This is a genomic window from Heliomarina baculiformis (assembly GCF_019966545.1).
Classification (GTDB): domain Bacteria; phylum Pseudomonadota; class Alphaproteobacteria; order Rhodobacterales; family Rhodobacteraceae; genus Heliomarina; species Heliomarina baculiformis.
Map to the genome: position 1 here is coordinate 228,301 of NZ_JAIMIC010000004.1, position 55,332 is coordinate 283,632.

Sequence of the window (55,332 nt, forward strand, 5' to 3'; positions counted from 1 at the left end):
GAGTAAGCCGGTTCAGATTGAATCCGATATCGAGGATATCATGCTTTACCCGGATCAGGCGGTGCCGATGTCGCTTTTGGCGGCTGAAGCTGCGACCAATGCAATGAAGTATGTCGGTGCAGCCAACGGTGGTGACCGCTGGATCAAGGTGTCGTTCGTTGCAGGCGAGGGCAAGACTCGTGTGTTTCATCTGTCAAACTGCGTGGGCGATGAGCCTGCCATGCAGGGCACGGGCATGGGCACCAAATTGATCAAGGCCTTTGCTATTCAGCTTGACGCCAAGCTGGACGTCGAAGATCAGCCCGACGAGTATGCCCTTACCGTGACGTTCGATGCGGCGGATTTCATAGCGCAGGCGGAAAGCTACTGATGAGACCGGTCCCGCAAACTGCGGCCTCTCGGGATTTTCAGGTTTTTATAACCGCCGGCGAGGCCTACCCCGAATTCGAACGCATGTTTCTGAATGCGCGCGAGAGCGTCACGCTGGCGTTCCGGATCTTCGACCCCTGGACAAAGCTGCATTCGCCAGAGGCGCTTGAAATTGGCGACACCTGGATGGACCTGATCGCGCACACCCTAAGCCGCGGTGTGTCCATCGACCTGACCATCACCGATTTCGATCCTGTGCTGCGTCCGGACCTGCATCGTGGCACATGGTCTTCGATTCGTGCGATTGCCGCCGCTGGTGAACTGTCTACGAACCCGGATCTGCTGCGGGTCCATGCGTCGATGCATCCGGCGCGGGTCGGGGCGATCACGCGCCTTGCGCTTTGGCCGCGCACCTATCTCGAAATCCGAAAGACGGTTTCGAAGATCAACACCGACGATCATGCGCATATTGATCGTTTCATGTCCGAAGTGCCGTTTCTGAGGCGCAACCTTCGCCGCTTCAAGGACAAGCTGGGCGCGCGGCTGCTGCCGCTGCCTTTCCTTGTGCCTGTTACGCATCACCAAAAGCTCGCGGTTTTCGACCGGGACCTTTTGTACATCGGCGGGCTGGATCTGAACGACAGGCGCTACGATACGCCGGCCCATGAAAGACCGGCCGACGAAACGTGGCATGACATACAGGTCAGCGTTAAAGGCCCCGAAGTCGAAGATGCGTTGCGACATCTGGAGACCTTCGAAGATGTCACTCTGCGCCAGATTGACCCGCCCAAGTTGCCAAACCTGATGCGGACACTGTCTCGCAAACCGAAACTCAACCTGTTCCGGCTTTCGCCGAGCGTCTGCGTAACGGAATTGTCGGATTTTCATCACGCTGCCGTCGCGCGGTCGGAGAACCTGATTTACCTCGAAAGTCAGTTTTTTCGGGATGTGAAATTGGCCAAGAGTTTTGCCAAGGCGGCCAAGAAAAACCCGGCATTGAAGCTCATACTGATTCTCCCAGCGGCCCCGGACGACGTCGCCTTTGAACAGTCATCAGCGGGGGACGCTCGCTACGGAGAATATCTGCAGGCCAAAAGCGTCAAGATTCTGCGCGAGGCTTTTGGCGAAAGGATTTTCATCGGGTCCCCGGCGCGACCCGTGCCCAGCGACACACCCGACCGAAGCCGGATTTACGGGGCACCGATCATCTACGTGCATGCGAAGGTGTCGATCTTCGACCACCGTGAAGCTGTCGTTTCCTCGGCAAACCTGAACGGTCGATCACTGAAATGGGATACCGAGGCGGGCGTGAGAATATCTGAACCCGAGCACATCTCGCATCTGAAGAAGAAATGTTTCGAGCACTGGCTGGTCGAGGGCGTAAACGAATCTTTCTTTGATCCGGATCAGGCGGTCGAAGCATGGCGCAACCGTGCCCGCGAGAACGCGCGCGCCAAGCCCGAGGATCGCAAGGGGTTCATCGTGCCCTATACCTCGGCCCCGGCGCGGCGGTTCGGTCATTCCTTGCCGGGGATCCCCGAAGAAATGGTCTGACCCAGAGAGGCCTCGGCGATGGTAATCATCCAGATCATCAGAGGCAGTGCAATGATGCCGCCGAGCGGTCCCCAGAGCCACAGCCAGAACACCAGTGACAGAAAGACGAGCAGGGGGCTGACTTTCATCTGCTGACCGACAAAGGCTGGGGTGACGAACTGGCCCTCCATCATGTTCATGCACATGTAGAGCGCGGCGGGCGCAACGCTGATCGGCCCGTCGAATACCACGAGACCTGTCACCAGCAGGGTAAAACCCATGACGATGGGGCCAAGGTAGAGGATAAAGTTCAGCAGAAAGGCGAGCATCCCCCAAAAGATTGGGGCAGGCATGCCGAACAACTGCATGGCCCCCGCGACAAAGCAGCCGAAAACAAGGTTTACCGAGGTGATGGTCAGCACGTAACGGGCGACCTGCTGTTCCGCGAATTCAAAGTCATGCTCGGTCAGCTTTTTCAGCGACGCGCCGATCCAGGAATAGACCTCGACCCGGACGAGCAGGAAGAAATAGAGCGTCCCGGCGAAGATCATCACCTGACCCAGAACCTGCGGCGCGTAGAAAAGCGCATCCGAGGCGCTGGGCATGTTCATCGAGCCTTCCGAGGCGGCCTCGCGCGGGGTTTCGGGATCGACCGAGGCGGCAACATCCTTGGATATCTCGTCCAGCCCCTGCAGCATCTGGCGGGCGCCTTCGATGGCTTCTCGGAACTCGCGCCAGATCATGGGCGCGCGGTCCAGTGCCTGACTGACGTAGGGTTCAAGGACCAGCACGATCGTGGCAAGCGCAAGGAGTACGATGACCAGCGTCGCAAGTGCAGCAAGCGCCGGACGAAGGTTCAGCCGCATCCAGAGACGTGAGACCGGCGAAAGGACGATGCCCAGAACAAAGGCGGCCAGCACGGGGCCAAAAAAATTCTGAGCATAATCCAGTACGGCAAAGACAATGACGAGCGAAACAAGAATGACGGCGACCCGGATGAGTGCCGAACTTTCGCGGACAGGGGTGCGCAGCAAGCTGGTTTTTTCTGTGATTGGATTTTCGATAGTCGGAGAAATTTCGTTGTCCATCAAGCGGTCAAAATCCATTTAAGACAGTCAATTAGCCAGAGGCCGAAATTTTGCGAGGGGAGCCGCTTTTTAGCCACCGATAACATTGGCACTTCACATAACTCCTGAACCCGGCGCTGGGTTCCAAAAAAATGTGAGTTCCCGAGATTTAAAGTTCGTAGGAGGGCAGGAGATCGAAGGCCGCGCGGAGAGCATCGCCCCAGCCGGTGGAAATCGAATGGTACATCGGGTCGTCCTGCTCGATCCGGATCTTCTTGTGAACTTGAAAAGTGTCCTTTTCATAGGTGATCAGGTCGAAGGGCAGGCCCACGGAAAGGTTTGCCTTTACCGTTGAATCGAACGAGACGAGCAACAGTTTTGCGGCGTCGTTGAAGCTCATGCTGGGGTCATAGGTCCGCACAAGGATCGGCTTGCCGTACTTTGTTTCACCGATCTGGAAAAACGGCGTGTCTTCGGTCGCTTCGACGAAATTGCCCTCGGGATAGATCAGGAACAGCCGGGGCGGGCCGCCTTCGATCTGGCCGCCGACTATCAGCGTGGCGCGGAACCCGGCATCGGAGGTCTGGCCTTCGCTGGTGCTGTCGCTGATGACTTCCTTGAGCGTCGCGCCGATCAGCCGGGCGACCTGAAACATCGACGGCACCTTGAGGATCGTCGGGTCGCGATCCGAGGCCGCTTTGGAGCGTTCCTCGAGCAGGCTAATCAGCGCCTGCGTCGTTGCAAGGTTTCCGGCGGTCATGATCGTGATGAACCGCTCGCCCGGGACCTCGAAGGTGAACATCTTGCGCGTTACGGAAAAGTTATCGACGCCCGCGTTAGTGCGGGTGTCGGACATGAAAACAAGTCCCCGATCAAGGCTGAGGCCAACGCAGTATGTCATGAAATTTCCGACAAGGATTAGGAGGCGCGTGGACCGTTTATTACTGTTGGACTTGCAGCGACACAATCATTGATTCATCGCCAGAGCCCTGGCGCAATCCTGAAATCGGCGCCGCGTCCAGATAATCCCGCCCGGTGGCTACGTTGACGTAGTGCTCGTCGGGGGATTGGGCGTTGGAGACGTCGAACCCGATCCAGCCGAGTGTATCCAGATGCGCCTCGGCCCATGCGTGGGTCGCGCTTTGCTCGACCCGGTCCTTCATCATCAGGTAGCCGCTGACATAGCGGGCCGGGATACCTGCCGCGCGCGCGGCTGAGATGAAGATCTGCGCGTGGTCCTGACAGACGCCCTTGCCGCCTTTCAGAGCCTCTTCGGCGGTGGTTCCGGCATAGGTTTGGCCTGATCCGTATTTAACCGCCTCGGCGATCCGTGCGGACATGTCGTGCAGCCCTGTCAGCTTGTCCTGCGCCGCTTCGAGCGTGGCCGCGATTTCGCGGATGCCGTCGCCGGGTTTCGTCAGTTTGCTGTGCTGAAGGTAAAGCCACAGCGGGATGGAGCCGTAGACCTTGCCGAGAATCCCGGCGGTATCTCGTGTTTCCACCCGGCCGGAGGCAGTGATTGAGACCTCGGACGCGCCGGGGTCGATCTGCATCAGCTCGGTCACGTTGCCGTGCTGGTCGTGGTAGATCACTTCGCGGTTGCCGCCGGTGATCTGCACCTTCCAGTCATTGATGCGCTGCTGCGGTGTGTCGCGCGGAATCAGCCGAATTTTCTGAAGCGCGTAATGGACCGGAGTTTCGTAGCTGTAACGCGTTGTGTGGGTGATGGTCAGATGCAAAACGTCGGTTCCGTTCTAGCCGCCAAACCGGAAATCGCTTTCGATCTGCTGGCCGAGCGAATTGATATCCCGAATGAAAGCGGTGATGAATTCATGCAGACCTTCGTCGAAAATCGACTCGATGTCACGGTTTTTGAGCCGGGACTGAATCTTTTCAGCCATGTCGTTGCAGGCATGACGTTCGCCGTAATCCTCGGCCAGATAGTCAAGATTGCTGACGATCTGGCTGATGCAGAAGGAAAGCGAACGGGGCAGGCGGCGGTCTAGGATCAGGAAATCGGCAATGCCAGAAGCGGTCATTTCGCTTTCGCCGAGCCATCGGAACGAGCGGTGCGCCGAGACCGAGCGGAGCACGGTTTCCCACTGTACGTTATCGAGCGATGATCCGACAAAACTCGTGTTTGGCAGGAGGGTGTAATACTTGACGTCGATGATCCGCGCGGTGTTGTCCGCCCGTTCGATAAAGGTGCCGATGCGTGAGAAATCGTAGATGTCATTGCGCAGCATCGTGCCGTGAAGTGCGCCACGAACCAGCGCGCTTTGCTGGCGGATCGTGTTCAGCACCGAAGGCAGTTCGGTTTCGCGAACCGGATTTGCCAGCAGCTCTGTCAGCGTCATCCAAGTTTCGTTGACGGCTTCCCAGACTTCGGTGGTCAGGGCGGTGCGCACCAGCCGCGCGTTGTCGCGCGCTGCCCCGGTGACCGAGGTCACGCTCGAGGGGTTGGATGTGTCGCGCAAAAGGTAGTCGACCACGTTGGTCGCGGTGTAATTGTCGTATTTCGCCGCGTATCCGGCAGAAACGCCCGAGGTCGTCACGACCGATTTCCATTCGGATTCGGCGTCTGTTGATCGGGTCAGCGCAATGCGGAAACCGGCTTCGATCAGGCGCGCGATATTTTCCGTGCGCTCAAGGTAGCGGAACATCCAGTAGAGGCCGCCTGCTGTCTTTCCTAGCATATTCTTCAGTCCTCCAGCACCCAGGTGTCCTTGGTGCCGCCGCCCTGGCTCGAGTTGACGACAAGCGATCCTTTGGCCAGCGCGACGCGGGTCAGGCCGCCGGGGACGATATTGATGCCCTGTGGCGACACCAGCACGAAGGGCCGCAAATCGACGTGGCGCGGCGCCAGTTCCGATTCCGTAAAGATCGGGACCGTGGAGAGCGAAAGCGTGGGCTGAGCGATGTAATTGCCCGGCTTAGCTTTGAGCTTTTCGGCGAAGGTGGCGAGCTCTTTCTTGCTGGCGGCGGGGCCGACGAGCATACCGTAGCCGCCCGAGCCGTGCACCTCTTTGACCACCAGATCCTTGAGGTTGTCGAGCACGTATTGAAGCGCGCCGGGTTCACCGCAGCGCCATGTCTCGACATTCTTCAGGATGGCTTTTTCGCCGGTGTAAAACTCGACGATATCCGGCATGTAGGAATAGATCGCCTTGTCATCCGCGATGCCTGCGCCGGGCGCGTTGGCGATGGTGATGTTCCCCGCGCGGTAGACATCCATAATGCCGGGTACGCCCAGCATCGATTCCGGATTAAAGGTCAGCGGGTCGAGAAAATCGTCGTCGATCCGGCGATAGATCACGTCGATCCGCTTGTATCCTTGGGTCGTGCGCATCGCGATATGGCCATCGACCACGCGCAGGTCGTGGCCCTCGACCAGTTCCGCGCCCATCTGGTCGGCGAGGAAGGAATGTTCGAAATAGGCCGAGTTGTAGATGCCCGGTGTCAGCACGGCGATGGTCGGCTTCGATCCGGCCGAACTCGGCGCGCAGGCGGCCAGCGAGCGACGCAGGTTCTTGGGGTAGTCGCTGACCGGTTGAACCTTGATCTTTGAGAACAGCTCCGGGAACATCTGGAGCATCGTCTCGCGGTTTTCGAGCATGTAGGACACGCCCGAGGGCGTCCGCGCGTTGTCTTCAAGAACAAAGAAATCGCCTTCGCCGGTGCGCACGATGTCAGTGCCGACGATGTGGGTATAAACTTGGCCCGGCGGGCTGAAACCCAGCATTTGCGGCAGGAAGGCTTCGTTCCCGACGATCAGATGTTTGGGGACGCGTCCGGCGCGCAGGATTTCCTGACGGTTATAGATGTCATGCAGAAAGGCGTTGATGGCTGCGACCCGCTGCTCGATGCCTTTTGCCAGCTTGGTCCATTCCCGTTGGGCAAGGATACGCGGCACCAGATCAAAGGGGATCAGACGCTCCTGCGCCTCGCTCTGGCCATAGACGTTAAAGGTAATGCCGGTCCGCCGGAAGAATGTCTCGGCGTCCTGCGATTTCTTTGCGAGACGTTCGGCGTCCTGCTCAGCGAACCAGTCGTGGTAGGCCGCATAGGCATCACGGACAGTGCCGTTGTGGCCGCTCATCTCGTCGAAAAATTTGTTTTCACCAACCATGACTTAACCATAGTGGGATTCTTTGTTTCGACAACAGGAGACAGTGCTGGGGATATCCCGCCGTCTGTCGGACGGGCCGGCATGCCTGTTTCTTAGGCTTGTATTTCCTGTCTGTTTTCAAACGATTGGGCCCCATGCTGGTCGGTGGCCCGGTCGAATGCCGGGCTTTCAGTCAAAAGGTTAGACGGCAGCGCGCGGCGTCGCAACCTAAAGTGGTTTGGCGGCATGCCGTTCGTATGAAACGGACGTCAGGCGCGGGTTCTGATCCTGACGGATCTGGCAATGGCGCGCGACTTTTGCTTTTCGCGCAGGAATACGAAAAGACCCGACCCGATGATAAGCGCCATGCCGATCCAGATGGTCAGATCCGGCAGGTCCGACCAGAAGAGCCAGCCCCACAACACGGCTAGCGGCAGGCCCGCATATTCGAACGGGGCAAGCGTCGCCGCGTCGGTCATGCGGTAGGCCTGGCTTACGCAATAGCCGATGATCGCCGCGTTGAGGCCTAGCCCAATCAGCGGCCCCCAGTCGCCATCTTGCGGCCAGACCCAGGCGCGCAGCAGGAAGAGAAGACTTGGATTGTCCACGCCTTCGACGAAGTGCCCGTCGCCTGCGACGAGGTAAAATCCTATCGAGACGATCAGGAACGTCCCCTGAATATACACGGAAAGGGCCGAGGCCTTGCTGGTGGCGCCCAGTCTGCGGGTCAAAAGCTGCATCAGTGCATAGGTCAGGGCGGCGAACACCGGCAGGAGCAGAATGATGCGGCTGACCTCAAGCGATCCGGCCGACGCCCAGGGGCGCTGCATGATGACGACGCCGATAAAGCCGACGAGCACAGCCCCCATCCTAAGCGGGCCGACTTTCTCGCCCAGCAGTGGGATCGACAGCACCGTGATGAACAGCGGTGCGACAAAGAACAGCGCGGTGGCATTGGCCAGTGGCAGTGCCGCGATGGCAACGAAATAGGCCATGTTCGATACGACAACCAACAAGGCCCGGCAAAGCTGTAACCAGGGCGCCTTGGGCTTGAGGATCGACCAGCCGCCTTCAAGCTGCACGAGTAACAGGCTGAAACCGATGCCGATCGCGGAACGGATGAACACGATCTGATGCAGGGGATAGCCGCCGGACAGCGATTTGATCAGCAGATCGTTGATGGACATCGCAAGAACGCCCGCAAGAATGAAAAAGATGCCCGAGGCAGCATGGTTTGTCGGCATCAGTTTCATGGGGTTCCTTCGTCTTCTCTCCGGCGCGTCGCCACGACCGGTACGCGACTGTGCTACCATGGTCGGTATTTGCTGCAAGGTCTGTTTCCGACATTTCCTTGCAGAGTTCGTATTGGCGCAACGGCAAGTTCTCGTTTAGAAATCAAGGCCACGGGTATTCATCAAGAGGAGCCACCCCCATGCAGATGAGCGATCAGCGCGAGATCAAGGCAGACCCCGCAACGGTTTATGCAGCCCTTCTTGATCCCGATATGCTGAAGAACTGCGTGCCCGGCGCGCAGGAAGTCACCGGCAATCCGCAGGACGGCTACGAGGCAACGGTCGTCCAGAAGGTCGGGCCTGTCAAAGCGACGTTCAAAGGTCAGGTCACGATTACCGACATGGTCGAAAACGAAAAGATGACCATCACCGGCGAAGGCAAGGGCGGTGCGGCAGGATTTGCCAAGGGTGGGGCGGTGGTCACGTTAGAGCCAACCGACACCGGTGGCACGTTGCTCAGCTATGATGTCGAGGCCAAGGTCGGCGGCAAACTCGCGCAGTTGGGCAGCCGGCTGATCGACGGCTTCGCCAAGAAGATGGCCGATCAGTTCTTTTCCAACTTTGTCGAGCAGATCGAAGGCCCCGCTGAAGAAGGCGAGCCCGTGGCCGAAGAAGCGCCTGCGAAAAAGGGCTGGTTCAGCAAGACCTGAGCCTCGCCATCGCCTTGAAAACAGGCCGCACAGGTACCTGTGCGGCAAAATATATTGGCCTCTGCCCCGGATCGGCATAGATCGCTGCTGAAAAAGGAGGCAGAGATGGCCGCAATTCTCAGCGTAAAAGATCTGCGCAAAGTTTATGATGGCGGGTTCGAGGCGCTTAAAGGCGTTTCGCTCGACATCGAAGAGGGTGAAATCCTTGCTCTTCTCGGACCGAACGGTGCCGGGAAAACGACTCTTATTTCCGCGGTCTGCGGGTTGGTGACCCCGTCTTCGGGGTCGGTGACGGTGGGCGGGCATGACATCCTGCGTGACTACAGGGCCGCGCGGTCACTGATAGGGCTGGTGCCGCAGGAAGTCGTCGTGGAGCAGTTCGAGACCGTCCGCAACACCGTCCGCCTGAGCCGTGGTCTTTTCGGCAAACCCCGCAACGATGCGCTGGTCGAGGAAATTCTGCGCAAGCTCTCGCTCTGGGACAAGCGTGACAACCAGATCAAGGAACTCTCGGGCGGCATGAAACGCCGCGTGCTGATCGCCAAGGCGCTGGCGCATGAGCCGCGTGTGCTGTTCCTTGATGAGCCGACCGCCGGTGTAGACGTGGCGTTGCGCAAGGACATGTGGGACATCGTTGCCGAGATGAAGGCCGATGGCGTGACCATCATCCTGACGACCCATTACATCGAAGAGGCCGAAGCCATCGCCGACCGTATTGGTGTCATCACCCGCGGAGAGCTTCTGCTCGTGCAGGAGAAAGCCGAACTGATGCGGCAGATGGGGCGCAAACAGCTTGAGGTGCAGCTGACCGCGCCGATTGAAACGCTTCCCGCGAGCCTTGCGGATTTCGGTCTTGAAATCGGGCAGGGGGGCGAGACGCTGATCTATTCCTACGATACCCATGCGGAACGCACCGGCATCACCAAGCTGTTGAACGCCATTTCCGACGCTGGGCTGACGCTGCGCGATGTTCAGACGCGGCAGAGCAGCCTTGAGGATATCTTTGTCAATCTGGTCGAGGAGGACGCGTAATGAACTGGATCGCTATCGCCGCCATCTACCGGTTCGAGATGTCGCGCTTCTTTCGGACGATCATGCAAAGCTTTGTCTCGCCGGTGATCTCGACCTCGCTCTATTTTGTGGTCTTCGGTGCGGCCATCGGCAGCCGGATCGATCAGGTCGAAGGAGTCAGCTATGGGGCTTTCATCGTGCCGGGGCTGATCATGCTGTCGGTCATCACCCAGTCGATTTCCAATGCGGCCTTCGGTATCTATTTCCCCAAGTTTATCGGCACGATCTATGAACATCTGTCCGCGCCGATCAGTTTTTTCGAGATCGTGCTAGGCTATGTGGGGGCGGCGGCCACCAAGGCGCTGTTCATCGGCGTGGTGATCTTGATCACCGCGAATTTCTTCGTCGATCTGAATATCGCCCACCCGCTGGCGATGGTGGCGTTTCTGGTGATGACCTGCCTCAGCTTTGCGCTTTTCGGGTTCATCATCGGAATCTGGGCGAAGAATTTCGAGCAACTGCAACTGGTGCCTTTGCTGATCGTCACGCCGCTGATCTTTCTGGGCGGGTCGTTCTATTCGGTGTCGATGTTGCCGCCGGTTTGGCAGACCGTCACGCATTTCAACCCGGTTCTGTATTTGATCTCGGGGTTTCGCTGGGCGTTCTTCGACATGGCGGATGTGCCGATTGGTATCAGCCTGCTAGCAATCGCCTTATTTACCGGGCTGTGCCTTGGCGTGATCTGGCTGATCTTCCGTACCGGCTGGCGCATCCGGAGCTGATCCTGAGTGATATTTTTGCTGGCGAGGCCTGAATTCGTGCCTTGCCCGCAAGTCAAGTTGGCCCCACACCTTGTTTAGGGGCAGTCGCCAATCTACATCCGTCTTCATGATGTTACGGCTGCCCTTTATCAAAAAACCGCCGATTGTATCGGTCGTGCGGATGAGCGGAACTATCGGGATGGCGGGGCGTGCCTCGCTGACCGATGCGGCATTGGCCCCGATCCTTGAAAAAGCATTCAAGCGCGGCAAACCCGTCGCTGTGGCTCTTGAAATCAATTCGCCCGGCGGATCGCCGGTGCAATCCTCGCTGATCGGCGCGCGCATCCGCCGCCTGTCCGAGGAAAACGACATTCCGGTATTCGCCTTTGTAGAGGATGTTGCTGCGTCTGGCGGCTACTGGCTTGCCGCGGCGGCGGATGAAATCTATGGCGATGATTGTTCTGTGCTCGGATCCATCGGGGTAATATCGTCCGGGTTCGGCGCGCATGTATTCCTTGCCCGGCAGGGGGTTGAACGACGCGTCTACACGGCTGGCAAATCGAAATCCATGCTCGACCCGTTCAGCCCTGAAAATCCCGAAGACGTGGCGCGTCTCAAGACCCTACTGGACGACATGCATGGCAACTTCATTTCCTACGTTAAATCGCGCCGGGGCGAGAAGCTTGATACCAAGCATGATCTTTTCACCGGGGAAATCTGGCTGGCGCGGCGCGCCGCCGAACTTGGCCTGATCGACGGGATCGGACATCTGAAACCCAAGATGCTGGCCCGGTTTGGCGAAAAGACCAAATTCCGCCGCTATGCGATGAAGCGTCCCTTCCTGTCGCGCTTTGGCGCGTCACTGGCGCAGGACGCCATCGGCAGCATCGAGGAGCGGGCGGAATTCGCCCGTTTTGGCCTTTGACGTGATCCTCAAGATTGTACTTCTTTTTCTTATCGCGATGGGCGTGCTTGCGATGTTCGGGCGGTTGAGACTGCCGGGCGCGAAACGACTGAGTGATGCGAAATGCCCAGCATGCGGGCGCTACAGGATCGGCAAGGGGCCATGCGCCTGCGGAGGGAGTAAGAAACGTTGATCATGCCTTGGATCCTGACGGCGCTGGGGCTGGTCATCCTGCTTCTGGCTGGCGATGCGCTTGTGCGCGGTGCGGTGAACCTGTCGTTGCGGCTGGGTATCCCGGCTCTGATCGTCAGCCTGACAATCGTCGCCTTCGGCACCTCCGCGCCGGAACTTCTCATCTCGATCAGTGCGATCCGGGACAACCTGCCGGGCATCGCGTTGGGCAATGTGGTCGGGTCGAATACGGCGAACGTTTTGATGGTGCTTGGCATCCCGGCGATTCTCGCGCGGATGCACACGAGCGAATGCGACACGCGCAAGACCTATGTCTTCATGCTCATGGGGACTGTCCTTTTCATCGGGCTGGCGTTCTTCGGCACCTTCACGGTCTGGTCCGGTCTGATCCTGCTGGTCGGGATAGCGCTGGTGCTTTTCGATCAGTTTCGCGATGCAAGGGCCCACCGTCGGGCCTGTAAGGACGACGAAGATGATCTTCCGGAAGAGGCAGATCCGAACATGCCGTACTGGCGGATCTGTCTTTATCTAGCGCTGGGCCTGATTGGCCTGCCGCTGGGTGCCAATCTGCTTGTCGAAAACGCCAGTGTGATAGCGCGTGCCTATGGCGTGAGCGAGACCGCGATCGGTCTGACACTCGTGGCGATCGGGACGTCCTTGCCAGAGCTGGCAACGACGGTCATGGCCGCCCTCCGGCGGCAGGCCGATGTGGCGCTGGGCAATGTGATCGGGTCGAACGTCTTCAACCTGCTGGCCATCATCGGCATCGCGACATTCTTCGGACGCATCCCGGTCGACCCGGAGTTCCTGTATTTCGATCTTTGGGTGATGCTCGGTGCCTCGCTGGTGCTGATCCCCTTTGTCTTTTTCGGGCGTGATCTCACCCGTCGATGGGGCGTTGTATTGACCGGCCTTTACGCGGCCTATCTTGTCATCGTCCTTACCTAATACGGAGTCACGGCATGAAACGGGCGCTGGTCACCGGTGGCGGAAAACGACTGGGACGCGAGATGGCGCTTTATCTCGCGGGTCGGGGTTTCGACGTAGCGGTTCACTACGCAGGCTCTCGCGAAGGGGCGCAGGAGGTTGTTGCCGAGATCGAGAAAATGGGGCGCAACGCCGTCGCGCTGCAGGCAGACTTTCTGAACGAAGACACAGTCGCGCAATTGTTCCCCCAAGCTGTCAAAGGGCTGGGCGGTGCAATCACCTGTCTCGTCAATAACGCCTCCATTTTCGAGCAGGACGATGTTGCCTCGGCTAGTCGCGAGAGTTGGGACCGTCATTTTGAAAGCAACCTGCGGGCGCCTTTCGTTCTGACCCAGGCGATGGCCGCGCAAGGCCTGCAACCCGAAACGGACGCCACTGGTGAACCGATCGCCGTCGGGCTGATCCTGAACATGATCGACCAGAGGGTTAGAAAGCTCACGCCGGATTTCATGAGCTACACCCTCGCGAAATCTGCCCTCTGGACGCTGACACAGACCACGGCGCGGGCACTTGCCCCGGCGATCCGGGTCAATGGAATCGGTCCCGGCCCGACCCTTCAGGGCGAACGGCAAAGCGCGGAAGGATTCGCGGAGCAAAGATCGCGTACAGTGCTGAAACGCGGTTCGAATCCCGAGGATATCACCGCGGCGCTGGGCTACTTTCTGGACGCGCCGGGGGTTACCGGACAGATGCTTTGCGTCGATGGCGGGCAGCATCTGGCCTGGCAGACGCCGGATGTGCAGGGCCCTGAATAGCGAATTCGCAAAAAGTTTTGCACGCAGAGCCAAGTCGTTACAAAAGTTTAAAAATTTATCGTTTGATATCATCGTTTTGGGCGCTAGCAGAAAAAGAATGCCCTAAAATCAGTAAATTGTCGCCGCGCACAAATATTGGGCAAATCAGCGAACCCGCCCGAAACTAATGAAAATTTCCGTATGCCCCAAAGTTATCATCGTAGTTATCCACAGAAACCGTGGATTTGTTTCGGGTTGATCCCGCGCGCTCAAGATTGCAGCCAGCGCGCGGGAATCATATCTGTGGAGCATGAGTGAAATGCCCGATCCCGATACGCGAGACGATGTGACCGGTTATGCCTGCATTCAGGGCTATCTGAAGACAATCGACTCTTCTCCCGGCGTCTACCGGATGCTGGATTCGCAGGCGCGGGTTCTCTACGTCGGTAAGGCGCGGAACCTGCGGGCGCGGGTGTCGAACTATGCGCGCCCCGGCGGGCATTCGCCGCGGATCGAGCGGATGATCCGCGACACGGCTGCGATGATGTTCCTGACGACGCGGACGGAAACCGAGGCGCTGCTGCTTGAGCAGAACCTGATCAAACAGCTCAAGCCCAAGTACAACGTGCTGCTGCGGGACGACAAAAGTTTCCCGAATATCCTTGTCGCCAAGGATCATCCCTATCCCCAGATCAAGAAGCACCGCGGCGCCAAGAAGGAGAAGGGGGCCTATTTCGGCCCGTTCGCCAGCGCCGGGGCGGTGAACCGGACGCTGAACCAGCTGCAAAAGGCGTTCCTGCTGCGTAATTGCTCGGATTCCATGTTCGACTCCCGCACGCGCCCCTGCTTGCTGTACCAAATCAAACGCTGCTCGGCGCCCTGCGTCGATTACATCTCGGCCGAGGATTATGCGGCCTCGGTCGCGGATGCCGAAAAATTCCTGAGTGGCCGTTCGACCCGCGTGCAGGAAGACCTTGCCAGCCAGATGGCCGCTGCCTCGGAAGCGATGGAGTTCGAGCGCGCTGCCGGGTTGCGTGATCGTATCCGGGCCTTGACGCAGGTTCAGACAAGCCAAGGGATCAATCCGAGGGGCGTGACCGAGGCCGACGTGATCGCGCTCCACATGGAAGGCGGGCAGGCCTGTGTTCAGGTCTTCTTTATCCGTGCCAACCAGAACTGGGGCAACAAGGACTTTTACCCGCGAGTCGGTCCGGATGTCGCCCCAGCCGAAGTCATGGAGGCGTTTCTTGGTCAGTTCTATGACAACAAGGAACCGCCCCGTCAGTTGATCCTGTCCGACGGAATCGAGAACGAAGACCTGATGGTGCAGGCCCTGAGTGACAAGGCCGGTCGCAAGGTCGAGATCCTCTTGCCGCAGCGGGGCGAAAAGGCGGAACTGGTCTCGGGTGCGCTCCGCAACGCGCGGGAATCGCTTGCCCGCCGAATGGCGGAAAGCGCGACACAGGGCAAATTGCTGAGCGGTCTGGCCGAGGCCTTTGGGCTCGAAGGGCCGCCGCAGCGCATCGAGGTTTATGACAACAGCCACATTCAGGGCACGAATGCCGTCGGGGCGATGATCGTCGCCGGGCCTGAAGGGTTCATGAAGAACAGCTATCGCAAGTTCAACATCCGCGGGGATGACCTGACGCCGGGTGACGACTTTGGCATGATGAAAGAGGTGCTGAACCGGCGTTTCTCGCGCCTGATCAAGGAAGACCCGGACCGTGACAAGGGCATGTGGCCCGATCTTCTGCTCATCGACGGTGGTGCGGGGCAGGTCAGCGCTGTGGCCGAGATCATGCGTGAGCACGGCGTCGAGGATATCCCGATGGTCGGCGTCGCCAAGGGGATCGACCGCGATCAGGGCAAGGAAGAATTCCACCGGGTGGGCCAGCGCCCCTTTGCGCTCCGCCGTAATGACCCGGTGCTATATTTCGTGCAGCGCATGCGGGACGAGGCGCACCGCTTTGCCATCGGCACCCATCGCGCCAAGCGCGCCAAAGCTATCGGCGCGACGCCGCTGGACGATGTGCCCGGTGTCGGGGCCACGCGCAAACGGGCGCTGCTGGCGCATTTCGGATCGGCCAAGGCGGTATCCCGCGCAAATCTTGCCGATCTCAAGGCAGTCGATGGAATTTCCGACACGCTTGCGGAAACGATCTATGATTTCTTTCACGATCGCGGTTGAGGCAGGGTAGTGCTTTTCAATGCCGTGCCTTCCCTGTAGGTGAAACATATGAAATGGACGCTGCCTAATATCCTGACCACGCTACGTCTTTTGGCGGCACCCTGCCTTGCCGTCATGTTCCTTTATTTCGAACGCCCCTATGCGGACTGGATCGCGCTTATCCTGTTTATCAGTGCGGCCGTCACGGACTGGTTCGACGGCTATCTGGCGCGAAGCCGGAAACAGGTGACGAAACTGGGCGCGATGCTGGACCCGATTGCCGATAAGGCGATGGTAGTCATCGCGCTGATGGTCATAGTCGGGTATTCCTCGATGTCGCCCTGGCTTGTGTTGCCTGCAACGGTCATCCTGTTCCGCGAAGTGTTCGTATCGGGCTTGCGTGAGTTCCTTGGGGATACGGCGGGCACGCTGAAAGTGACCGCGCTTGCCAAATGGAAAACTACCGCGCAGATGATCGCCATCGCGGTGCTGTTCTCGCAGGGGATTTTCGAGCATTTTCTGGTGATTTCCCTGACCGGTATGGAACAGGAAACCATCAACGGGGTCTTCGCGGGCGACGTTCGTGACACGAACGGGTTGCTTTGGAAATCGGCTGGCGAAGTCTGGGCGGGCCGCATCGGTCTTTGGCTCTTGTGGGTCGCGGCCGGGCTGACGCTCATCACCGGGTTCGACTACCTGCGCAAGGCATTGCCATTTCTGCGGGAGGTGAATTGATGGATGTACTCTACTTCGCATGGGTCCGTGAGCGGATCGGCGCGCCGAAGGACAAGATCGAGACAAATGCAGCGACCGTTACGGAGCTGGTCGATGAACTGCGGGCGCGTGAGCCCCGTTATGAGGCCGCTTTCGCCGATCTGAGCGCTCTAAGGGTGGCTGTGGATCAGGAACTTTCGGATTTCGACGCGCCGCTGGCCGGCGTGCGCGAGGTCGCCTTTTTCCCGCCTATGACCGGGGGCTGATCCCGTGCGGGTGGCGGTCCAGTCAGACAGCTTTGATTTTGCGTCCGAAGCGGCGGCCTTTGCCCAAGACCTCGACGGGGCAGGCGCGGTGGTCACCTTTACCGGAATCGTCCGAGATGTTTCCGGCGGGCTGGAGGCGATGGAGATCGAGCATTACCCAGGCATGACCCAATCCGCCCTGACCGCCATTGCCGAAGAAGCGATAGAACGCTGGTCGCTGGCTGATGCGCTGGTCATTCATCGCCATGGACGGCTTGCCGTGGGCGAGCAGATTATGATGGTCGCCACCGCCGCGCCGCATCGCGGAGATGCCTTTGAGGCGGCGGAATTCCTGATGGATTACCTGAAATCCCGCGCGCCTTTCTGGAAAAAGGAAATCACGCGCGACGGGGCCGAGTGGGTCGAGGCCCGCGAAGATGACGAAACCGCGTTGAACCGCTGGAAATGAATCCCTCTTTCAAAGGCAAGCTGGTGGCACTTGTCGGCGTGCTCGTCCTGACACCCGATACGTTGTTCATGCGATGGTCCGAGTTTTCCGGACCCGCAATGGTGGGTTGGCGCGGATCGCTGATGGCGGCGGTCTTCCTGTTGATATGGGCCATCACCAGCCGCGACCGCCGCGCCGACACGCGGCTTTTGTTCAGCCTGCCGGGGATCACCGCCATACTCGCGCAGTCGCTGAATGCATGGGGTTTTTCGACCGGCGTGGCGCTTGCGCCAGTCTCGGTCGTGTTGATCGCGGTGGCCACCGTGCCGATCTGGGCCGCCTTTTTCAGCCGCGTCATCATCGGCGAACATACCCGCCGGGCGACCTGGGTGGCCACGGCGCTTGTGTTGGTCGGTATCGTCATCGCCGCGGTGGGGGACGGGTTCGACATCAGCGGCAGAACCGAAATCATCCTTGGTGCGGGCTGCGGATTGCTTGTGGCGGCCATGCTTGCGCTGAGTTTCGTGGTGTTCCGCTTGCGTCCTGACCTCCCGATCCTGCTGAGCGTCGGCAGTGGCGCCGCACTAGCCGGATTCTGGGGTATCATTAGTGCAGGGCCAGAGGGCATGGCAGATGGACACCTCTGGCCGATCCTTGTCTGCGGTCTGCTTATCCTGCCGTTTTCCTTCTTTGCGATGTCGGCAGCGTCCCGGCTGACTCAGGCCGCAAACGTCAGCCTGATTATTCTTCTTGAAACGATGCTTGGCCCGGTCTGGGTCTATTACGGCATCGGAGAAGCCCCGGGGCCAGCCATGTGGATCGGCGGGCCGCTGGTTGTGCTGACGCTGGCGGTCTACATCGTCTGGACAACGCGGCATCCGCTTGAGCAGGCGCCGCTCGCTACCGGGTAGCGTGCAGGCTCAGACCTTGGTCTGCTGCGCCTGAATATGCTCGACGTAACGGCGCATCTCTTCGGCCTCGTGCCGGGCCTCGCGAAGCCCGTCCATCGCGGCGCGCAGCTCGGCCTCGGTCTGGCTCAGCTGGTTCGACAGTTCGGATTCGCGTTGCTGCAGGTATGCAATTGCCTGATCCCGGGTCTCTTCAGCCTCGTGCAACTCTTGGCTCATGCGGTCCAGCTCATTCACATCCTGCGGGCTGACGCGCGTAAAACGGTGCACCAGCCAGTTCGCGAACCAGCCCGTCGCGAAGGCGACGAACAGGACGATGGCCGTCGGGATGATGAATTCTATTCTATTCACTTTCTGATCCTTCTTCGGGCGATTCCGCCTTTTCCTCCGTTTCGGCGTCGGGCGTGGTTTCCGCCGTGTCCGCAGCGTCATCGACCGAACTGTCTTCTTCCGTCGCACCATGCTCCGCAGCGGCCTCTCGCGCGACGGCGTCGAGCGTTGACGGAGTCTCTTGTGTCGGTTCGGGAAGGATCAGGCGGAATTCGATCCGCCGGTTATTTTCGCGCCCGGCCTCGGTGCCATTATCCGCGATGGGGTTTGCTTCGCCATAGCCTTTTGCAGTGTAGCTTGACGTCAGGATCCTGCGGGCGCGCAATTCATTCAGCACCGATTGCGCGCGGTCTTGGCTGAGACGCTGGTTCATCGATTCTCGTCCCTGGCTGTCCGTGTGGCCCTGAATTTCGATCCGCAGGTCGCCGCATTTCGCAAGGATGTCGGCAATCGCGTTCATCGTATCCAGCGATTCTGCGGCGATGGTGGCAGAGCCCGGTTCAAAGGTGATCTTGCCGGTCGACCGCTGAACCTCGGCAATATCCGCTTCGCACATCTCGGGTGTCTTAGGCTCGTCCGCCGGGGGAGGCGGCGGCTGATAAGCGACTTCGAGATCGTAGGTCTCATTTTCGCCCAGACGTTCAGCCAGCAAGCCAGAAATCTCAGCGCTGGCGTTTTCGTCATTGGCGATACCGCGCAGCTTGAGGCTTTCCGGCGTCACGACCACGACACCCTGAACAAGACGCGAAAGCGCCTCGATGCCCGAAAGCACCCGCACGGGCCAGTCGCCGGGCAGCCCCTCGGCAGTCCGGGCAGCGGAATAGACGCTGGCAGAGCCGAACCGAGCCTTGGCATAGCTGTCGGCCATGCGCTGAAGGTTTTCGTCGTTGAGACGCCCGCGCAGCTGAACAAGGCCTTCGGGGCTGAGCGTGGCAGTGAATTCCGGCGTGATGTTTTCGTCTTTCGACTCGGGCTCCGGCAGCACCGCATGCAGCACGAAGACCGACGGCAGGTCGGCCTCCAGCTCGCCCACGACCTTGTCGAACAGGGCGGGATCGGTACCTTGCTGCGCCACGAGTGTCACGTCCGCATCGGCGAAAGTGACCGAGCCCGCACCAAGTTCGCCCACCGCGTTCAGGGCCTGAACAGCAGCTTCGGCCCAGTTCGGCGAAGGCACACCCAGACCGATGACGCAGCGCGCGCCTGTCGTGTTCCCGGCGGCCTCGGCGGCCACGAGAATCCTTTCGCGCGCCTCCTCGGTATCGGCAGAGCAGGCATCGAACCGGCCGCCTTCGTCATCGATAATATACCTAAGCGTAAAGGGTGTGATGACCGGGCGCGGGGCCGAGATTTCCAGTCGGACATTGAGACCGGGATGTGCTGCGCGGTTCAGGGTATCTTCGAGTTTCTTGCGCGCCTCGGGGCTGTCGACCACGGCGTTGATCGTGACCTGCCCGACACCGATGGACACTTTTGAACGCGGCAGCTGCGACAAGGCGGACAGCGTATAGGCCATCGCGTCTTCCCAGCCGTCCGGTAGGGGGTAGTCGGCAACTTCCATCAGGTCGCTGACCGGTGCGGGTTTGGCGATATCCTCAAGCCGTTCCACGAGCGCATCGCGATCGGTGGCGGCAGGGATCAGGCCGATCATCGAGATCCCGCTCGCGTTGCGCAGGATTTCGACAGAGAAACGCGGCGGCGCAAGCGCCTTGCTGGCCTCGACATCCATCTGGTCGACGATCCGGGTGGTATCCACAACCTCTGCCACCGTGGTGACGGCGTTGAACCGGGTGGCTTCGTCCGGGGCCGTTCCGGTCAGGATGACACGCAGACCATCGGCTTCGACCTCGGTCCAGTCATGCCCGTGCGAATCGAGCGCCCCGCGTACCGCGATTTCCGAGGATTCTTCGACGGCCGTTGCAATGAAACCCGAAGCGGCGAGGCTAATTCCAGCAGCTGCTACAAAGGTCAGACCGCTGATGAAGAGAACCGATAAACGCATTGAACTCGGTTTGCCTTCCTTCTTGTGAAACTGGCGAATTCATAACGGCACGGGCCTATGGGATCAATCAAACGCACAGGGCAAATGCGAAGAAGATAAGCGGAATAAGGCCGGTATCGCGATTTGCGTGAAACAGTCGAAGCATCTTCGCATTGTCCTCGGGGTCGAACCCGCGCAATTGCCACGCCATATGCCATCCCATTGCCCAGGGTCCTGCAAGCGCGAGGACCAGTGCAAGCACCGAAACCTGACCCAGAAGCGCTTGTATGATCGCCAGCCCCATCAGGGTGACAGAGATCACGAGAAAATATTTCAGGTAGCGCGGCGAGTCGGCCCCGAACAGGCGCGCGGTGGATTTCACACCGATCAGCGCGTCGTCTTCGGTATCCTGATGGGCATAGATCGTATCATAAAAAAGCGTCCAGGCGATCCCGGCGAGGTAGAGCGTGATCGCAGGCCAGCCCAGCGATCCGCTATGGGCGGTCCAGGCCAGCAGGGCACCCCAGTTGAAGGCCAGACCCAGAAAGACCTGCGGCCACCAAGTGAATCGCTTGGCAAAGGGATAGATCGCAACAGGCAACAGGCTGAGAATCCCGAGCGCAATCGCGGCGGTGTTGAAGGTCAGCAGGATGCAAAAGGCAACCAGCGACTGGGCGACCAGATAGGTCAGTGCCTGTTTCACCGTCACCGCGCCCGCCGGGATTGGACGCGACCGGGTACGCGCCACCTTGTCGTCGATGTCTCGATCCGTGATGTCGTTCCAAGTACAGCCCGCGCCGCGCATCAGCCAAGCACCGATACCGCAGCCGACAAAGATCCAGAGATCTTCCCAGCGCGCATCCTGCCCGGCCAGCATGGCCAGCGTCAGTCCCCACCAGCAGGGCAGCAGCAAGAGCCATGTGCCGATGGGCCGGTCGGCGCGCGAAAGTCGCAGATAGGGGCGCGCCGCTGCCGGAGCGTAAAGATCGACCCAGTTGCCGCGTGCCGCATCCGCAACCTGTCCATCTGGTGTCGGGGCGTTGCCTTGCATATATCCATTCCATGAGTGCGAAAATCAGACTGTATGTAGATCACCCGCTGGGGCAGGGGCAAACGGTTCCTTTGGAACGCGATCAGGCGCATTACCTGTTCGGGGTCATGCGGCTGGGGCAGGGGGCGCAGATCCTGCTGTTCAACGGGCATGACGGCGAATGGCTGGCCGAGGTGGCCGAGGCCGGCAAGCGCGGCGGATTGCTGAATATTCTCGAGCAGACCGCGCCGCTGCAGGAACCGCCCGATCTCTGGCTGCTCTTCGCGCCGATCAAGAAGGCGCGCACTGATTTCATCGTCGAAAAGGCGGTGGAACTGGGCGCGGCGCGCATCGTCCCGGTACAGACGGAATTCACCAACTCCGAGCGAATCCGGCAAGACAGGTTGCAGGCCCATGCGGTCGAGGCGGCGGAGCAATGCGGCGCGACGGTGGTGCCCGAAGTCGCCGATCTGCACAAGCTAGACCGGCTGCTGGCCGACTGGCCGGGGGAACGGACGCTCTATTTCTGTGACGAGGCGCAAGCCGGTACACCCAGCGGTTTTGCCGATGAAACCGGGCCCGCCGCGATCCTGATCGGACCAGAAGGCGGGTTTTCCGAGACAGAACGGGCGCGCTTGTCATCAAAGCCATTTGCCCGCACGCTAAGCTTGGGCCCGCGCATCCTGCGGGCGGATACAGCTGCGGCCGCAGCGATCACGCTCTGGCAGTATCACATGGGGGATTGGAGATGAGTTTTATCCGGCCCGAGGCGCGCGATGCGATCTGGCGCTGGCGCGAAGTGCTGACCGGCCTTGCCGTCGCCCTGGTCGGTCTGTCATGGGTGCTTGGCCCGCGCGGGCTGCTGGGCCTTGTCGGCTGGGTTGCCATCGCCATCGGTATCGCCTTGGTCGTGATCGGTGCGCAGCGGGCCCGGTTCCGCAAGACCGAGGATGGCCCGGGTGTGGTGACGGTGGATGAAGGCCAGATTGCCTATTTCGGGCCGCTGACCGGCGGTGCCGTGGCGCTTGGCGATATCGAACGCCTGACGCTTGATCCGACGGCCCGCCCGCCGCATTGGGTGCTTAGCCAAAAGGAACAGCCCGCCCTGAACATCCCGGTAAACGCCGCCGGGTCAGAGGCGCTTTTTGATGCGTTTTCAGCGCTTCCCGGTATCCGGACGGAACGCATGCTAAGCCATCTTCAGGGCAAAACCCTTCACCCTGTGGTGATCTGGGAACGGGTGCCGCTTCGGCCGGTGAACCAAAGGCTGCATTGACACCCCGGCGAATTCGTCCCACTTCTGGCCGCTACGGTACAACGAGAACGGAACCTATCTCTCATGTCCATTCCCCAATCCGGCGGTGGCCCGATCGAGCGGCACGAACAACTGGCCCAATACCTGGCCGATGGCTGCAAACCCAAGGCCGATTGGCGGATCGGAACCGAGCATGAAAAGTTCGGGTATTGCAAGGATACGCACAAGCCGATTCCCTATGAAGGTGAACGCTCTGTACGCGCGGTTCTGGAAGGTCTGCGCGATGTGCATGGCTGGGCGCCGGTCACGGAACAGGGCAAGCTGATCGGGCTTGAAAAGAACGGCGCCAATGTCTCGCTTGAGCCCGGTGGGCAGCTGGAGCTTTCCGGCGCGCCGGTCGAGACCATCCATGAAACCTGCGATGAGGTGAACGACCACCTGCGCGAGGTCAAGGATGTCGCGGACAAGGTCGGCGTCGGTTTCATCGGTCTTGGCGCGGCGCCTGAGTGGAAGCACGAAGATATGCCGCTGATGCCCAAGGGCCGCTACAAGCTGATGGACGGCTATATGCAAAAGGTCGGCACGATGGGCCGGACCATGATGCGTCGCACCTGCACGGTTCAGGTCAACCTTGATTTCTCCTCCGAGGCGGACATGGTGCAGAAACTGCGCGTCGCGATTGCGTTGCAACCGGTTGCAACGGCGCTCTTTGCGAACTCGCCGTTTTTCGAGGGCAAGCCGAACGGGCTGAAATCATGGCGCTCGCGGGTCTGGCGCGATCTGGATGCGGATCGCACCGGGATGGTGCCGTTTGTTTTCGACGAAGGGTTCGGGTTCGAATCCTGGGTGGAATATGCGCTCGATGTGCCGATGTATTTCGTCTATCGCAACGGGCAGTACATCAACGCGCTGGGCCAGTCGTTCCGCGACTTCCTGAATGGCGAACTGCCCGCGCTGCCGGGTGAGACGCCGACGCTTTCGGATTGGGCCGATCACCTGACGACCCTGTTCCCCGAGGCGCGGATCAAGAAATTCATCGAGATGCGCGGTGCCGATGGTGGCCCGTGGCGGCGGCTTTGTGCGCTCCCGGCCTTTTGGGTGGGGTTGACCTATGATCAGACGGCGCTCGACGCGGCTTGGGATCTGGTCAAGGGCTGGGATGCGCCCACCCGTGAAGCGCTCCGCGTGGCGGCAGCCGATCAGGGGCTTCAGGCCAAGGTCGACGGGATCGACATGCACGAACTGGCCCGCGAAGTAGTGGCAATTTCCGAAAGCGGGTTAAAGGCACGGGGCCGCAAGGGTGCGGGCGGCATGGTGCCGGATGAGACTCATTTCCTGAACGCGCTGAAGGAAAGCGTCGAAAGCGGCAAGGTGCCCGCCGATGAATTGCTTGAGCATTACAACGGCGACTGGAACGGTGATCTCAGCCGGATCTACGGCGAATACAGCTATTGATCTTCGGGTTCCGGGCGCAGACCCAGAATGAAATCGCAGACCTTGGATAGCGACATTTCGCAGGGTCGGATCATGGTCCGGTCCTGCAATGCGTACAGGTTGAGGCTGATGTAATCGGGCCCGTCCAGTTGCTCGGCCACCAGTTTCCAGCTTTTGCCATTTGCAAAGCTCGTCTTTGAAAAGACGTACCGCGCGCCCTGATACTTCCCGGTATGTGTGCCTGACGGCAGCGCTTGGAAGGCGGCGATGACGTCGGGCAAGGGCGAACCTTTCACTCGTTACGAAAGGTTGAACGCATGTGCCCGGCTCTTCCGTCGCAAATTATTTGCTGCCGATCCGGGGTTCGGTGCCGTTCATGAGCCGGGCGATATTGCTGCGATGGCGCCAGAAGACCAGCGCCACCACAAGTGCGCCTAGCAATAGCGTTTCAGAGCGGTCGAAGACTATCGCCCAGACCATAGCGCTTGCGGCAGCAACCAGCGCGGACAGCGACGAGATGCGCGTAATCAGCGCGGTCAGCAGCCAGATGGCGCAACAGGCGAGCCCGACGGGCCATGCGAGCGCCAGCCACAGGCCAAGGAACGTGGCAACGCCCTTGCCGCCTTTGAACCCAAGCCAGACCGGGTAGCAATGACCGATGAAGGCGGCGAGGCCGGCGATCTGTGCCGCGTCCTCTCCACCGATCTGACGCGCGATCAGAACGGCAACTGCGCCTTTCGCGCCGTCGAACAGCAGCGTCAGCGCCGCCGCGAGCTTGTTGCCGGTGCGCAGAACATTCGTGGCGCCGATATTGCCTGAACCGATGCTGCGCAGATCGCCAAGGTTCATGACGCGGGCGAGGATCATTCCCGAGGCGATCGACCCAAGCAGATAGCCCATCACGGCGCAAAGCAGCAGTAGAATCGGCGCGGTATCCAGAACGGGCATCAGTCTCTCCGGTAAACGGGCTGGCCCGCCACATAGGTGGCCAGCACCCGGCCCTGAAGCCGTGCCCCGTCAAAGGGCGTATTCTGCGATTTCGAATGCAGCGTGTAGCGGTCCAGCACAAAGGGTACGTTCGCGTCGAACAGCACCAGATCGGCCGGAGCGCCCTGCGACAGGCGACCCGAGTCCAGCCCCAGCCGACGCGCCGGGTTCAGCGACATGGCTCGGAACAGTTGCGGCAGGCTTAGCTGGCCCGAGTGGTACAGCCTCAGTGCAGCGGGTAACAGCGTTTCCAACGCAACCGCGCCGCTGGCGGCCTCTTCAAACGGGCGACGTTTGGATTCCTCATCCTGCGGGGTGTGCATGGACGAGATGATGTCGATCAGGCCGGAGGCCACAGCCTCGATCACCGCCAGCCGGTCGTCCTCGGCGCGCAACGGCGGCTTGATCTTGAAAAAGGTCCGGTAATCGGCGACGTCCAGCTCGTTCAGTGTCAGATGGTGGATCGACACACCGGCGGTGATGTCGAGCCCATTCTTCTTGGCACGTTCCAGCGCGGGGAGCGCACGGGCGGTGGTGATCTGATCCGCGTGGTAGCGGGCGCCGGTCATCTCGATCAGTGCGATGTCGCGGTCCAGCCCCATGCGTTCCGCCATAGGGGACACGGTGGGCAGGCCGCGAAGGCTGGCGAACTTGCCCGAGGTCGCGGCGGCGCCTTTGCTTAGGCCCGGTTCCTGCGGGTGAGCGATGACCAGCGCGCCGCAGGACCGGGCATAGGTCAGCGCACGGCTGAACACCTTGGTATCGCGGATCACGTTGTCGCAATCGGTAAAGGCGACCGCCCCGGCATCCATCAGAAAGGAAATCTCGGTCATCTCCCGCCCTTCGCGGGCCTTGGTCAGCGCGGCCATCGGCAGCACGTTGACGGGCGCGGCCTCGTTCGCGCGGCGACGGACGAATTCCAGAACCTCGGGCGTGTCGATGGCGGGAGTCGTATCGGGGCGGGTGACCATCGTGGTGACCCCGCCCGCTGCTGCCGCCAGCCCTGCCGAGCGATAGCTTTCCTTGTGCCGCTCGCCCGGTTCGCAGACCTTAACGCCGATATCGACGATCCCGGGCGCGAGGCATTTGCCATTGCACTCGACGATGTCCAACCCTGCACGGTCGATGTCTTTAAGGATCTCCGATTCCTCGCCATAGGCAAGAATCTTTCCATCCCGGACCAGAAGCGCGCCGTGTTCGTCGCTGCCGGCCTCGGGGTCGATCAGCCGGGCGTTTTTAAAAAGGGTTGTCATACTGTCAGGTCCTCCGGGGCGCTGGCGTATCTGATCCGCAGACGGACTGGGCGCGGCGCAGCGCGGCGATGGTGGCGGCGGGATCGGCCTGATACTTGATCAGATGCTTTTCCCCGGTCACGGTGACGATCTGGACAAAGCTGCCCATCGTCCTGAATTTGCTGATTTCGTCGAGTTTTACCTCGCGCCCGCCGGGACCGATCAGGCGCGAACCGCGTACCTCCCAGACGACGGGAAGTTCCTCGGAGGCGAGGAACCAGCCACGAAAGGCGATGGCGGCCAGACCGGCGACCGCGCCAACCCAGACGTTGGGATCGTCCAGCAGCCAGAGCACGCCCATCGCGCCACCCATCGCCAGCGCCGCGACCTTGGTCTGGCTGTGGAAATAGGCCGCCCGATCAACGCGGAAACGAAGGGGGGCCGCTGTTACCATAGCACCATCGCGAAGGTGAGCAGGATCAGCGCCACGAAGACGGCAAAGACGATCGCACCGATGCGGCGGGCTTGCCCACGCGCCTCTCTGGGCGAGGGCGGTCGTGCCTGTGGCTTCGCGCTTTCGGTTTCAATCGGCGGGCCGCTCCAGTCCGTCGCCGGGCGCCCGAAGGTGGCGACAAGCCTAAGGCGCGACGCGGGATGCAACTCGGCGGGGCGGTCATGAAAGGCACGGGAGTGCAGGATCAGAACATGCCCGTAAAGCGCGTCGAGCCTTTCGCGTGCGGCTTCGACCTCGGCGGCTTCGACGCCGCTGCCTTCGGTGAGGTAACCGGCAAGCCCGACCTCCTCCAGATCGGAGATCTTGAGTATGACCACGTGGTCCGGGTCCAGATCACCATCGCCAAGAGCATCGGCTATCGCGCCGGGTTCTTCGCGCAGGAACCGCACCTGTTCCGGGCGCATGTCCAGTGCAAAAACCCGAACGACGCGGCGCTCGCCTGCCGGGACTGAAATCGTTTCACTCATGCGGCGGTTCTCTGTCGCAGGTTACGGGCAAGCAGGTCCATTGCGGCCATCCGCACGGCGACGCCCATCTCGACCTGATCCTGAATGACGGATCGGTTGATGTCATCCGCCAGCGTGCCGTCGATTTCCACGCCCCGGTTCATCGGACCGGGGTGCATGACGATGGCGTCTTCCTTGGCCATGCCAAGCTTTTCGCTGTCGAGCCCGTAGCGGAAGTAATATTCGCGCTCCGACGGGATAAAGCCGCCATCCATGCGTTCTTTTTGAAGCCGCAGCATCATCACGACATCCACGTCGCGCAGGCCCTCGTTCATGTCCTCGAAGACTTCGACACCGAATTCGCCGATGCCCGAGGGCATCAGCGTCGGGGGACCAATCAGGCGGATGCGGTTCTCCATCTTGCCGAGCAAGAGGATGTTGGAACGTGCCACGCGCGAATGGGCGATATCACCGCAGATCGCGATGTTCAGACGGTGCAGCCGACCCTTGGCGCGGCGGATCGTAAGCGCGTCGAGCAGCGCCTGCGTCGGGTGTTCATGACGTCCGTCACCGGCGTTCAGCACCGCGCAATTGACCTTTTGCGCAAGCAGATCGACGGCCCCCGACGACGGGTGCCGCACCACCAGCAAATCGGGGTGCATCGCGTTCAGCGTCATCGCCGTATCAATGAGGGTTTCACCCTTTTTGACCGAGGAGGTCTGCATCGACATGTTCATGACATCGGCGCCAAGCCGCATCCCGGCCAGTTCGAAACTGGCCTGCGTACGCGTCGAGTTTTCGAAGAACATGTTGATCTGTGTCATGCCAGCCAGCGCATCGCCATGTTTCTGTGGCTGTCGGTTCAGATCGGCATAGGTGTCGGCAAGGTCCAGCACGGCCGTGATGTCCGACGGGGCCAGATGCTCTATTCCCAGAAGATGTCGGTGGGAAAAGGTCATGTGGGCCTCGCTGTCTTGTGATCATCTGCTTATTGCATCTGCACGGGGATGCATCAACCGGGATTAAGGGCTCAGCGCGAGCCGGGGCGGATCGGCGGGCGCCGCGTGGGCGTACAGCTGCCGGTGCCGTTGCACTGTGTGCCGGGCGCGCAGATCCTGCCCTCGGTGCAGCGGGTCGCGCCGATAGCCGAACATCCTCCTTCCCCGAGACATAGGCTGTTGGCCGGGCAATACCGCCCCTGTCCGCAATCCGTCGCGTTGGCCGGAATGCACCCGCCGCCGATGGAACAACGGCTACCCGGCGCGCAGGTCAGGCCGTTCGGGCAGATCTCTGCCCCGGGAATGCAATTCGATGCCAGACCTCCGGATTCACCGGGCAGGCAGCGCCGGTCGGGAAGGTTCAATTGGGGAGGTTCGATCCGAGGAAAAGGTTTCAGCCCGCCCGAGAGGTCGGGCAAGGCGGGTTCGGGAATTGGCGGGATGCGTCCCGAACGGGTCATGCCGTTCGAGGGGGGCAGCGGGTTGAGGCTGCCCGGGGGACGCTGCTGTCTCAGGCTTCCGGCGGGCGGGTCAAGCAGGCTGCCCTGCGCCCCGGCATATTCGGCCAGAAATACAGCACTGAAAAGCACCAGCAACGCGCCTAGATGCAGGTTGCGAAACCATCGGGACAGGCTGGATCGGAACGCGGGGGACATCTTGTATCACTTGGCACTGGAACCTGAATTGTCCAGATCATAGGGTGCTGGGAATGGAATCATATCAGGAATTCGAAGCAGCGCGGGCGATGCTGGAATGGCAGATCGAACTTGGCGCGACCGAGGCGATCTGCGATGCACCCATCGATCGCTACAGCCTGCCAGACGCTTTGCCGAAACCGGCGCAACCCTCCGGCGTCTCGCAGGCGGTGGCCCAGGTCGAGGACGTCGAGTTGGATGCCGTGGCCGAAGCGCGCGCGGCGGCAAAGGGTGCCGCTTCGCTGGACGCCCTGCACGCCGCGCTGGCCGCGTTTGAGCATTGCGATCTCAAAAAAGGCGCGCGCAGTCTTGTGTTTGGTGACGGTACGCCGGGCGCCCGTGTCATGATCATCGGAGACGCGCCGGACCGCGACGAGGATCGCGCCGGACGTCCTTTTGTCGGCAAGCCGGGGGAATTGCTCGATGCGATGCTGGCGGCCATTGGCCTCAGCCGCGCCGAGAATGTTTACGTCACCACGGCGCTGCCATGGCGTCTGCCGCAGAATCATGAACCACGGCCTGACCAGCTTGCGATGCTGCGTCCCTTCCTTGAACGTCATGTCTCGCTGGCGGCACCCGAGTTCCTCATCCTGATGGGAAACACGGCCTGCGACGCGGTGCTGGGCAAACGGGGGATCTCGCGGTTGCGCGGCCACTGGGCCGAGACATGGGGCCGTCCGGTGCTGCCGATGCTGCATCCAGCGCAGCTTCTCGGTCGGCCGAGAGACAAAAAAATGGCATGGGCAGACCTGCTGGAACTCAACGCCCGGCTGAAACGGAGTACATCATGAGAATTCTGGCCTTTTCCGATCTGCACCTCGATACGGCGCGGGCCGCCGAACTGGTCGAAGCGGGTAACAGCGCGGACCTGGTCATCGGTGCCGGCGATTTCTGTAACATGCGGCAGGGTCTTGATCTTGCGATGGACATGCTGGGCGAGATACGCCGCCCCACTGTCCTTGTGCCCGGCAATGCCGAGAGCGCGGACGAGTTGCGCGCGGCGGTGCCCGAGGGTTTTGCGGTGCTGCACGGTCAGGGCATGACGATCTCGGGCCTGCGGCTCTTCGGGCTTGGCTATGGGGTGCCCGAGACCCCGTTCGGCGGCTGGTCCTGCGATCTCGACGAAGACACGGCAGCCGGCATGCTGAAGGAATGCGAAGCGGCGGACATCCTGATCCTGCATTCCCCGCCAAAGGGCGTAGCGGATTCGACCTCTAGCGGTCATTCTGTCGGGTCCGTGGCGATCCGTGACGCGATCCGGCGAATTCAGCCCCGGCTGGCCGTCTGCGGTCACATCCACGACAGTTGGGGGGAAACGGGCCAAATAGGCGAGACGCCCGTGGTGAACCTTGGCCCGATGCCGAACTGGTTCGAAATTCCGGACTGACCCACAACTATCACCAAGGAGACGCAAGATGCCCGAGAGCGCGCAGGTCAGGGAGTTCATGCCGGTGCGGATTGCCGTGCTGACCGTTTCGGATTCCCGCAGCATGGAAGATGACCGGTCGGGGCAGGTGCTTGTGGACAGGCTTTCCGCGGCGGGGCACGTGTTGGCCGACCGGCGGATCGTCGAGGATGACCGCGCTTCCATCGCCGCCCATCTGCGCGACTGGATTGCCAACCCCGATGTCGACGTGGTGATTTCCACGGGCGGCACCGGTCTCACCGGGCGCGACGTGACGGTAGAAGCGCATCGCGACGTCTATGAAAAAGAGATCGATGCCTTTGGCACTGTCTTCACCATCGTGTCGATGAAAAAGATCGGCACCAGCGCGGTTCAGTCACGCGCCACGGGTGGCGTGGCAGGCGGAACCTACCTCTTTGCGCTGCCCGGGAGCCCGGGTGCCTGCAAGGATGCATGGGACGAAATTCTGTGCCATCAGCTCGACTACCGTCACAAACCCTGCAATTTTGTCGAGATTTTTCCGCGCCTAACGGAAAATCAGCGACGGAAATAGGCGTTCCCGGCGTATAAGGGAATGTGACCCTGTCTGTGCCGCGCAAGCGGCAGCCGGTATTCTTGTGCCGGACAGGCCGGGTTGCGGTGGAATAAGGGTACGTTGATCAAGCATGAGATTCCTGCGTCAAACACTGATCGGCCTGTTTCTGTCGGCGCTCGCGCTGGCATTGGTGATCTATGCCGTGCAGAGCGTTTTCCTCGCGGTGCAGGACAGGATGTCTCAGGAGGGGCGCGAGATGCCCCCGAACGAACGGGTCTTTGCAGTGAACCTGCAAGAGGCCCGGCTGGAAACCGTTGTCCCAGAGCTGGAAGTTTTCGGTCAGGTACAGAGCCGTCGCACCCTTGAAATCCGCTCGCCCGTGGCCGGTCGTGTCGTCGAACTCGCCGCGTCCTTTGAAGAAGGCGGCGTGGTCGAACAGGACGACATGCTTTTGCGGATCGACCCCAAGGACGCACAGTCGGCGCTGGAAACGGCCCGCAGCAATCTTCAGGACGCAGAGACAGAGCTGCGCGATGCCGAGCGCTCGCTTGACCTTGCCCGCGATACGCTGGCCGCCGCCGAGGAACAGGCGGAGCTTCAGGAACGTGCCTACCAGCGGCAAATTGATCTGGAAACGCGTGGCGTGGCGACATCGGCGACGGTGGAAAGCGCCGAGCTTGCGGCGGCCTCGTCCCGGCAAGCCGTGCTGGCCAGCCGCCTGTCGCTGGCACAGGCAGAGCTGCGCATCGATCAGGCTAATACCGATCTTTCCCGGATGCAGCTTGCCGTACAGGACGCGCAGCGAGATCTCGAGGATACGGTGATCACGGCGGAATTCGCCGGTACGCTCAGCGATGTAAATGTCGTCGAAGGCGGTCTGGTTTCGGTCAACGAAATGCTCGGCAATATTGTCGACGGCTCCGCGCTCGAAGTGTCGTTTCGCGTCTCGACTTCGCAATACGCGCGGCTGCTCGGGCGCGACGGGTCGCTGATCAAGGCGCCGGTGCGGGTGACGCTGGATGCCAATGGCGCCGACCTGCAGGCCGAAGGTCAGATCAGCCGCGACAATGCCCGCGCCGGAGAGGGCCAGCTTGGCCGTATGCTCTATGCGCAGCTCGATCCTGCACCCGGTTTCAAACCGGATGACTTCGTGATCGTCAAGGTGGACGAACCGCCGCTGGCGGAGGTCGCGCTCTTGCCTGCATCGGCGCTGGATTCAAGCAATACGGTGCTGGTTCTGGAGGATGGCGACCGGTTGCAGTCGCTGTCGGTCGAACTTGTGCGCCGTCAGGGCGATGACGTGCTGGTGCGGGGCGAAGGTCTGGCCGGTCAGCTGGTCGTGGTTGACCGCACGCCGGTTCTGGGCCCGGGGATCCGGGTGCGCCCGCTGAACCTGCCGCCGTCCGACGATGAGCCGCCTTCGGATTTACTGGAACTCAGCCAGGAAAGGCGTAGCAAGCTTGTGGCCTTTGTCGAAGCGAACGAAGGCATGCCGGCCGAGATGAAGGCGCGCATGCTGGCGCAGCTCAGCAGCGATAAGGTGCCGGCAGGGCTTGTGGCCCGCATCGAATCCCGGATCGGGGGCTAGGGCCATGGCCCGGAATATTCCGCGCTCGGCGGGCGGGTTGCTGTCCTACTTTACCAGGCACCGGACGGCGGCGAATCTCTTGCTGGTGCTGCTCTTGGTCCTGGGCGTAGCGGCGATGCCTAACATGCGCACCCAGTTTTTTCCGGACGTGGTATCGAGCAACATCAACGTGAACTTGGTCTGGGAGGGCGCGGGTCCCGAGGACGTGGACAGCGCCATCATACAGGCGCTAGACCCGGCCCTGCTGTCGGTCGAGGGTGTCGAAAACACCTATGCCGTTTCGCACGAAGGGTGGGGGCAGGTCACTGTCGAGTTCGAGCCGGGCTGGGATTCAGGACGCGCGGTCGAGGACATCCAGAGCGTCATCGACGGTATTTCGACCTTTCCGGACGAGGCCGAAGAGCCAACGATACAAAGGGCTGTCTGGCGTGACCGGGTGACCGATGTGGTCATCAGCGGCCCGCTCGATGCGCAGCAACTTGCCCTGCTGGCCGACGAACTTGTCGCGCGGCTCTTTGCCAGCGGCGTGACGCGGACGACGCTGCGCGGGGTGGCCGCGCCCAATACGGTGATCGAGGTGCCGTCGTCACGGCTGGTGGGCTATGACGTGACCATGTCGGAGATCGCGACGGCGGTGCGGGCCGAGGTTTCGGCCAACCCCGCGGGCGATGTAGAGGGCGCCAATGCGCGGGTACGGGCCGGGACCGAAAAACGCACACCCGATGATCTTGCGAACATCGTCCTGCGGTCGAACGCTGATGGCTCTACCCTGACCATTGGCGATGTCGCCACCATTCGTGTCGAGGGAACCGACCGGTCGCGCACCTATTTCGTTGGCGACAACCCGGCGGTTTCGATCCGTGTGGATCGTTCCGATCAGGGCGACGCCGTGGGCATCCAGCATACGGTCGAAGAGGTCGTGGCGCGGATGCAGACCACCGCGCCCGAAGGGGTCAAGATCGATCTGATCCGCACCCGGGCCGAGGCCATTACCGGTCGTCTCAACCTGCTTGTCGATAACGGGCTGATGGGGCTGGCGTTGGTTGTGGGCCTGCTGTTCCTGTTCCTCAACGCGCGCATCGCATTCTGGGTGGCCGCCGGGATTCCCGTTGCCATGTTCGCGGCGATCGCGCTGATGTACGCCTTTGGGCTGACCTTCAACATGATCAGTCTCTTCGGGCTGATCCTGACACTGGGCATCGTGGTCGACGACGCAATTGTCGTGGGCGAGCACGTGGATTTCCGCGCCCGACGGATGGGCGAGCCGGGTGTCGTCGCGGCGGAAAATGCGGCCCGGCGCATGGCGATGCCGGTCTTTGCCGCAACGGTCACGACGGTCATCGCCTTTTTCGGCCTGACCTCCATCGGCGGCCGGTTCGGCGACATGATTAAGGACATTCCCTTTACGGTGATCGTCGTGCTGATCGCCTCGCTGGTCGAATGCTTCCTGATCCTGCCAAATCACATGAGCCACGCGGTAACCCATTCGGCGCGCCAGCACTGGTATGACCTGCCGAACCGATACGTGAACCGGGGCTTTGTCTGGGTGCGTGAGAACCTGTTTACGCCGCTGATGCGCGGGGTCGTGAAAGCGCGCTACGTGGTGCTGGCCGGAGCAGTGGCCCTGCTGGCAAGCCAGGTCGCGATCTTCATTCGCGGAGATATCCAGTGGCGGTTCTTCAGCGGCCCCGAGCGCGGCTCGGTGACCGGCAACTTCATGATGGCCGAGGGTGCGACCCGCGCCGATTCCATCGCGATGATGCGGGAATTGCAGCGCGCCACGGACGAGGTCGCCGCTGAATATGAGGCCGAATATGGCATCAGCCCGCTGGATTACGTGATCGCCGAGCTTGGCGGCAACGCATGGCCCGGACTGAACGGTGCCGACAACAAGGATCCGGACCAGCTTGGCGCGATCAGCATTGAGCTGATCGATGCAGACCTGCGGCCCTATTCCGCATCGGCCTTCGTCAAGGACATTCAGGAAAAGGTCGTCAATCACCCGATGGCCGAAACCGTGTCCTTTAGAAGCTGGCGGTCCGGACCGGGGGGCGACGCACTTTCGGTCCAGTTCTACGGGGCGGATGTCCAGACGCTCAAGGCCGCGAGCGAGGCGCTAAAGACAGAATTGGCCCGGTTCCCCGAGGTTTCGGGGATCGAGGACAACCTTGCCTATGACAAGGAAGAGCTGGTGCTTGACCTGACCCCGCAGGGGCAGGCCGTCGGATTTACCATCGAAGCCCTTGCGCCGGCGCTGCGCTCGCGGCTGAACGGGATCGAGGCCGCGACCTATCCCGACGGGCCGCGCAGTGCCAAGATCCGTGTGGAACTGCCCGAATCCGAACTGACGGCGGACTTTCTCGAGCGCACCCAGATGCGCATGCCGGGCGGTGGTTACGTGCCGCTTGCCGATATAGTGAGCGTCGAGCAGCGCACCGGATTTTCATCGGTTCGTCGTGAAAACGGGGTGAGGGTCATCAGCGTGACCGGGGACATTTCCGAGGATGACCCGGAACGCGCCGCCGAGATCAACACCGAGCTGGAAACCGAAATCTTGCCAAGGATTGCCAGCGTGCTGCAAGTGGAATGGTATCTGGCCGGTCTCAGCGAGCAGGAGGACGAATTTCTCAGCGACGCCATGACCGGGCTGATCCTCGTTTTGACGGGTATCTACCTGACGCTGGCCTGGGTCTTTGCAAGCTGGACCCGTCCGCTGGTGGTGATGGCGATCATTCCCTTCGGTCTGGTCGGGACAATCTGGGGTCACGCGCTTTGGGAGACACCCCTATCGATGTTCACGGTTGTCGGGCTTCTGGGGATGACCGGAATCATTATCAACGACTCCATCGTGCTGGTCACGACCATCGACGAATACGCGCGTGACAGGGGGCTTGTACCCTCGATCATCGCAGGCGCGGCGGACCGGCTGCGACCTGTTCTCTTGACCACGCTGACGACGGTGCTCGGTCTGGCGCCGCTGCTCTACGAGCAATCCACCCAGGCCCAGTTCCTCAAGCCCACGGTGATCACGCTGGTCTATGGGCTTGGCTTTGGCATGGTTCTCGTTTTGCTCGTGGTGCCTGCGCTGATTGCCATACAGGCCGATTTCATCCGCCCGCTTGCCTCTTTTCGCCGCGCTCTCGGCCCGCGTAGCGGGGCGATGCGGGGCGTTGCAGGCGGTATGGCGTTCGTGTTGCTGGCATGGCTGGCGACGACGATGGGGGGGGTGCTGGTAACTGGGGCGCTCGCGCCACCGCTTGCGGCCCTGATGCCGGGATTCGCGGCGACCGCACCTTTGCAGGCCGCGCTGACGCTTTTTGTTGCAGGCGCGCTGGCAGTGCTTCTGGTGGCCTATCCGGTTGCGGTCATGTTCTTCCGGCGCTCTGGCCGGATGCGCCGGGCCTAGATACGTGCCTGCGCCAGCCGGACCATCTCATCTACCGACTCGCTCATTTCGATCTTGCGCGACAGGACGTCGTCCACCGGAAACCAGTCCGCGTCGCTCACGTCATCGGCCGCAACCGGCGTGCCCGAGACATAGGCGCAGCGCACCGCTGTCAGCAGGAAATGTACCGCTGTGCCGCCCCGGGCATCGGGCAGGATCACGTCCACATTCGTCAGGTATTCCTGCGGTTTCGCGATGACGCCGGTTTCTTCCTGCGCTTCGCGCGCCGCCGCGTCGAGCGCGGTCTCCCCCCATTCGACGTGGCCACCGGGAAACCCCCACAGCCCTGCGTCGGGCTGTTTGATCCGCCGCACCAACAGCACTCGGTCCTGATGCAGGATGACGGCAATGGTTCCTAGGATGGGGGATTTTGTCATGCCCCGTTATCGGGACTCGCACCCTCGGATGTCAACCGCGCGGCTGCTGCCAAGCACCGTCAGGCGCAGCGCCGACCGGTCGAGCGCATAGGGCTTGCCTTCGACATGAACCAGTTCGCTCGTTGCCCGCAGCCGGTTGCCGGACCGGGTCACGACCGGTTCGGAGGCCCAGAGTTTCGGATTGCCGGTTTCGATCACGGCGACTTCGGTGCCGCCGGTCGGGGGCAGGTCGATCTCGGCGGTGACTTCCATGCCGTTCGCCGTCGGTTTCAGGGCGCATTTGGCTTTTCCGGCACCGGCCTCGTTCGCGGAAAGCGGACGCGCGGCCATCGCCGCGGCAATTGCCGGGTTGCGCTTTGCGCCCGGTTTCAGCGCGCTGTCAAAGCTGAGCGACGCCGGGATGCAGACATCGCTGCAGACGCCGAAATCGATTCTCCCTGAAAGACGGATGGGCTGGCCCGGCACTTTTGGCGTGACGATAACCGGGAGCACAAGCTCATGCTTGTAGCCGATGCTGCGCAACCCACCGAGGTGAAATACCTCGGGCGTTGGCCAGACCAGCGCGGCGGCGGTGATATTGCTCGACCCGCTCCAGTCGAACTCGGGTGGAATGCCCGCATCTCCGGGGGCGCGCCAATAGGTTTTCCAGCCGGGCGCAAGCGTGAGTTTCAGCGCCGCCTGTACCTTGCCGTCGGCCATTCGCCCGCCATCAAGCACGTCGACGCGCACGATCTCTTCCAGCGAACCCTGAGCGGTGAGGGGCGCAGGCGTCTGCAATAGGCCAAGCGTGGCGATAATGGCTATCAGTCTGATCATCGATACTAGATGGCCGCAAAACGATGAAATGCCAAGTCACGTTGCGGTCAGGTCAAGCAAAAGGGATGTGTCCCTTGCCCTTCCCGGCAGCGAGGGCCATGCTGTCATGGAACCGCTGCCGGATCGGAGCGTTCGGAATTAAAGGAAGTAACGCTACATGGACCTGACCGGAAAGCTACTGATCGCAATGCCGGGCATGGGCGACCTTAGGTTCGAACGATCCGTGATCCTGATGTGCTCTCACGATGATGACGGGGCCATGGGGCTGATCATCAACAAGCCCGCCGAGGATGTTCACCTCTCGGATCTGCTCGCCCAGCTTGAAATCGAAGGCCGCAAGGATGCCGCGGGCAGGGATCTGCCCGTGCATTTCGGCGGCCCTGTGGAGGGCGCCCGCGGGTTCCTGCTGCACAGCAATGATTACGAGTCGCCGCTTCAGACCCTGCGGATCAGCGATACGCTGCGGATGACGGCGACGCTCGATATACTTGAGGATATCGCCAGCGGCACCGGACCATCGAAATTCCTGATGGTATTGGGCTATGCGGGCTGGGGGCCGGGGCAGCTGGAACAGGAAATCGCCCATAACGGCTGGCTCACCGCCGAGGTCAATGAGCAGATCATCTACGATCTCGACAATGACGCGAAATGGGGTGCTGCGCTGGCCGAGATCGGGGTCGACCCGCTGACGCTTTCCGCCAGTTCAGGCAACGCCTGAAGCGCGGTTCTAGTCGCGCGGTGCCGCCGCGCGGGCCAACCTGTCATTGATGGCAAGGCCCAGACCGGTCTTCGGGATCGGAGCGATGGCGATAGGACGACCGTCTCGGTCGGCAAGATGCAGGTGGCCGAACAGGTTCGCCGCCGCCTCGGCCAAATCGCCCTCGGGCGACAGGTTCAGGTCACAGGGCATCTCTCCGAACCCGATCAGGATTTCACCTCGCTCCGCAGACGGTGCATTAAGGCGGATCGCGGCCTTCGGCGCGTAATGCGACAGCATCTGCCCCGGCGCGTTTAGCGTGGCAGAGGGCGCGCGCCGCTGCACGGGGCCGCCCAATACGCCTTCGATCTCTTCCACCGCCAGCCCACCGGGCCGCAGCAGGACCGGTTTACGATCATCACCGAAACCGAGGATCGTCGATTCCAGCCCAACCTCGCAGCGGCCGTCATCGACAATGGCGGCGATACGTCCGCCCAGCCCGTCCCTGACATGGTCCGCTGTCGTGGCGCTGATCCGCCCCGAGGGGTTGGCCGAGGGCGCGGCCACCACGCCGCCAAACTCTTTGAGCAACGCCCGTGCGGTCGGGTGCGCTGGAACGCGGATCGCCAGCGTATCAAGACCGGCGGTAACAAGGGGCGACACATCCGCATCGGCGCGCAGCGGCAGTACCAGCGTAAGAGGTCCGGGCCAAAAGGCGCGGGCCAGCGTTTCCGCCTCATCGGACCAGCCCACGTACCGCTGCGCCGTGGCCACATCGGCAGCATGGACGATCAGCGGATTGAAGCTCGGCCGTCCCTTGGCCTCGTAGATGCCGGCCACCGCCCGCCCGTTGGTCGCATCAGCCCCCAGCCCATAGACGGTTTCGGTGGGGAAAGCGACGCAGGCGCCTTGCCGCAGCAGATCGGCGGCCCGGGCGAGGTCCGTGGCCGAGGGCCCGAGCATGAGGGTTGACGAAGAGTTCATTAGGCGTGACGCGGCGTTTCAGTTGCGTGGATCGGCAGACTGCTCTGGAATGCCGGGGACTGCTGTCCCATAAAGGCGGCTCGGGCAGAATCCAAGCCCGTCCATAGTCTTAAGCCATTGACCAGCGAGGAGTAAGCAATGCCTTATCGTGCCCCCGTATCCGATTATGAATTCATGCTGCGTCACGTCGTCGGTTTTGACCGCGTCTCTGGAACCGAGCGTTATTCGGAAGCCAGCAGCGACGTGGTTTCGGCGATTCTGAACGAAGCGGGAAAGATGTGCGAAGAGGTCATGGCCCCGCTGCAACGCAATGGCGATCTTAACCCGGCACGGCTGGAAAACGGCGTCGTGCGCACCTCGCCCGGATTTGCCGAGGGCTGGAAAGCGATCGCCGAAGGCGGCTGGATCGGGATCAGTGCGCCCGAGGAACATGGCGGCATGGGCCTGCCTGTAACGTTGCTGACCTCGGTCAACGAAATGATGTCGAGCGCCTGCCTTTCGCTGGAACTGGCCCCGCTCATGAGCATGGGCCAGATCGAAGCGCTGGAGCATCATGCCAGCGATGAGATCAAGGAGCTTTACCTTCCCAAGCTGATCTCGGGCGAATGGTCCGGCACCATGAACCTGACTGAACCGCAGGCGGGATCGGACGTGGGGGCGCTGTCGACCAAGGCCGAGCCGCTGGATGACGGCACCTATGCCATCACCGGGCAAAAGATCTATATCTCCTGGGGCGACAACGATTTCACCGAGAATGTTTGCCACCTTGTCCTTGCACGCCTGCCCGATGGCGTGGCGGGCACCAAGGGGATCAGCCTGTTTCTCGTGCCCAAGAACATCCCCGATGAAAACGGCGCGCCGGGCGTGGCGAACCAACTCAAAGTGGTCTCGCTTGAGCATAAGATGGGCCTGCACGGTTCGCCGACCTGCGTCATGCAATATGACGGCGCCAAGGGCTGGTTGATCGGCAAGGAAAACGGCGGCATGGCGGCGATGTTCACCATGATGAATAACGCGCGGCTTGGCGTTGGCGGTCAGGGCGTCGGTTCGGGCGAGGGCGCCTACCAGCACGCGCTGGCCTATGCGATGGAGCGCAAGCAGGGCCGTACCGCCGAAGGCTCCTCGGGCACCATCGCGGAACATGCGGATGTGCGCCGCATGCTGATGACGATGAAGGCCGAGCTGTTCGCCGCCCGCGCCATCATTCTGTCCTGCGCGGTTGCCATCGACATGCAGAACGCCACCGGGGAGGCGGACTGGGCCGCCCGTGCGGCTCTGCTGACACCGATTGCCAAGGCCTTCGGGACGGACACCGGGATCGACGTCTCTGAAATGGGCGTTCAGGTGCACGGCGGCATGGGCTTTATCGAAGAAACCGGCGCGGCGCAGTACTATCGCGACAGCCGGGTTACCGCGATCTACGAGGGCACGAACGGGATCCAGGCGATGGATCTTGTCGCGCGCAAGATGATGGACGGCGGCGAGGCCGCGATGCACCTGCTTGATGAAATCGAGACGCAGGCGGAACAGGCCAAGGCGACCTTCCCGGACATGGCCGACGCGGTCTGGCAGGCGGCGGAAACCCTGCGCGAGGCGACCGAATGGCTGAACGGTCAGAGCGACATGAACGACCGGTTCGCGGGCGCGGTGCCTTACCTGCGCGGATTTGCGCGGGTGCTCGGGGCGCATTTCCACCTCTCCGCCGCACTGGCGGAACCGGGATCGGCACGCGAAACACTTGCCCGGTTCTATATCACCTGCTTGCTGCCCGAACATGCCGGTCTTCTCGCCCATGCGCAGGCCGGAGCGAAGGATCTCTACGAGATGAGCCTCGAAGACCTGGTGGCCTGATATGGATACGGAAAGACCGATGGTGCTGAATTACCCTTGGGATACACCACCGGAACACGGGGGCGCGATCGAGGTCGCCCCCGGGATCCTCTGGATCCGTATGCCGCTGCCGATGAAGCTGGATCACGTCAACCTCTACGCATTGGATGACGGAGACGGCTGGACGGTGATCGACACCGGGTTCGGATCACGCAAGACGCGTGAAATCTGGACCGAAGTGCTGAACGGGCCGATGGCGGGCAAGCCGGTGAAGCGGGTGATCATGACCCATCATCACCCGGATCACATGGGCAACGTGGGCTGGTTCCAGACCGAACACGGGGCCGAGTTGGTGTCGACCCGCACCTCATGGCTCTTTGCACGGATGCTGCATCTTGACGCGCAGGAGAGACCGCCCTCGGAAACGCTGGCTTTCTGGAAAAGCGCGGGGATGGATCCCGAAATCCTGGACCAGCGGGCGCAGGAAAAACCGTTCAACTACGCCGATATCGCCGTGCCCATGCCGCTTGGGTTCAAGCGGATAAAGCAGGGCGACGTGATCGAGATGGGCGGGCGCACGTGGGACATCCACATCGGCAACGGCCACGCGCCGGAACACGCGACTTTCTGGAGCCGCGATGACAATCTGGTGATCTCTGGCGACCAGATCCTGCCCTCTATCAGTCCGAACATCGGCGTTTACGTGACCGAACCAGAGGCCGATCCGCTTGAGGGATGGCTAGAGGCCTGCGAGCGTTTCCTGCCGCTGGCACGCCCCGATCATCTGGTTTTGGGCGGGCACAAGCTGCCTTTCACCGGGTTGCCGGTGCGTCTGCGGCAGTTGATCGACAATCATCACGGCGCGCTGCGTCGGCTGATAAAGCATCTGGCCGAACCGCATAGCGCGGCGGAATGCTTCTCGGTTCTGTTCAAGCGTAACATCGGCGCCGGGGAATATGGGCTGGCGCTGGTTGAATCCGTGGCCCATGTCAATCATCTCTACCTGAGAGGTGAGGTCACGCGCGAAAGACGCGCGGATGGCGCATGGGTCTATCAGGCGAAAGGCCAGGGATGAGCGACGAGATCAGGACGACGGCAGAAGCCGCCGAGGCGGATGTGCTGCCGCGCATGAAGGAAATCCATACCGACCCCGCGCGCGCCGAAAAGGCACCGGTGCCGGACAGCCTGAAGCAGCCGCTGAAAAACAAAAGCGCCGCGCAATGGGCTTATGAGCGGCTGATTGTCTATATCCGCAATTTCGAAGCGCAGCTTGATGGCGAGCATGAAGTCGCAGTCGGATTGACCGGGGGCGATGCAGGTGTTTTGCGCATCGAGGGTATGGGCTATTTCGACCCGGATATCGTCACTTTTTACGGCAGCGATGGCCGTGGCTCGAAGACCCAGTTGATCCAGCATGTCACCCAGTTGAACGTGATGCTGCGCGCTATCGCAAAGCCGCAGCCCGAAGAGCCCGCGCATCGTATCGGGTTCAGGCTGGTCCGGGATATCGAAGAGCCTGAGACACCGTGAAAATTCTGCGAAGAATTTTCCCAAGAAAATTGAATTTTCTTGGCCACACCGATGGATAGGACACCCCTGAGTGACGGCTGCGCGGTATTGACCGCGTGACACCGTCTTTCGAATCCGGTACTTCCCCCTGCAAGAGTCACGAACAGGATCAGACTTATGGCTGAACACAAGCACGGCGAGATGGATATCAAATCGCAAACCGAAACTTTCGAAGGCTTCATGAGCTTTGTCACATGGGCCGCGGGCATCATCATCGTGCTGCTCATCCTGATGGCCATCTTCATCACCTGATCCCAATCGGAGCCTTTCCTTGAATATGCGTATCCTGTGCCTGCTGGCGCTGCTGCCTCTGCTGGCCGGTTGCGTCACGGGAGGGCACTATTCCGAAGATTCAGTTGTGGAAGCGGCGCGCTATCGCAGTAGCGAACCGCCGCGCATGACGCTTTACACGATGATCAACAATCGCTCCGGCAAGGGGGCGCATTCCTCCCTGCTGATCAACGCCTCGGAAACCGTGATCTTCGATCCGGCAGGGTCGTTCTATGCGGATGTCGTGCCTGAGCAGGACGATGTGCTGTTCGGCATCTCCCCCAAGATCGAGGAAGCCTACAAGGGCGCCCACGCACGGGAAACCTTCCATGTCGTGCGCCAGCACGTGCCGCTGACCGCCGAGCAGGCCGAAACCGCCTATCGGCTGGCCCTTGCCAACGGACCGGTTGCGGGCGCTTTCTGTGCCAATGCCACCTCTCAGCTGGTGCAGCAGATCCCTGGTTTCGAAAACGTCCAGACCACCTTTTATCCGGTCAAGCTGCAGGAGCAATTCGCCAAGCTGCCCGGCGTCGTCACGGACACCTATTACGAATACGACAGTGCCGATCTTCAGGAAGGTCTGCGCAAGGGCAACGAAGCGCTAAACACCAACTAGGTAGAGCAGCGCGTAAAGCGTGACCGCGCCGCTGCCGATGGCCATCAGCACATTCTTGGTGACGTAGCCGACGGCCAGCGTCACGGCGGCGGCCGCCATGCGTGGCAGGTCGGGCTCGCCACCTGTTGCGCTGGGCCAGACGACCAGCGGAGCGACCAGCGCGGGCAGCATCGCGACAGCGGTGTAACGCAGATGGCGCAAGAGCCATTCCGGCAGGGGCCGGTCCCCCACGATCCCGATGAAAAAGAACCGCAGGGCAAAGCTTCCCAGCGCAAGGCCAAGGATCACGATCCAGAGGGTCGAGGTTTCGAAACCGGTGGCCGATGTTGCAACGTCGTTCATATCTTGACCCCCCGGCTTATGAGAAACTGTTCTGCCCGCGCCCCGGCCATCATGCCGGCCGTGCCGGCCACCAGCAGGCCAAGGTTATAGGGGATCGAAACACAAAGAAGAGCGACGACGATCGACACAAAGGCTGCGGCGATATGGGCGGGGGTGCGCAGCATCGGGCCGACCATGGCTAGAAAAGCGATGGGCAGCGCGAAATCGAGCGCAAAACTCTCAGGGATGCCGGTGCCGAGGATCGCACCGACCAGCGTGCCGGTATACCAGAGCGGCGCGATGATGGCGTTTGTCCCGAAGAAATAGGCAAGCCGCTCGGACAGCGTCATTTCCGGCGCCAGTTCGTATTGGGCCACGGACAGGGAATAGGACTGGTCCACCGTGAAATAGGCGACGATGGCCCGCGTCCAGAGCGGGGCTGCGCCGAGGTAGGGGGTCAGCGAGGCGGAATACATGCCGACCCGCAGGTTCACGGCGAGCGATGAGGCAAGAATGATCATCGTCGGGGCATCTTCGCGCAGCAGTTGCAGCGCGGTGAACTGGGCCGATCCCGCATAGACCGAGGCGGAAAAAGTCAGCATTTCGTAGAGCTTGAGCCCTGCTTCGGTTGCGAGTACCCCGAATAGAAGCGAGAAGGGGCCAGCGACGAAGATGAAGGGCAGGCTGTTCCGGCATCCTTTCCAAAAGTACGATTTCGCGGTGGTACGTGGCATTGCTTGACCCTAGACTGACCGAAACTGCACTATCGGTGATGGGGAGGGGTTGCAATTGGTGACGCGCATGAATGACGACGCATTGCTGATCGCGCCGGACGCGCAGGCGCCGGGCCTGACACGGAAAATTCGCGGCACGGATCACACCGGTGCCGAAACCGAGATTCCGGTCGTCGAAGAGCGCCCGCTCACGATTTTTCTGAACAGCCAGGAGATCGTCACCGCGATGACGATCGGGGATTACCCGGAATATCTCGCGCTGGGTTTTTTGCGTAACCAGGGCATGCTGCGCGACGATGAGGAGCTTCTGGGCGTCGATTACGACGATGAACTTGAAACGGTCGTTGTCCGGACTGGGCGAGAGACCTCTTACGAAGAAAAGCTGAAGAAAAAGACCCGCACCAGCGGCTGCGCGGTGGGAACGGTTTTCGGCGATATGATGGAGGGTCTGGAGGGTTTGCACCTGCCCGCAGCCGAAGTGCGCAGCTCGTGGCTCTACGCATTGTCGGCGCAGATCAACCGGATGCCGTCGCTTTATCTGGAGGCCGGGGCGATCCACGGCACGGTGCTTTGCCGACAGGACCAACCGCTGGTCTACATGGAAGATGTCGGGCGCCATAACGCCGTCGACAAGGTGGCGGGATGGATGCTGAAGCATGGCGAAGGCGCGTCGGACAAGATCCTCTACACCACCGGCCGGCTGACTTCGGAAATGGTCATCAAGACCGCCCATATGGGGATACCGGTGCTGGCCTCGCGCTCCGGGTTTACCGCATGGGGAGTCGATATCGCGCGGCAGGTGGGATTGACGCTGATCGGACGGTTGCGCGGCCAGCGGTTCGTCTGCCTGGCGGGCGAAGAGCGCCTTATCCGCGATGCGGACCTGTCCTCGGCGCAGGCCGAAGAGCGCCGTGCGATCCGCAAAGGAGCAGAGGTATGAACCGGGCGGCAATTTTCTGGCCAGAAAATTTCCAAGACCATTCAAATTTTCTTGGGCTCCGATGTGGGATGCTTTGCCAATGAAACAACCGGTCGGCGTTATTCTCGCGGGCGGGCTGGCGCGCCGCATGGGCGGCGGTGACAAGCCGCTGCTTGATCTTGGCGGGCAAAACCTTTTGGATCATGTGATCGAACGGCTCGAACCGCAGGTCGAGGCGCTCGCGTTAAACGCAAATGGAGATGCCGAACGGTTCTCGCACTACGGTCTGCCCGTGATTGCCGACAGCATCGAGGGGTTCGCCGGTCCTTTGGCCGGGGTGCTTGCAGGGCTCGATTGGGCCGCGGCGCAGGGGGCCGACACGCTGGTCACCGCGGCGGGTGACACGCCGTTTTTCCCCTGTGACCTCGTTCCGCAGCTTTTGCTTGCGGGTGAGGACATGGAGAATCCGCTCGTCCTTGCTGCAACGCCGGATGCGGACGGGCAGGTGCGTCGCCACCCGACGTTCGGCCTGTGGCCGGTGTACCTGCGGGACGACCTGCGCACGGCCTTGCAGGGTGGTTTGCGCAAGGTGGTGCAATGGACAGATCGTCATAAGGGCCGCGAGGCGGTTTTTCCCGCGCCGGTGTTCGATCCGTTTTTCAACGTAAATACGCCTGAAGACCTTACCCGGGCCGAAGAAATACTGGCGGGGACCGCGTGAGAATATACGGCGTTGTCGGATGGAAGAACGCGGGCAAGACCGGATTGATGGAACGGCTCGTGACCGAGATCACTTCGCGCGGGATCAGCGTCTCGACCATCAAGCATGCCCATCACAGCTTTGACGTGGATCACGAAGGAAAGGACAGCTTTCGCCACCGGCAGGCGGGGGCGACCGAGGTGCTGCTGGCCTCGCGCAATCGCTTTGCGCTAATGCATGAGCTGCGGCAGGAACATGAACCAAGCCTCGATGACCTGCTGCCGCGGCTCTCGCCCGTCGATCTGGTGTTGATCGAAGGTTACAAGCGCGACCAGCACCCCAAGATCGAAGCGCATCGCGTGGAAACCGGTAACCCGCTGATCGCGCCGGACGATCCGACCATTCGCGCCGTGGCCAGCGACACGCCGCTCGATCTGGACCGGCCCGTGTTCGATCTGAACGACACCAAGGCGATTGCGGATTTCGTGCTTGCCGAGGTGGGCCTGTGAAGTTCGACACCCATGTGGTGGTCGATTGGTCGGCCGGCAAGCGCGCGCCCGCCCGACCATCGAAGGATTCGATCTGGATCGGGATATCGCGCGGGACGGGCGATGATGAACCGGTCTATTGCCGGTCCCGTCAGGATGCCGAAGCCCATTTGGCCGCGTTGATCGTGTCCGAGCGCGGTGCGGGGCGGCGCATGATGATCGGCTTCGATTTCCCGTTCGGGTACCCCAAGGGCCTCGCCCGAAAGATCACGGGAAGGGATGATGTGTTTGCCCTGTGGTCATGGCTGGAAGAGCGCATCAGCGATCTGCCGGACGGGGCGAACAACCGCTATGATGTGGCCTCGGAAATGAATGGCTTTTTCGACGGTCCCGGCCCCTTCTGGGGCAAGCCGAACGAAAGGGACTGGCCGGAGATTCCGTACCGCAAAGCCGGGATCGTCTTTGACGAGGTGGCCGAGAAGCGCCATTGCGATCTGGCGGGCAAGGCATCGTCGAGCTGTTTTCAGCTGGCCTTTCCGCCTACGGTGGGTGGGCAAGTGCTGATGGGCGTGCCGGTGCTTTCCCGGCTGCGCCGGCTTGACGGGGTGGCGGTATGGCCATTCGAGGATACCTCAAATGCACCAGTCGTGCTCGCCGAGATCTGGCCGGGGCTTATCGAACCGGCGGTCAAAGAGGTCAAGGCGCAGGCCCCCGGGGAAATCCGCGACCTGGTTCAGGTTCGCCTCCTCGCGCGGGCGCTGTCGCGGCTGCCTCATGACGAACTGGCAGACCTGATGGCCGCCCCGCCGCAAGAGGCCCGCGAGGAAGGCTGGATACTGGGGGCAGGGCATGTCGCGCGCCTGAGCGAGTTGGCGCTTGGGGGGCACGACGCGGGCGAAGGGCCAGAGCCGCCACCACTGCGCAACGATTGTTTTGCCCTGCCTGCGGGCGTGAACTGGACACCCGTCGATCAGGCGCTCGACCTTCTGAAAACCCGGCTGAATCCCATCGCCGGGGCCGAGAAATCATCGGTCCGATCCGCGCTTGGCCGGGTTCTGGCGAGCGATGTGATCGCCGAAAGGTCGAACCCGCCTGCGGCCAATTCTGCCGTCGATGGCTATGGGTTCGCTGGCGGTGCATCCGAGGGCAAGCACCGGCTGCAACTGGTAGAGGGACGAGCCGCCGCAGGTGCGCCCTATGGTGGGAAAGTGCCCGCAGGCCGCGCCATACGCATCCTCACCGGCGCGCCACTGCCCGTGGGTGTCGACACGGTGATCCTAGAAGAAGACGTCACGGTTGCCGATGGCCAGATCGCTTTTCGCGGCCCGCTGAAACGCGGCGCCAATGCCCGCAAGGCCGGGGAGGACGTGGCGGCAGGCGATGTGGTCCTGCCTGCCGGGCGGCGCCTGACACCGGCGGATCTGGCACTTCTTTCGGCAGTTGGCCCTGCAAGGGTCGATCTGCGGCGGGCGCTTCGGGTGGCGGTGATTTCGACAGGGGACGAGCTGGCCGAACCGGGCACGCAGTTGAACCCCGGCCAGATCCACGACGCGAACCGCCCCATGCTGCTTGCGATGCTTGCCCGCTTTGCCTTTGAGCCGGTCGATATGGGCATCTTGCCCGACGACCGGCAGGCGCTGCGCGCGCGGCTCGATGCGGCGGCAGAGCAGGCTGATGTGATCCTGACGAGCGGCGGGGCTTCGGCGGGGGACGAAGACCATGTGAGCGCGCTGCTGCGTGAAGCGGGCGCGATGCAGGAATGGCGGATCGCCGTCAAGCCGGGCCGCCCGCTGGCGCTGGGCTTCTGGGCGGGGAAACCGGTTTTCGGTCTGCCGGGCAACCCGGTCGCGGCGATGGTTTGCACGCTGGTCTTTGCGCGTCCCGCGCTTTGCCTGCTGGCGGGCGAGGGCTGGCAGGAACCGCAGGGCTTCACCCTTCCGGCGGCCTTTGAGAAACGCAAGAAACCGGGGCGGCGCGAGTACCTCAGAGCGCGCATCCGCGAAGGCCGCGCCGAGGTGTTTGCCTCGGAAGGATCGGGCCGTATCAGCGGGCTGAGCTGGGCCGACGGGCTGGTCGAACTGGAGGATGGCGAACGCCACATCCGCCCCGGAGACCCGGTGCGCTACATCCCCTTCGGCAGTTTTGCGCTTTGATCGCGCACAGGCCTGCACGGGAAATTGAATTGATCTGACACCGGTCTAAGTCCCCTAATGACGCGAAACAGGAGGATTTTCCATGCAGTCCCGACGCCAGTTCTTGATTTCTACCGCCGGCGCTGCCGGTACGGTTACATTGCTGCCTTATGCTGCGATGGCTGCCGGTCATCTCGCGAACGAGTTCAAGACCCCCGGTGGCACGATTACCGTACACCCGGTCTCTCATGCGTCCTTCGTGATGGAGACACCGGTAGGCGTGATCTATGTCGACCCGGTCGGCGAGGCCTCGGCCTATGGCGATTTCCCCGAACCCGACCTGATCCTGATCACCCATGAACATGGTGACCATTACAACGCGGAAACCTTAGCCGCGCTGGTCGGGGAAGAGACGCAGCTGATCTCCAACCCTGCCGTCTACGAGATGATGCCCGAAGACCTGCAAGGTAAGACCATGCAGATCGCCAACGGGGAAATGTCGCAGATGGAAGGCGTCCAGATCGACGCGATCCCTGCTTATAACACGACCGAAGAGCGCCTGAACTTTCACCCGCAGGGCCGCGACAATGGCTATGTGCTGAGCTTTGACGGCTTTCGCGTCTATATCTCTGGCGATACCGAAGACATCCCCGAGATGCGCGAGCTTGACGATATCGACCTTGCCTTTGTCTGCATGAACCTGCCGTTCACCATGGATGTGAACGCGGCGGCGTCGGCGGTGTCCGAATTCCAGCCGACCTACGTCTATCCCTATCATTATCGCGGTCGCGATGGTGGCACGCAGGACCCCGAGGAATTCGCGAGCCTCGTTGAAGGTGTCGAGGTCAAGCTGGGCGCCTGGTACGAATAAGCCTTTGTTGAATCGGCGAAACGGCGGGGATCTTTCCCGCCGTTTTTCGTTTAGCCTAGATATATCTGACCGCCCGGGTATTTGACCCGGGGCACGGTTCGGGTTGCAAGAAAGAACCCGAGCGTCAGCGGGCCGACCCGACCAAGGAACATGATCAGCATCAGCATCGCCTCGCCATAGCCGTCGAGTTGGGGTGTCAGACCGCGTGACAGTCCTACGGTGCCAAAGGCCGAGGTGACCTCGAAGGCGAGGTCGATGAAATCGACGTGGTTGGTGATCGAGGTAAAAAAGATGCCGCTGAACACCAGCAGCATGGAAATCGTGGTCAGCGCCATCGCTTTCATTACCTCTTCAAGCCCCAGACTGCGGCCAAAGATATTGATCTGTTTCTGGCGCCGGAAAAAGGCAACGGTCGACAGCAGCATCACGAACAAGGTCGTCACCTTGATCCCGCCCGCGGTCGAGGTGCTGCCCGCGCCGACCAGCATCAGCGTCATGGTCATCAGCGAAGAGGAATTGTGCATCGCGCCCGTGTCCAGCGTGTTGAACCCGGCGGTACGGGGTGTCACGGCCTGAAACCAGCTAGCCCAGAGCCGTGCGGCGGTTCCGTCCAGACCGCCCAGCGTGCCGGGGTTGTTCCATTCCAACAGCGCGAAACAGATCCAGGCCCAGAGAATGAGCGCGATGGTGCCCGTGATCATCAGCTTGCTGTGCAGGGTCAGTTTGCGCCAGTTGCGCTTTTCGTAAATGTCGCCGACGACGATGAATCCCAGCCCGCCAAGGATGAACAGCGCAGGCACGACGAGGTTCACGATCGGGTTGTCTACCCATTGCGACAGGCTGTCGGGGTAGAGCGCGAACCCCGCGTTGTTAAAGGCGGAGACGCTATGGAAAAAGGCGTGCCATAGCCCTGTGTGCCAGCCGAATTCGGGTACGAAAACCAGCGATAGGGCGAGCGTGCCAACCAGCTCGCAAAGCACGGCCACGTACAGGATGACCTTTACCAGCGTGGTGACGTTGGAAATGCTGGTCTGGTTCAGGTCCTCGCGCAGGATCAACCGGTGCGGCATGCCGATCGGAATGTTGAGCGCCAGCAGCAAAAGCACAGCAAAGGTCATGAGCCCAAGCCCGCCCAACTGGATCAGCAGGGCGATGACCACCTGCCCGAACAGCGTATAGGCCGAGCCTGTGTCCACCACGGCAAGGCCGGTCACGGTGACCGCTGAGGTCGAAGTGAACAGCGCCTCCCAAGCGCCAACCGACCCGTCATGCGCGACAGGCAGGCGCAGGAGGATCGCGCCGATGATGATGAAGACGAGGTACAGGAGCGCCAGTGCCGCCGGGGGCGGCAGCTGGATCAGGCGCAGAAACAGGACAGGGCGCATTGGCGTCAGAGGCTTGCCGCGAAATCGCGCAGGTCGCTTCGACGTCCCAGCAGCAACAGCAGGTCATCCTTTTGCAGCACGCAGGTCGAACCATCATGGCCAAGGAAGTCGGTGCCGCGCATCACGCCGATACAGCGCAGGTCGTAGTTTTCCGCATGGGCCAGCGTGTCGAGCGATTTGCCCTCGAGGCTTTCGGGAATGCGAAAGTTCACCACGTGGAAGCCGTTGCCAAGGCTCACGTAATCTCGCACCAGCGGATTGTGGAGAACCTGTGCAATATGCTGGCCGACCTCGACCTCAGGGTGGATGATCCGGTCGACCTTGAGCTTGGAGAGGATACGGTGGTGCGTCTTGGTCGTGGCCTTGGCCCAGACCAACGGCACGCCGAGGGTCTTCAGATTGATCGCCGCAAGGATGCTGGCCTCGAGGTCCGAGCCCATCGCCACAAGCGCAGCGTCGCATTCCGCGACTCCGGCTTCGCGCAGGGCAAGGTCGTCCTTGGCATCCACGATCATTGCCTGTGTCAGGATCTCGGCATGGTCCGAAACCCGCTTTTCGCTGGTGTCGAGACCGATCACGTAGTTGCCGTACTGGGTCAGGTCCTTGGCGACGGTACTGCCGAAATTGCCAAGCCCTATAATGGCAAAGGTACGTTGCTTGGTCTTGCTGCTGGAGGAGCCCAACATAATTTCCTTTCACGGTCTAAGAATGCCGCAATCACAGAACTTTACCGGCTCCCGAAGGTTCCCGGCCCGGTATCAATCGAATGTGCCGGCCACCCGGCCGACCAGCATAAAGGCCCGCGCCGTGCGGGTGTCGGCAAGCGCGGAGATGTCTGCATCGCTCGCGGTTTTCTCGAACTCGGCGAACATCCGGTCGAAGAGCCGCAGAAAGTGGTGCGCGGCGTCGCGAAAGATCGGGTCCTGTTTCATGCGCCCGGCGGTCAGCGCGAGCGATGTCCGGTCCCGCACGCCGCCAAGCGGGGCAACGGCACGTCCGCGCGCGCCCTGCGCGAACTGGCGCCAGATTTCGGGACGGGCCCGATCAGGGCGCAGATCGTCCATGTAGATCCCGTCCTGGCTAAGCAGGGTCAGCACGTCCTGGCTTGCCTGAATGATCTGCGCGGTCTTGCGGTCGCGCAGTGCGCGGCGCAGGGCGACGAAACCGGCCTGATCCTCGGCGGTTTCCGGGAAGTTCAGGGCGCGGATGAATTCCTCGCTCGGCAGCGGCGGGGCGAGTTCCTCGGCCGGTGTGCCAAGCGCGAGCGAGCCCTGATCGCCGGTGTCCGGCACGGAAACGGTGGAGTTCTTGCGCGGGTTCGCCGGATCGCGCCGGGTCGAAAAAGTCGCCAGCGCCGTTTCCGTCTTTTTCGCGGCGGCGGCGATTTCATCGAGCTTGCGCGCCACCGTGCTATCGCTCGACATGTTGCCGCGCTGCTGCAGCGACACATAGGATTGCCGGATCCCGTCGATGGCAGCCTGAAGCCTTGCGCTTTCCTCGCGCATCACCCGGTTCGACCGGGCCGCGGTGGCCGCAACCCAGATCATCGCGATGGGCATGAAAATCCCCATCAGCGTCAGCAGGAAACTGTTGCCGTCGATGCCGGACTGTTCGTCGCCCGGCACGAAAACAAAGAAAACCAGCGCCGCGATCAGCCACAGCACGGTAAAGGCGATTGCCGTGACCTCGATCCCGGTAATCGCTTGATACTGCGGCCGATCGTAGATCCCGAGCGGCGTTGCATGGCTGTCCTGAGGCTCGCGGCTGGGGGAGGACATGGGCGGCGCTCCGTCAGGAATAGACGATTTTCAGCACTTCGTAGGATTTCTCTCCGCCGGGCGTTCGCACCTCGACGCTGTCGCCTTCGTCCTTGCCGATGAGGGCACGGGCGATGGGGGATTTGATGTTGAGCAGACCCTTTTCGATATTGGCCTCGTGCTCGCCCACGATTTGCCAGGTCTTTTCCTCGTCCGTGTCCTCGTCCACCAGCGTGACCTTGGCGCCGAACTTGATCGGGCCGCTCAGCTTGGCCGGGTCGATAACCTCGGCAAGGCTCAGAACGCCTTCGATTTCCTTGATCCGGCCTTCGATGAAAGACTGCTTTTCACGGGCCGAATGGTATTCCGCATTCTCGGACAGGTCGCCATGCTCACGCGCTTCGGCAATCGCCTTGATGATGGCCGGGCGTTCGACGGATTTCAGCTGTTTCAGTTCGCTGTTCAGCGCACTGTTCCCAGCCGGTGTCATCGGTATTTTGTCCATTTCTTCGTTCCATCAAAAATGTCAGCGCCCCGCCGCAAGCTGCGCCGGGGCGAGAGTTCGGATCAAAGCCTAACCGAGACCAAGCCTTTATGGAAGAGCCACAAAATGGCGTGCACAACCTGTGCATTTTCGGTGCACGTCCCGTACACCCCCTGTGCACCTCCAACGTACGCCGGGGTTAAGGAGGCGTTAACTCTGGTGACTCGCGACCTCCCATTCGATTCCGTCTGTATCGTGAAAATAAAACCGGCGACCCGGCGCGTAGTCCGAATGATTCACCGGTTTGAAGCCTGCGCGTTTCACTGCCTTCTCGGCCGCGTCGATGTCATCGGTGAATGCGGCAATGTGATTCAGCCCGCCGACGGTGCGATAGCTGTCGCCCTTGGCCTCAGCTTCGTCGCCGTAGGAAAACAGCGCGATGTAGCTGTCATCGGTGCCGACGTGAACCGTATAGCCAGTCTGCATCGCCGGCCCTTCCCAGCGAATTTTCCAGCCAAAGATGTCGTTCATCCAGCGCGCCGTGGCATGGGCGTCGGAGACAGTGATATTTGCATGTTCAAGCCGTGCAGTTGCAGTCTGTTGTGACATGGTGATTTCCTTTCCAGTCTGATTTTCCATGTCCCAAAGCTCCGATATCAAGTAAGGTTGAGGTCAAGCGGAAAGAAATTAACAAAATCATAAGGCTACGTTTAATGCACAAAGGGTTGAGCATCGGCTATGTCGCTCGGCGCACAGGGTTGGCGGTTTCGGCGATCCGTTACTACGAGGAAGAGGGGCTGGTGCAGCCGGGCCGTGACCGGGGAGGTCGGCGGGTGTTTCAGCGTGGCGATATCCGGCGGTTGTCTTTTGTGCTGATTGCACAGCGTCTGGGGTTCGCGCTGGCCGATATCCGCGCCGCGCTGGACGATCTGCCGCAGGGGCGCAATCCGACCCGTGCCGACTGGGCGCGGCTGGCGGAAGGGTTCCGGCAAGAGATCGATTCCCGCATCGAGGGGCTGACCCTGTTACGCGGGAAACTGGACGGCTGCATTGGCTGCGGATGCCTCTCGCTTGACCGCTGCGCGCTTTACAATCCGCATGACAAAGCTGCCACACGCGGCGAGGGACCAAGATACCTGATGGGTGACAGATCGGACGAGTTCTGAAAAAGAGGTTTCAAGGGTATAAAATCGGGGTGAGGGATGAGCGAGACACAGCAGGAAAAATACGACCGCTTCGCGGCGCTGCACCGGGGTGAGGGCGCGTTCATCGTACCGAACCCATGGGATGCGGGCACCGCGCGGGTGCTGACGCAGATGGGGTTTCAGGCGCTGGCGACCACGAGCGCGGGATATGCCTTTTCCGTGGGCAAGCGTGATTCCTTTGCCGGTCTCAGCCGTCAGGAGATTCTCGACAATGCGCGTGAAATCGCGGCGGCGACGCATCTGCCGGTGACCGCCGACCTCGAAGACGGGTTCGGCATCATGCCCGAGACCTGTGCCGAGACGGTGATTCTTGCGATCGCGGCGGGTCTGGTCGGCGGATCGATTGAGGATGCGACCGGCCATGCGGATGCCCCGATCTACGAACAGGCGCTGGCGGTGGACCGGATCGTCGCGGCTGCCGAGGCCAAGCGGGACAAGCCGTTCCTGCTGACCGCTCGGGCCGAGAACTACCTTTGGGATCGGCACGATCTGGATGATACGATCCGTCGGCTTCAGGCCTACTCGGCGGCGGGGGCCGATGTACTGTACGCGCCCGGCCTGACGGATCTTAACGATATCCGTACCTTATGTGCCGAGCTCGACCGTCCGGTGAACGTGGTGATGGGGCTTGTCGGGCCGTCGATTTCCGTCGCCAACCTTGCCGAGGCCGGGGTCAAGCGGATCAGTGTCGGCGGGTCATTTGCCCGCGCGGCCTATGGCGCGCTGATGCGCGCCGCCGAGGAAGTGCTTGAACAGGGCTCTTTCAATTACGCGCGCGAAGCGGTGCGAGATGGGGCCCTGAGCGACATGATGTCCGATTCAAAAGCAACGAATCGAACCTGAGCGCGTTTGGACCTATATAACGTCGCAATGACGCAGAGTTGCGATTGACCGAAGCAGGTGCCAAAAGGTACTCAGCCACGAAATATAATTGCGCGCGGAATGCGCCAGCAAGACAGATGAGGAGCCAGGCATGGCCGAAGTTGAACGCGAAGCGATGGAATACGATGTTGTCATCGTCGGGGCAGGGCCGGCCGGGCTCTCTGCGGCGATCCGGCTCAAGCAGCTGGATGCGGACATCAATGTCGTCGTTTTGGAAAAAGGCTCGGAAGTGGGCGCCCATATCCTGTCGGGGGCGGTTCTTGACCCCTGCGGCATTGACGCGCTGATCCCGGACTGGAAAGAAAAAGGCGCCCCGATCACCGTTCCGGT

61 protein-coding genes (2 of these 61 cut by a window edge) are annotated in these 55,332 nt (G+C 61.4%); 35 read left to right on the top strand and 26 right to left on the bottom strand.

Going from position 1 to position 55,332, the window contains the following annotated elements; genetic code table 11:
• Together MF268_RS10950 and MF268_RS10955 are read left to right on the top strand one after the other, a co-directional pair.
• A protein-coding gene (locus MF268_RS10950; RefSeq protein ID WP_238370903.1) for a histidine kinase dimerization/phosphoacceptor domain -containing protein crosses the window boundary here: on the top strand, positions 1-370 show its final stretch. The gene continues 1,298 nt to the left of window position 1, outside the view; the window shows 370 of its 1,668 coding nt (coding positions 1,299-1,668); the start codon falls outside the window, past its left edge; the stop codon is at positions 368-370.
• Positions 370-1,923, top strand: coding sequence for a phospholipase D-like domain-containing protein (locus tag MF268_RS10955; RefSeq protein WP_238370904.1), 1,554 nt, complete (start codon positions 370-372; stop codon positions 1,921-1,923). Before MF268_RS10950 ends, MF268_RS10955 begins: the two co-directional genes overlap by 1 nt.
• On the opposite strand, the gene MF268_RS10960 is transcribed toward MF268_RS10955, so the two are convergent.
• The 6 genes from MF268_RS10960 to MF268_RS10985 form a co-directional block, all read right to left on the bottom strand.
• A complete protein-coding gene (locus MF268_RS10960; protein WP_238371135.1) occupies positions 1,887-2,990 on the bottom strand; it encodes an AI-2E family transporter in 1,104 nt (367 codons plus the stop codon). The genes MF268_RS10955 and MF268_RS10960 overlap by 37 nt on opposite strands.
• Positions 2,991-3,138: 148 nt before the next feature.
• The gene (locus MF268_RS10965) at positions 3,139-3,870 is read right to left on the bottom strand and encodes a proteasome-type protease (RefSeq protein ID WP_238370905.1); all 732 of its coding nucleotides are present in this window, start codon (positions 3,868-3,870) and stop codon (positions 3,139-3,141) included.
• Positions 3,871-3,910: 40 nt separating this feature from the next.
• Positions 3,911-4,708 carry a transglutaminase family protein gene (locus MF268_RS10970; RefSeq protein WP_238370906.1) on the bottom strand — a complete coding sequence of 266 codons (798 nt, stop codon included), beginning with the start codon at positions 4,706-4,708 and terminating at the stop codon, positions 3,911-3,913.
• A gap of 15 nt (positions 4,709-4,723) precedes the next feature.
• The gene (locus tag MF268_RS10975) at positions 4,724-5,665 is read right to left on the bottom strand and encodes an alpha-E domain-containing protein (protein WP_238370907.1); all 942 of its coding nucleotides are present in this window, start codon (positions 5,663-5,665) and stop codon (positions 4,724-4,726) included.
• A 5-nt stretch (positions 5,666-5,670) separates the two neighbouring features.
• Positions 5,671-7,098, bottom strand: a complete 1,428-nt coding sequence (locus MF268_RS10980; protein ID WP_238370908.1) for a circularly permuted type 2 ATP-grasp protein — start codon at positions 7,096-7,098, stop codon at positions 5,671-5,673.
• A gap of 248 nt (positions 7,099-7,346) precedes the next feature.
• Entirely contained in the window at positions 7,347-8,330 is a 984-nt protein-coding gene (locus MF268_RS10985; RefSeq protein WP_238370909.1) for a DMT family transporter, read from the bottom strand.
• A gap of 179 nt (positions 8,331-8,509) precedes the next feature.
• Between MF268_RS10985 and MF268_RS10990 the strand changes: the two genes are divergently transcribed.
• The 11 genes from MF268_RS10990 (at position 8,510) to MF268_RS11040 (ending at position 18,093) form a co-directional block, all read left to right on the top strand.
• Entirely contained in the window at positions 8,510-9,019 is a 510-nt protein-coding gene (locus tag MF268_RS10990; RefSeq protein ID WP_238370910.1) for an SRPBCC family protein, read from the top strand.
• Between the two features lie 105 nt (positions 9,020-9,124).
• On the top strand, positions 9,125-10,051 hold the full coding sequence (locus tag MF268_RS10995; protein WP_238370911.1) for an ABC transporter ATP-binding protein: 927 nt from the start codon (positions 9,125-9,127) through the stop codon (positions 10,049-10,051).
• Entirely contained in the window at positions 10,051-10,812 is a 762-nt protein-coding gene (locus MF268_RS11000; protein ID WP_238370912.1) for an ABC transporter permease, read from the top strand. Before MF268_RS10995 ends, MF268_RS11000 begins: the two co-directional genes overlap by 1 nt.
• A 106-nt stretch (positions 10,813-10,918) precedes the next feature.
• Entirely contained in the window at positions 10,919-11,716 is a 798-nt protein-coding gene (locus MF268_RS11005) for a S49 family peptidase (RefSeq protein WP_238370913.1), read from the top strand.
• A gap of 171 nt (positions 11,717-11,887) precedes the next feature.
• Positions 11,888-12,835 carry a calcium/sodium antiporter gene (locus tag MF268_RS11010; RefSeq protein WP_238371136.1) on the top strand — a complete coding sequence of 316 codons (948 nt, stop codon included), beginning with the start codon at positions 11,888-11,890 and terminating at the stop codon, positions 12,833-12,835.
• 14 nt (positions 12,836-12,849) lie between these two features.
• Positions 12,850-13,629, top strand: coding sequence for an SDR family oxidoreductase (locus MF268_RS11015; RefSeq protein ID WP_238370914.1), 780 nt, complete (start codon positions 12,850-12,852; stop codon positions 13,627-13,629).
• Between the two features lie 289 nt (positions 13,630-13,918).
• Positions 13,919-15,796, top strand: coding sequence for an excinuclease ABC subunit UvrC (gene uvrC, locus MF268_RS11020; RefSeq protein WP_420485429.1), 1,878 nt, complete (start codon positions 13,919-13,921; stop codon positions 15,794-15,796).
• Between the two features lie 48 nt (positions 15,797-15,844).
• Entirely contained in the window at positions 15,845-16,510 is a 666-nt protein-coding gene (gene pgsA, locus MF268_RS11025; RefSeq protein WP_238370915.1) for a CDP-diacylglycerol--glycerol-3-phosphate 3-phosphatidyltransferase, read from the top strand.
• Positions 16,510-16,755, top strand: a complete 246-nt coding sequence (gene moaD / locus MF268_RS11030) for a molybdopterin converting factor subunit 1 (protein ID WP_238370916.1) — start codon at positions 16,510-16,512, stop codon at positions 16,753-16,755. Before pgsA ends, moaD begins: the two co-directional genes overlap by 1 nt.
• A 4-nt stretch (positions 16,756-16,759) precedes the next feature.
• Complete coding sequence (locus MF268_RS11035) at positions 16,760-17,203, top strand: molybdenum cofactor biosynthesis protein MoaE (RefSeq protein WP_238370917.1); 444 nt, start codon at positions 16,760-16,762, stop codon at positions 17,201-17,203.
• On the top strand, positions 17,200-18,093 hold the full coding sequence (locus MF268_RS11040) for a DMT family transporter (protein ID WP_337926798.1): 894 nt from the start codon (positions 17,200-17,202) through the stop codon (positions 18,091-18,093). Before MF268_RS11035 ends, MF268_RS11040 begins: the two co-directional genes overlap by 4 nt.
• A gap of 9 nt (positions 18,094-18,102) precedes the next feature.
• On the opposite strand, the gene MF268_RS11045 is transcribed toward MF268_RS11040, so the two are convergent.
• The 3 genes from MF268_RS11045 to ubiA all read right to left on the bottom strand — a co-directional run bounded on the left by MF268_RS11045 (position 18,103) and on the right by ubiA (position 21,452).
• Positions 18,103-18,441: a prefoldin subunit 3 gene (locus MF268_RS11045; protein ID WP_238370918.1), complete on the bottom strand. Its 339-nt coding sequence runs from the start codon at positions 18,439-18,441 to the stop codon at positions 18,103-18,105.
• Complete coding sequence (locus tag MF268_RS11050) at positions 18,434-20,422, bottom strand: OmpA family protein (protein ID WP_238370919.1); 1,989 nt, start codon at positions 20,420-20,422, stop codon at positions 18,434-18,436. The genes MF268_RS11045 and MF268_RS11050 overlap by 8 nt, the downstream gene beginning before the upstream one ends.
• Before the next feature lie 67 nt (positions 20,423-20,489).
• On the bottom strand, positions 20,490-21,452 hold the full coding sequence (gene ubiA, locus MF268_RS11055) for a 4-hydroxybenzoate octaprenyltransferase (RefSeq protein WP_238370920.1): 963 nt from the start codon (positions 21,450-21,452) through the stop codon (positions 20,490-20,492).
• A gap of 11 nt (positions 21,453-21,463) precedes the next feature.
• Here ubiA and MF268_RS11060 point away from each other — a divergent pair, with 11 nt between their 5' ends.
• The 3 genes from MF268_RS11060 to MF268_RS11070 all read left to right on the top strand — a co-directional run bounded on the left by MF268_RS11060 (position 21,464) and on the right by MF268_RS11070 (position 24,141).
• On the top strand, positions 21,464-22,183 hold the full coding sequence (locus tag MF268_RS11060) for a 16S rRNA (uracil(1498)-N(3))-methyltransferase (protein WP_238370921.1): 720 nt from the start codon (positions 21,464-21,466) through the stop codon (positions 22,181-22,183).
• Entirely contained in the window at positions 22,180-22,707 is a 528-nt protein-coding gene (locus MF268_RS11065; RefSeq protein WP_238370922.1) for a hypothetical protein, read from the top strand. The genes MF268_RS11060 and MF268_RS11065 overlap by 4 nt, the downstream gene beginning before the upstream one ends.
• Before the next feature lie 63 nt (positions 22,708-22,770).
• Positions 22,771-24,141, top strand: coding sequence for a glutamate--cysteine ligase (locus MF268_RS11070; protein ID WP_238370923.1), 1,371 nt, complete (start codon positions 22,771-22,773; stop codon positions 24,139-24,141).
• Here the strand turns inward: MF268_RS11070 and MF268_RS11075 are convergent.
• From MF268_RS11075 to MF268_RS11105, 7 genes are all read right to left on the bottom strand, one after another.
• Positions 24,135-24,401, bottom strand: coding sequence for a hypothetical protein (locus MF268_RS11075; protein WP_238370924.1), 267 nt, complete (start codon positions 24,399-24,401; stop codon positions 24,135-24,137). The genes MF268_RS11070 and MF268_RS11075 overlap by 7 nt on opposite strands.
• A gap of 61 nt (positions 24,402-24,462) precedes the next feature.
• Entirely contained in the window at positions 24,463-25,068 is a 606-nt protein-coding gene (gene plsY, locus MF268_RS11080) for a glycerol-3-phosphate 1-O-acyltransferase PlsY (RefSeq protein ID WP_238370925.1), read from the bottom strand.
• Entirely contained in the window at positions 25,068-26,360 is a 1,293-nt protein-coding gene (gene pyrC / locus MF268_RS11085; RefSeq protein WP_238370926.1) for a dihydroorotase, read from the bottom strand. The genes plsY and pyrC overlap by 1 nt, the downstream gene beginning before the upstream one ends.
• Positions 26,361-26,364: 4 nt before the next feature.
• A complete protein-coding gene (locus tag MF268_RS11090) occupies positions 26,365-26,793 on the bottom strand; it encodes a hypothetical protein (protein WP_238370927.1) in 429 nt (142 codons plus the stop codon).
• On the bottom strand, positions 26,787-27,320 hold the full coding sequence (locus MF268_RS11095) for a hypothetical protein (RefSeq protein ID WP_238370928.1): 534 nt from the start codon (positions 27,318-27,320) through the stop codon (positions 26,787-26,789). Before MF268_RS11095 ends, MF268_RS11090 begins: the two co-directional genes overlap by 7 nt.
• On the bottom strand, positions 27,317-28,258 hold the full coding sequence (locus MF268_RS11100) for an aspartate carbamoyltransferase catalytic subunit (RefSeq protein ID WP_238370929.1): 942 nt from the start codon (positions 28,256-28,258) through the stop codon (positions 27,317-27,319). Before MF268_RS11100 ends, MF268_RS11095 begins: the two co-directional genes overlap by 4 nt.
• 71 nt (positions 28,259-28,329) lie before the next feature.
• A complete protein-coding gene (locus MF268_RS11105) occupies positions 28,330-28,953 on the bottom strand; it encodes a hypothetical protein (RefSeq protein WP_238370930.1) in 624 nt (207 codons plus the stop codon).
• Between the two features lie 53 nt (positions 28,954-29,006).
• On the opposite strand from MF268_RS11105, the gene MF268_RS11110 reads away from it, so the two are divergent.
• From MF268_RS11110 to MF268_RS11130, 5 genes are all read left to right on the top strand, one after another.
• Positions 29,007-29,783 carry a uracil-DNA glycosylase gene (locus tag MF268_RS11110; protein WP_238370931.1) on the top strand — a complete coding sequence of 259 codons (777 nt, stop codon included), beginning with the start codon at positions 29,007-29,009 and terminating at the stop codon, positions 29,781-29,783.
• Positions 29,780-30,379 carry a metallophosphoesterase family protein gene (locus tag MF268_RS11115; protein ID WP_238370932.1) on the top strand — a complete coding sequence of 200 codons (600 nt, stop codon included), beginning with the start codon at positions 29,780-29,782 and terminating at the stop codon, positions 30,377-30,379. Before MF268_RS11110 ends, MF268_RS11115 begins: the two co-directional genes overlap by 4 nt.
• Before the next feature lie 28 nt (positions 30,380-30,407).
• On the top strand, positions 30,408-30,950 hold the full coding sequence (moaB, locus tag MF268_RS11120; protein WP_238370933.1) for a molybdenum cofactor biosynthesis protein B: 543 nt from the start codon (positions 30,408-30,410) through the stop codon (positions 30,948-30,950).
• Positions 30,951-31,062: 112 nt separating this feature from the next.
• Complete coding sequence (locus MF268_RS11125; RefSeq protein WP_238370934.1) at positions 31,063-32,520, top strand: efflux RND transporter periplasmic adaptor subunit; 1,458 nt, start codon at positions 31,063-31,065, stop codon at positions 32,518-32,520.
• A gap of 4 nt (positions 32,521-32,524) precedes the next feature.
• On the top strand, positions 32,525-35,926 hold the full coding sequence (locus MF268_RS11130; RefSeq protein WP_238370935.1) for an efflux RND transporter permease subunit: 3,402 nt from the start codon (positions 32,525-32,527) through the stop codon (positions 35,924-35,926).
• On the opposite strand, the gene MF268_RS11135 is transcribed toward MF268_RS11130, so the two are convergent.
• Both MF268_RS11135 and MF268_RS11140 read right to left on the bottom strand, forming a co-directional pair.
• Positions 35,923-36,342 carry an NUDIX hydrolase gene (locus MF268_RS11135; protein WP_238370936.1) on the bottom strand — a complete coding sequence of 140 codons (420 nt, stop codon included), beginning with the start codon at positions 36,340-36,342 and terminating at the stop codon, positions 35,923-35,925. The genes MF268_RS11130 and MF268_RS11135 overlap by 4 nt on opposite strands.
• Positions 36,343-36,348: 6 nt before the next feature.
• Complete coding sequence (locus tag MF268_RS11140) at positions 36,349-37,158, bottom strand: protein-disulfide reductase DsbD domain-containing protein (RefSeq protein ID WP_238370937.1); 810 nt, start codon at positions 37,156-37,158, stop codon at positions 36,349-36,351.
• A gap of 157 nt (positions 37,159-37,315) precedes the next feature.
• Between MF268_RS11140 and MF268_RS11145 the strand changes: the two genes are divergently transcribed.
• A complete protein-coding gene (locus MF268_RS11145) occupies positions 37,316-37,876 on the top strand; it encodes a YqgE/AlgH family protein (protein WP_238370938.1) in 561 nt (186 codons plus the stop codon).
• A gap of 9 nt (positions 37,877-37,885) precedes the next feature.
• Here MF268_RS11145 and MF268_RS11150 read toward each other — a convergent pair whose 3' ends face one another.
• The gene (locus MF268_RS11150; RefSeq protein WP_238370939.1) at positions 37,886-38,839 is read right to left on the bottom strand and encodes an L-threonylcarbamoyladenylate synthase; all 954 of its coding nucleotides are present in this window, start codon (positions 38,837-38,839) and stop codon (positions 37,886-37,888) included.
• Positions 38,840-38,977: 138 nt separating this feature from the next.
• Here MF268_RS11150 and MF268_RS11155 point away from each other — a divergent pair, with 138 nt between their 5' ends.
• The 5 genes from MF268_RS11155 (at position 38,978) to MF268_RS11175 (ending at position 43,124) form a co-directional block, all read left to right on the top strand.
• Positions 38,978-40,690 (top strand): acyl-CoA dehydrogenase, encoded by a 1,713-nt coding sequence (locus MF268_RS11155; RefSeq protein ID WP_238370940.1) that lies wholly within the window; start codon positions 38,978-38,980, stop codon positions 40,688-40,690.
• 1 nt (position 40,691) lies between these two features.
• Positions 40,692-41,744: an MBL fold metallo-hydrolase gene (locus MF268_RS11160; RefSeq protein ID WP_238370941.1), complete on the top strand. Its 1,053-nt coding sequence runs from the start codon at positions 40,692-40,694 to the stop codon at positions 41,742-41,744.
• A complete protein-coding gene (locus MF268_RS11165; protein WP_238370942.1) occupies positions 41,741-42,199 on the top strand; it encodes a DUF6173 family protein in 459 nt (152 codons plus the stop codon). The genes MF268_RS11160 and MF268_RS11165 overlap by 4 nt, the downstream gene beginning before the upstream one ends.
• A 156-nt stretch (positions 42,200-42,355) precedes the next feature.
• Entirely contained in the window at positions 42,356-42,490 is a 135-nt protein-coding gene (locus tag MF268_RS11170; protein WP_238370943.1) for an aa3-type cytochrome c oxidase subunit IV, read from the top strand.
• Between the two features lie 25 nt (positions 42,491-42,515).
• Positions 42,516-43,124, top strand: a complete 609-nt coding sequence (locus MF268_RS11175) for a hypothetical protein (RefSeq protein ID WP_238371139.1) — start codon at positions 42,516-42,518, stop codon at positions 43,122-43,124.
• Here the strand turns inward: MF268_RS11175 and MF268_RS11180 are convergent.
• On the bottom strand, positions 43,110-43,466 hold the full coding sequence (locus tag MF268_RS11180; protein ID WP_238370944.1) for an AzlD domain-containing protein: 357 nt from the start codon (positions 43,464-43,466) through the stop codon (positions 43,110-43,112). The two genes, MF268_RS11175 and MF268_RS11180, sit on opposite strands and share 15 nt — an antisense overlap.
• Positions 43,463-44,179, bottom strand: coding sequence for an AzlC family ABC transporter permease (locus MF268_RS11185; protein WP_238370945.1), 717 nt, complete (start codon positions 44,177-44,179; stop codon positions 43,463-43,465). The genes MF268_RS11180 and MF268_RS11185 overlap by 4 nt, the downstream gene beginning before the upstream one ends.
• A 67-nt stretch (positions 44,180-44,246) precedes the next feature.
• On the opposite strand from MF268_RS11185, the gene MF268_RS11190 reads away from it, so the two are divergent.
• The 5 genes from MF268_RS11190 to MF268_RS11210 all read left to right on the top strand — a co-directional run bounded on the left by MF268_RS11190 (position 44,247) and on the right by MF268_RS11210 (position 49,289).
• Positions 44,247-45,119 carry a formate dehydrogenase accessory sulfurtransferase FdhD gene (locus MF268_RS11190; protein WP_238370946.1) on the top strand — a complete coding sequence of 291 codons (873 nt, stop codon included), beginning with the start codon at positions 44,247-44,249 and terminating at the stop codon, positions 45,117-45,119.
• A 79-nt stretch (positions 45,120-45,198) separates the two neighbouring features.
• The gene (gene mobA / locus MF268_RS11195) at positions 45,199-45,819 is read left to right on the top strand and encodes a molybdenum cofactor guanylyltransferase MobA (protein ID WP_238370947.1); all 621 of its coding nucleotides are present in this window, start codon (positions 45,199-45,201) and stop codon (positions 45,817-45,819) included.
• Positions 45,816-46,307 carry a molybdopterin-guanine dinucleotide biosynthesis protein B gene (gene mobB, locus MF268_RS11200; protein WP_238370948.1) on the top strand — a complete coding sequence of 164 codons (492 nt, stop codon included), beginning with the start codon at positions 45,816-45,818 and terminating at the stop codon, positions 46,305-46,307. Before mobA ends, mobB begins: the two co-directional genes overlap by 4 nt.
• Positions 46,304-48,439 carry a molybdopterin-binding protein gene (locus tag MF268_RS11205; RefSeq protein WP_238370949.1) on the top strand — a complete coding sequence of 712 codons (2,136 nt, stop codon included), beginning with the start codon at positions 46,304-46,306 and terminating at the stop codon, positions 48,437-48,439. Before mobB ends, MF268_RS11205 begins: the two co-directional genes overlap by 4 nt.
• A gap of 82 nt (positions 48,440-48,521) precedes the next feature.
• Complete coding sequence (locus tag MF268_RS11210) at positions 48,522-49,289, top strand: MBL fold metallo-hydrolase (protein ID WP_238370950.1); 768 nt, start codon at positions 48,522-48,524, stop codon at positions 49,287-49,289.
• 50 nt (positions 49,290-49,339) lie between these two features.
• Here the strand turns inward: MF268_RS11210 and MF268_RS11215 are convergent, their stop codons facing one another.
• The 5 genes from MF268_RS11215 to MF268_RS11235 all read right to left on the bottom strand — a co-directional run bounded on the left by MF268_RS11215 (position 49,340) and on the right by MF268_RS11235 (position 53,524).
• Positions 49,340-50,674, bottom strand: coding sequence for a TrkH family potassium uptake protein (locus tag MF268_RS11215; RefSeq protein WP_238370951.1), 1,335 nt, complete (start codon positions 50,672-50,674; stop codon positions 49,340-49,342).
• A 5-nt stretch (positions 50,675-50,679) separates the two neighbouring features.
• Positions 50,680-51,357, bottom strand: a complete 678-nt coding sequence (locus tag MF268_RS11220; RefSeq protein WP_238370952.1) for a potassium channel family protein — start codon at positions 51,355-51,357, stop codon at positions 50,680-50,682.
• A 75-nt stretch (positions 51,358-51,432) separates the two neighbouring features.
• On the bottom strand, positions 51,433-52,452 hold the full coding sequence (locus MF268_RS11225; RefSeq protein WP_238370953.1) for a hypothetical protein: 1,020 nt from the start codon (positions 52,450-52,452) through the stop codon (positions 51,433-51,435).
• Positions 52,453-52,465: 13 nt separating this feature from the next.
• Entirely contained in the window at positions 52,466-52,936 is a 471-nt protein-coding gene (gene greA / locus MF268_RS11230; protein WP_088634117.1) for a transcription elongation factor GreA, read from the bottom strand.
• 189 nt (positions 52,937-53,125) lie between these two features.
• A complete protein-coding gene (locus tag MF268_RS11235; protein WP_238370954.1) occupies positions 53,126-53,524 on the bottom strand; it encodes a VOC family protein in 399 nt (132 codons plus the stop codon).
• Between the two features lie 104 nt (positions 53,525-53,628).
• On the opposite strand from MF268_RS11235, the gene soxR reads away from it, so the two are divergent.
• From soxR to MF268_RS11250, 3 genes are all read left to right on the top strand, one after another.
• The gene (soxR, locus tag MF268_RS11240) at positions 53,629-54,081 is read left to right on the top strand and encodes a redox-sensitive transcriptional activator SoxR (RefSeq protein ID WP_238370955.1); all 453 of its coding nucleotides are present in this window, start codon (positions 53,629-53,631) and stop codon (positions 54,079-54,081) included.
• Positions 54,082-54,117: 36 nt separating this feature from the next.
• On the top strand, positions 54,118-54,963 hold the full coding sequence (locus tag MF268_RS11245) for an isocitrate lyase/PEP mutase family protein (protein ID WP_238370956.1): 846 nt from the start codon (positions 54,118-54,120) through the stop codon (positions 54,961-54,963).
• Between the two features lie 130 nt (positions 54,964-55,093).
• A protein-coding gene (locus tag MF268_RS11250; RefSeq protein WP_238370957.1) for an electron transfer flavoprotein-ubiquinone oxidoreductase crosses the window boundary here: on the top strand, positions 55,094-55,332 show its beginning. 1,411 nt of this gene lie beyond the right edge of the window; only the first 239 of its 1,650 coding nucleotides appear in the window; the start codon lies at positions 55,094-55,096; the stop codon falls past the right edge of the window.

Bases quoted from the DNA above. Each gene is read 5' to 3' on its own strand.
- MF268_RS11070 (WP_238370923.1), top strand. From the start codon at position 22,771: ATGTCCATTCCCCAATCCGGCGGTGGCCCGATCGAGCGGCACGAACAA.
- MF268_RS11000 (WP_238370912.1), top strand. From the start codon at position 10,051: ATGAACTGGATCGCTATCGCCGCCATCTACCGGTTCGAGATGTCGCGC.
- MF268_RS11175 (WP_238371139.1), top strand. From the start codon at position 42,516: ATGCGTATCCTGTGCCTGCTGGCGCTGCTGCCTCTGCTGGCCGGTTGC.
- MF268_RS11155 (WP_238370940.1), top strand. From the start codon at position 38,978: ATGCCTTATCGTGCCCCCGTATCCGATTATGAATTCATGCTGCGTCAC.
- MF268_RS11165 (WP_238370942.1), top strand. From the start codon at position 41,741: ATGAGCGACGAGATCAGGACGACGGCAGAAGCCGCCGAGGCGGATGTG.
- MF268_RS11115 (WP_238370932.1), top strand. From the start codon at position 29,780: ATGAGAATTCTGGCCTTTTCCGATCTGCACCTCGATACGGCGCGGGCC.
- MF268_RS11050 (WP_238370919.1), bottom strand. From the start codon at position 20,422: ATGCGTTTATCGGTTCTCTTCATCAGCGGTCTGACCTTTGTAGCAGCT.
- MF268_RS11215 (WP_238370951.1), bottom strand. From the start codon at position 50,674: ATGCGCCCTGTCCTGTTTCTGCGCCTGATCCAGCTGCCGCCCCCGGCG.
- plsY (WP_238370925.1), bottom strand. From the start codon at position 25,068: ATGCCCGTTCTGGATACCGCGCCGATTCTACTGCTGCTTTGCGCCGTG.
- MF268_RS11090 (WP_238370927.1), bottom strand. From the start codon at position 26,793: ATGGTAACAGCGGCCCCCCTTCGTTTCCGCGTTGATCGGGCGGCCTAT.
- MF268_RS10995 (WP_238370911.1), top strand. From the start codon at position 9,125: ATGGCCGCAATTCTCAGCGTAAAAGATCTGCGCAAAGTTTATGATGGC.
- moaD (WP_238370916.1), top strand. From the start codon at position 16,510: ATGGATGTACTCTACTTCGCATGGGTCCGTGAGCGGATCGGCGCGCCG.
- MF268_RS11225 (WP_238370953.1), bottom strand. From the start codon at position 52,452: ATGTCCTCCCCCAGCCGCGAGCCTCAGGACAGCCATGCAACGCCGCTC.
- MF268_RS11060 (WP_238370921.1), top strand. From the start codon at position 21,464: ATGAGTGCGAAAATCAGACTGTATGTAGATCACCCGCTGGGGCAGGGG.
- MF268_RS11065 (WP_238370922.1), top strand. From the start codon at position 22,180: ATGAGTTTTATCCGGCCCGAGGCGCGCGATGCGATCTGGCGCTGGCGC.
- MF268_RS10965 (WP_238370905.1), bottom strand. From the start codon at position 3,870: ATGACATACTGCGTTGGCCTCAGCCTTGATCGGGGACTTGTTTTCATG.
- MF268_RS11005 (WP_238370913.1), top strand. From the start codon at position 10,919: ATGATGTTACGGCTGCCCTTTATCAAAAAACCGCCGATTGTATCGGTC.
- MF268_RS10955 (WP_238370904.1), top strand. From the start codon at position 370: ATGAGACCGGTCCCGCAAACTGCGGCCTCTCGGGATTTTCAGGTTTTT.
- MF268_RS11170 (WP_238370943.1), top strand. From the start codon at position 42,356: ATGGCTGAACACAAGCACGGCGAGATGGATATCAAATCGCAAACCGAA.
- MF268_RS11185 (WP_238370945.1), bottom strand. From the start codon at position 44,179: ATGCCACGTACCACCGCGAAATCGTACTTTTGGAAAGGATGCCGGAAC.
- MF268_RS11110 (WP_238370931.1), top strand. From the start codon at position 29,007: ATGGAATCATATCAGGAATTCGAAGCAGCGCGGGCGATGCTGGAATGG.
- MF268_RS11180 (WP_238370944.1), bottom strand. From the start codon at position 43,466: ATGAACGACGTTGCAACATCGGCCACCGGTTTCGAAACCTCGACCCTC.
- MF268_RS10980 (WP_238370908.1), bottom strand. From the start codon at position 7,098: ATGGTTGGTGAAAACAAATTTTTCGACGAGATGAGCGGCCACAACGGC.
- soxR (WP_238370955.1), top strand. From the start codon at position 53,629: ATGCACAAAGGGTTGAGCATCGGCTATGTCGCTCGGCGCACAGGGTTG.
- MF268_RS11105 (WP_238370930.1), bottom strand. From the start codon at position 28,953: ATGTCCCCCGCGTTCCGATCCAGCCTGTCCCGATGGTTTCGCAACCTG.
- MF268_RS10960 (WP_238371135.1), bottom strand. From the start codon at position 2,990: ATGGACAACGAAATTTCTCCGACTATCGAAAATCCAATCACAGAAAAA.
- MF268_RS10975 (WP_238370907.1), bottom strand. From the start codon at position 5,665: ATGCTAGGAAAGACAGCAGGCGGCCTCTACTGGATGTTCCGCTACCTT.
- moaB (WP_238370933.1), top strand. From the start codon at position 30,408: ATGCCCGAGAGCGCGCAGGTCAGGGAGTTCATGCCGGTGCGGATTGCC.
- MF268_RS11235 (WP_238370954.1), bottom strand. From the start codon at position 53,524: ATGTCACAACAGACTGCAACTGCACGGCTTGAACATGCAAATATCACT.
- MF268_RS11130 (WP_238370935.1), top strand. From the start codon at position 32,525: ATGGCCCGGAATATTCCGCGCTCGGCGGGCGGGTTGCTGTCCTACTTT.
- MF268_RS11190 (WP_238370946.1), top strand. From the start codon at position 44,247: ATGAATGACGACGCATTGCTGATCGCGCCGGACGCGCAGGCGCCGGGC.
- MF268_RS11135 (WP_238370936.1), bottom strand. From the start codon at position 36,342: ATGACAAAATCCCCCATCCTAGGAACCATTGCCGTCATCCTGCATCAG.
- MF268_RS11100 (WP_238370929.1), bottom strand. From the start codon at position 28,258: ATGACCTTTTCCCACCGACATCTTCTGGGAATAGAGCATCTGGCCCCG.
- pgsA (WP_238370915.1), top strand. From the start codon at position 15,845: ATGAAATGGACGCTGCCTAATATCCTGACCACGCTACGTCTTTTGGCG.
- MF268_RS10990 (WP_238370910.1), top strand. From the start codon at position 8,510: ATGCAGATGAGCGATCAGCGCGAGATCAAGGCAGACCCCGCAACGGTT.
- pyrC (WP_238370926.1), bottom strand. From the start codon at position 26,360: ATGACAACCCTTTTTAAAAACGCCCGGCTGATCGACCCCGAGGCCGGC.
- ubiA (WP_238370920.1), bottom strand. From the start codon at position 21,452: ATGCAAGGCAACGCCCCGACACCAGATGGACAGGTTGCGGATGCGGCA.
- MF268_RS11245 (WP_238370956.1), top strand. From the start codon at position 54,118: ATGAGCGAGACACAGCAGGAAAAATACGACCGCTTCGCGGCGCTGCAC.
- MF268_RS11095 (WP_238370928.1), bottom strand. From the start codon at position 27,320: ATGAGTGAAACGATTTCAGTCCCGGCAGGCGAGCGCCGCGTCGTTCGG.
- MF268_RS11140 (WP_238370937.1), bottom strand. From the start codon at position 37,158: ATGATCAGACTGATAGCCATTATCGCCACGCTTGGCCTATTGCAGACG.
- MF268_RS11125 (WP_238370934.1), top strand. From the start codon at position 31,063: ATGAGATTCCTGCGTCAAACACTGATCGGCCTGTTTCTGTCGGCGCTC.
- MF268_RS11145 (WP_238370938.1), top strand. From the start codon at position 37,316: ATGGACCTGACCGGAAAGCTACTGATCGCAATGCCGGGCATGGGCGAC.
- MF268_RS11040 (WP_337926798.1), top strand. From the start codon at position 17,200: ATGAATCCCTCTTTCAAAGGCAAGCTGGTGGCACTTGTCGGCGTGCTC.
- MF268_RS10985 (WP_238370909.1), bottom strand. From the start codon at position 8,330: ATGAAACTGATGCCGACAAACCATGCTGCCTCGGGCATCTTTTTCATT.
- MF268_RS11210 (WP_238370950.1), top strand. From the start codon at position 48,522: ATGCAGTCCCGACGCCAGTTCTTGATTTCTACCGCCGGCGCTGCCGGT.
- MF268_RS11150 (WP_238370939.1), bottom strand. From the start codon at position 38,839: ATGAACTCTTCGTCAACCCTCATGCTCGGGCCCTCGGCCACGGACCTC.
- uvrC (WP_420485429.1), top strand. From the start codon at position 13,919: ATGAGTGAAATGCCCGATCCCGATACGCGAGACGATGTGACCGGTTAT.
- mobA (WP_238370947.1), top strand. From the start codon at position 45,199: ATGAAACAACCGGTCGGCGTTATTCTCGCGGGCGGGCTGGCGCGCCGC.
- MF268_RS11160 (WP_238370941.1), top strand. From the start codon at position 40,692: ATGGATACGGAAAGACCGATGGTGCTGAATTACCCTTGGGATACACCA.
- greA (WP_088634117.1), bottom strand. From the start codon at position 52,936: ATGGACAAAATACCGATGACACCGGCTGGGAACAGTGCGCTGAACAGC.
- MF268_RS11015 (WP_238370914.1), top strand. From the start codon at position 12,850: ATGAAACGGGCGCTGGTCACCGGTGGCGGAAAACGACTGGGACGCGAG.